The 57,671-nt window shown below is 61.0% G+C and carries 49 protein-coding genes (2 of these 49 only partly in view); 16 read left to right on the top strand and 33 right to left on the bottom strand.

The genetic code is table 11. The features are described 5' to 3' along the window. The 3 genes from P8L30_06965 to P8L30_06955 all read left to right on the top strand — a co-directional run. Window positions 1-1,001, top strand: partial view of a membrane dipeptidase gene (locus P8L30_06965; GenBank protein MDG2239926.1) — the 3' portion only. Its footprint begins 328 nt before the window's first position; 1,001 of the gene's 1,329 nt are visible here — the last part of the coding sequence; the start codon falls outside the window, past its left edge; the stop codon is at window positions 999-1,001. A gap of 452 nt (window positions 1,002-1,453) precedes the next feature. Further along, window positions 1,454-2,587, top strand: a complete 1,134-nt coding sequence (locus P8L30_06960; protein ID MDG2239925.1) for an amidohydrolase family protein — start codon at window positions 1,454-1,456, stop codon at window positions 2,585-2,587. Window positions 2,588-2,722: 135 nt separating this feature from the next. Beyond that, a complete protein-coding gene (locus P8L30_06955; GenBank protein MDG2239924.1) occupies window positions 2,723-4,390 on the top strand; it encodes an amidohydrolase family protein in 1,668 nt (555 codons plus the stop codon). Here the strand turns inward: P8L30_06955 and P8L30_06950 are convergent. Continuing rightward, the gene (locus tag P8L30_06950) at window positions 4,387-5,133 is read right to left on the bottom strand and encodes a carboxypeptidase-like regulatory domain-containing protein (protein MDG2239923.1); all 747 of its coding nucleotides are present in this window, start codon (window positions 5,131-5,133) and stop codon (window positions 4,387-4,389) included. The genes P8L30_06955 and P8L30_06950 overlap by 4 nt on opposite strands. A gap of 130 nt (window positions 5,134-5,263) precedes the next feature. Here P8L30_06950 and P8L30_06945 point away from each other — a divergent pair, with 130 nt between their 5' ends. The 3 genes from P8L30_06945 (at window position 5,264) to P8L30_06935 (ending at window position 11,455) form a co-directional block, all read left to right on the top strand. Continuing rightward, window positions 5,264-6,535, top strand: coding sequence for a M20/M25/M40 family metallo-hydrolase (locus P8L30_06945; GenBank protein ID MDG2239922.1), 1,272 nt, complete (start codon window positions 5,264-5,266; stop codon window positions 6,533-6,535). Between the two features lie 376 nt (window positions 6,536-6,911). Beyond that, window positions 6,912-7,832: an ABC transporter ATP-binding protein gene (locus P8L30_06940; protein MDG2239921.1), complete on the top strand. Its 921-nt coding sequence runs from the start codon at window positions 6,912-6,914 to the stop codon at window positions 7,830-7,832. After that, window positions 7,829-11,455, top strand: a complete 3,627-nt coding sequence (locus tag P8L30_06935) for a M1 family aminopeptidase (protein MDG2239920.1) — start codon at window positions 7,829-7,831, stop codon at window positions 11,453-11,455. Before P8L30_06940 ends, P8L30_06935 begins: the two co-directional genes overlap by 4 nt. Before the next feature lie 7 nt (window positions 11,456-11,462). Here P8L30_06935 and ggt read toward each other — a convergent pair whose 3' ends face one another. The 7 genes from ggt to P8L30_06900 form a co-directional block, all read right to left on the bottom strand. Beyond that, window positions 11,463-13,181 carry a gamma-glutamyltransferase gene (ggt, locus tag P8L30_06930; GenBank protein ID MDG2239919.1) on the bottom strand — a complete coding sequence of 573 codons (1,719 nt, stop codon included), beginning with the start codon at window positions 13,179-13,181 and terminating at the stop codon, window positions 11,463-11,465. 5 nt (window positions 13,182-13,186) lie between these two features. After that, window positions 13,187-14,770, bottom strand: a complete 1,584-nt coding sequence (locus tag P8L30_06925) for an amidase family protein (protein MDG2239918.1) — start codon at window positions 14,768-14,770, stop codon at window positions 13,187-13,189. 185 nt (window positions 14,771-14,955) lie between these two features. Further along, the gene (locus tag P8L30_06920; GenBank protein ID MDG2239917.1) at window positions 14,956-15,891 is read right to left on the bottom strand and encodes a TAXI family TRAP transporter solute-binding subunit; all 936 of its coding nucleotides are present in this window, start codon (window positions 15,889-15,891) and stop codon (window positions 14,956-14,958) included. 58 nt (window positions 15,892-15,949) lie between these two features. Further along, window positions 15,950-17,833: a TRAP transporter permease gene (locus P8L30_06915; GenBank protein ID MDG2239916.1), complete on the bottom strand. Its 1,884-nt coding sequence runs from the start codon at window positions 17,831-17,833 to the stop codon at window positions 15,950-15,952. A gap of 8 nt (window positions 17,834-17,841) precedes the next feature. Continuing rightward, on the bottom strand, window positions 17,842-18,198 hold the full coding sequence (locus P8L30_06910) for a tRNA-binding protein (protein MDG2239915.1): 357 nt from the start codon (window positions 18,196-18,198) through the stop codon (window positions 17,842-17,844). 2 nt (window positions 18,199-18,200) lie between these two features. After that, window positions 18,201-18,938: a hypothetical protein gene (locus P8L30_06905; GenBank protein ID MDG2239914.1), complete on the bottom strand. Its 738-nt coding sequence runs from the start codon at window positions 18,936-18,938 to the stop codon at window positions 18,201-18,203. A gap of 64 nt (window positions 18,939-19,002) precedes the next feature. After that, complete coding sequence (locus P8L30_06900) at window positions 19,003-19,833, bottom strand: hypothetical protein (GenBank protein ID MDG2239913.1); 831 nt, start codon at window positions 19,831-19,833, stop codon at window positions 19,003-19,005. A 212-nt stretch (window positions 19,834-20,045) separates the two neighbouring features. On the opposite strand from P8L30_06900, the gene P8L30_06895 reads away from it, so the two are divergent. From P8L30_06895 to P8L30_06880, 4 genes are all read left to right on the top strand, one after another. Further along, window positions 20,046-20,657: a hypothetical protein gene (locus P8L30_06895; protein ID MDG2239912.1), complete on the top strand. Its 612-nt coding sequence runs from the start codon at window positions 20,046-20,048 to the stop codon at window positions 20,655-20,657. A 57-nt stretch (window positions 20,658-20,714) separates the two neighbouring features. After that, window positions 20,715-20,888, top strand: a complete 174-nt coding sequence (locus P8L30_06890; protein MDG2239911.1) for a hypothetical protein — start codon at window positions 20,715-20,717, stop codon at window positions 20,886-20,888. 7 nt (window positions 20,889-20,895) lie between these two features. Next, window positions 20,896-21,819, top strand: coding sequence for an alkaline phosphatase family protein (locus P8L30_06885; GenBank protein ID MDG2239910.1), 924 nt, complete (start codon window positions 20,896-20,898; stop codon window positions 21,817-21,819). A 90-nt stretch (window positions 21,820-21,909) separates the two neighbouring features. After that, a complete protein-coding gene (locus tag P8L30_06880; GenBank protein MDG2239909.1) occupies window positions 21,910-23,634 on the top strand; it encodes an ATPase, T2SS/T4P/T4SS family in 1,725 nt (574 codons plus the stop codon). Between the two features lie 3 nt (window positions 23,635-23,637). Here P8L30_06880 and menC read toward each other — a convergent pair whose 3' ends face one another. The 9 genes from menC to P8L30_06835 form a co-directional block, all read right to left on the bottom strand. Further along, on the bottom strand, window positions 23,638-24,741 hold the full coding sequence (menC, locus tag P8L30_06875) for an o-succinylbenzoate synthase (GenBank protein MDG2239908.1): 1,104 nt from the start codon (window positions 24,739-24,741) through the stop codon (window positions 23,638-23,640). A 22-nt stretch (window positions 24,742-24,763) separates the two neighbouring features. After that, the gene (locus P8L30_06870; protein MDG2239907.1) at window positions 24,764-25,603 is read right to left on the bottom strand and encodes a hypothetical protein; all 840 of its coding nucleotides are present in this window, start codon (window positions 25,601-25,603) and stop codon (window positions 24,764-24,766) included. Further along, window positions 25,603-26,772: a M20 family metallopeptidase gene (locus P8L30_06865; GenBank protein ID MDG2239906.1), complete on the bottom strand. Its 1,170-nt coding sequence runs from the start codon at window positions 26,770-26,772 to the stop codon at window positions 25,603-25,605. The genes P8L30_06870 and P8L30_06865 overlap by 1 nt, the downstream gene beginning before the upstream one ends. Before the next feature lie 10 nt (window positions 26,773-26,782). Beyond that, the gene (locus tag P8L30_06860) at window positions 26,783-28,093 is read right to left on the bottom strand and encodes a heterodisulfide reductase-related iron-sulfur binding cluster (protein MDG2239905.1); all 1,311 of its coding nucleotides are present in this window, start codon (window positions 28,091-28,093) and stop codon (window positions 26,783-26,785) included. 11 nt (window positions 28,094-28,104) lie between these two features. Then, window positions 28,105-29,232, bottom strand: a complete 1,128-nt coding sequence (locus P8L30_06855) for an FAD-binding oxidoreductase (GenBank protein ID MDG2239904.1) — start codon at window positions 29,230-29,232, stop codon at window positions 28,105-28,107. 8 nt (window positions 29,233-29,240) lie between these two features. Further along, window positions 29,241-30,650 carry an FAD-linked oxidase C-terminal domain-containing protein gene (locus P8L30_06850; GenBank protein ID MDG2239903.1) on the bottom strand — a complete coding sequence of 470 codons (1,410 nt, stop codon included), beginning with the start codon at window positions 30,648-30,650 and terminating at the stop codon, window positions 29,241-29,243. A gap of 45 nt (window positions 30,651-30,695) precedes the next feature. Continuing rightward, window positions 30,696-31,496: an MBL fold metallo-hydrolase gene (locus P8L30_06845; GenBank protein ID MDG2239902.1), complete on the bottom strand. Its 801-nt coding sequence runs from the start codon at window positions 31,494-31,496 to the stop codon at window positions 30,696-30,698. A gap of 4 nt (window positions 31,497-31,500) precedes the next feature. Further along, the gene (locus P8L30_06840) at window positions 31,501-31,980 is read right to left on the bottom strand and encodes a GAF domain-containing protein (GenBank protein ID MDG2239901.1); all 480 of its coding nucleotides are present in this window, start codon (window positions 31,978-31,980) and stop codon (window positions 31,501-31,503) included. Between the two features lie 214 nt (window positions 31,981-32,194). Next, window positions 32,195-33,262: a M42 family metallopeptidase gene (locus tag P8L30_06835; protein ID MDG2239900.1), complete on the bottom strand. Its 1,068-nt coding sequence runs from the start codon at window positions 33,260-33,262 to the stop codon at window positions 32,195-32,197. Between the two features lie 145 nt (window positions 33,263-33,407). Between P8L30_06835 and P8L30_06830 the strand changes: the two genes are divergently transcribed. Then, window positions 33,408-35,060: an amidase gene (locus tag P8L30_06830; protein ID MDG2239899.1), complete on the top strand. Its 1,653-nt coding sequence runs from the start codon at window positions 33,408-33,410 to the stop codon at window positions 35,058-35,060. A gap of 24 nt (window positions 35,061-35,084) precedes the next feature. On the opposite strand, the gene P8L30_06825 is transcribed toward P8L30_06830, so the two are convergent. Beyond that, window positions 35,085-35,606 carry an FxsA family protein gene (locus P8L30_06825; protein MDG2239898.1) on the bottom strand — a complete coding sequence of 174 codons (522 nt, stop codon included), beginning with the start codon at window positions 35,604-35,606 and terminating at the stop codon, window positions 35,085-35,087. 165 nt (window positions 35,607-35,771) lie between these two features. Here P8L30_06825 and P8L30_06820 point away from each other — a divergent pair, with 165 nt between their 5' ends. Further along, entirely contained in the window at window positions 35,772-37,010 is a 1,239-nt protein-coding gene (locus P8L30_06820) for a 4-hydroxy-3-methylbut-2-enyl diphosphate reductase (protein MDG2239897.1), read from the top strand. Between the two features lie 135 nt (window positions 37,011-37,145). On the opposite strand, the gene P8L30_06815 is transcribed toward P8L30_06820, so the two are convergent. Both P8L30_06815 and lpdA read right to left on the bottom strand, forming a co-directional pair. Then, window positions 37,146-37,445, bottom strand: a complete 300-nt coding sequence (locus P8L30_06815; GenBank protein ID MDG2239896.1) for a MarR family transcriptional regulator — start codon at window positions 37,443-37,445, stop codon at window positions 37,146-37,148. A 117-nt stretch (window positions 37,446-37,562) separates the two neighbouring features. After that, entirely contained in the window at window positions 37,563-38,975 is a 1,413-nt protein-coding gene (lpdA, locus tag P8L30_06810) for a dihydrolipoyl dehydrogenase (GenBank protein MDG2239895.1), read from the bottom strand. Between the two features lie 158 nt (window positions 38,976-39,133). On the opposite strand from lpdA, the gene P8L30_06805 reads away from it, so the two are divergent. Then, on the top strand, window positions 39,134-39,763 hold the full coding sequence (locus P8L30_06805) for a LemA family protein (protein MDG2239894.1): 630 nt from the start codon (window positions 39,134-39,136) through the stop codon (window positions 39,761-39,763). 2 nt (window positions 39,764-39,765) lie between these two features. Continuing rightward, window positions 39,766-41,559: a DUF2207 domain-containing protein gene (locus P8L30_06800; GenBank protein MDG2239893.1), complete on the top strand. Its 1,794-nt coding sequence runs from the start codon at window positions 39,766-39,768 to the stop codon at window positions 41,557-41,559. A 210-nt stretch (window positions 41,560-41,769) separates the two neighbouring features. On the opposite strand, the gene P8L30_06795 is transcribed toward P8L30_06800, so the two are convergent. The 9 genes from P8L30_06795 to P8L30_06755 form a co-directional block, all read right to left on the bottom strand. After that, a complete protein-coding gene (locus P8L30_06795) occupies window positions 41,770-43,041 on the bottom strand; it encodes a pyruvate dehydrogenase complex dihydrolipoamide acetyltransferase (GenBank protein MDG2239892.1) in 1,272 nt (423 codons plus the stop codon). A gap of 14 nt (window positions 43,042-43,055) precedes the next feature. Then, window positions 43,056-44,036, bottom strand: coding sequence for a pyruvate dehydrogenase complex E1 component subunit beta (locus tag P8L30_06790; protein ID MDG2239891.1), 981 nt, complete (start codon window positions 44,034-44,036; stop codon window positions 43,056-43,058). A gap of 2 nt (window positions 44,037-44,038) precedes the next feature. Further along, window positions 44,039-45,115, bottom strand: a complete 1,077-nt coding sequence (pdhA, locus tag P8L30_06785) for a pyruvate dehydrogenase (acetyl-transferring) E1 component subunit alpha (GenBank protein MDG2239890.1) — start codon at window positions 45,113-45,115, stop codon at window positions 44,039-44,041. Window position 45,116: 1 nt separating this feature from the next. Next, entirely contained in the window at window positions 45,117-46,220 is a 1,104-nt protein-coding gene (lipA, locus tag P8L30_06780) for a lipoyl synthase (protein MDG2239889.1), read from the bottom strand. Between the two features lie 194 nt (window positions 46,221-46,414). Continuing rightward, the gene (locus P8L30_06775) at window positions 46,415-47,611 is read right to left on the bottom strand and encodes a DUF819 family protein (protein ID MDG2239888.1); all 1,197 of its coding nucleotides are present in this window, start codon (window positions 47,609-47,611) and stop codon (window positions 46,415-46,417) included. Further along, a complete protein-coding gene (locus P8L30_06770) occupies window positions 47,608-48,384 on the bottom strand; it encodes a TIGR00730 family Rossman fold protein (protein MDG2239887.1) in 777 nt (258 codons plus the stop codon). Before P8L30_06770 ends, P8L30_06775 begins: the two co-directional genes overlap by 4 nt. Window positions 48,385-48,396: 12 nt before the next feature. Then, on the bottom strand, window positions 48,397-49,383 hold the full coding sequence (locus P8L30_06765) for an NAD-dependent epimerase/dehydratase family protein (GenBank protein ID MDG2239886.1): 987 nt from the start codon (window positions 49,381-49,383) through the stop codon (window positions 48,397-48,399). Window positions 49,384-49,407: 24 nt separating this feature from the next. Continuing rightward, the gene (locus tag P8L30_06760) at window positions 49,408-49,998 is read right to left on the bottom strand and encodes a hypothetical protein (protein MDG2239885.1); all 591 of its coding nucleotides are present in this window, start codon (window positions 49,996-49,998) and stop codon (window positions 49,408-49,410) included. Between the two features lie 221 nt (window positions 49,999-50,219). Next, complete coding sequence (locus P8L30_06755) at window positions 50,220-52,511, bottom strand: M14 family zinc carboxypeptidase (GenBank protein MDG2239884.1); 2,292 nt, start codon at window positions 52,509-52,511, stop codon at window positions 50,220-50,222. A 59-nt stretch (window positions 52,512-52,570) separates the two neighbouring features. Between P8L30_06755 and P8L30_06750 the strand changes: the two genes are divergently transcribed. Together P8L30_06750 and P8L30_06745 are read left to right on the top strand one after the other, a co-directional pair. Next, on the top strand, window positions 52,571-53,236 hold the full coding sequence (locus P8L30_06750; protein ID MDG2239883.1) for a hypothetical protein: 666 nt from the start codon (window positions 52,571-52,573) through the stop codon (window positions 53,234-53,236). A 183-nt stretch (window positions 53,237-53,419) separates the two neighbouring features. After that, window positions 53,420-55,054, top strand: a complete 1,635-nt coding sequence (locus tag P8L30_06745) for a M28 family peptidase (GenBank protein ID MDG2239882.1) — start codon at window positions 53,420-53,422, stop codon at window positions 55,052-55,054. Here P8L30_06745 and P8L30_06740 read toward each other — a convergent pair whose 3' ends face one another. From P8L30_06740 to P8L30_06725, 4 genes are all read right to left on the bottom strand, one after another. Continuing rightward, entirely contained in the window at window positions 55,055-55,813 is a 759-nt protein-coding gene (locus P8L30_06740; GenBank protein ID MDG2239881.1) for a Nif3-like dinuclear metal center hexameric protein, read from the bottom strand. It lies immediately after the preceding gene. Between the two features lie 205 nt (window positions 55,814-56,018). Then, window positions 56,019-56,423, bottom strand: a complete 405-nt coding sequence (locus tag P8L30_06735; GenBank protein ID MDG2239880.1) for a polymer-forming cytoskeletal protein — start codon at window positions 56,421-56,423, stop codon at window positions 56,019-56,021. A 56-nt stretch (window positions 56,424-56,479) separates the two neighbouring features. Next, the gene (locus P8L30_06730) at window positions 56,480-57,262 is read right to left on the bottom strand and encodes a M23 family metallopeptidase (GenBank protein ID MDG2239879.1); all 783 of its coding nucleotides are present in this window, start codon (window positions 57,260-57,262) and stop codon (window positions 56,480-56,482) included. Further along, on the bottom strand, window positions 57,259-57,671 hold the end of the coding sequence (locus P8L30_06725) for a ParB/RepB/Spo0J family partition protein (GenBank protein MDG2239878.1). 469 nt of this gene lie beyond the right edge of the window; only the last 413 of its 882 coding nucleotides appear in the window; its start codon lies beyond the right edge, outside the window — the gene reads right to left on this strand; the stop codon is at window positions 57,259-57,261. Before P8L30_06725 ends, P8L30_06730 begins: the two co-directional genes overlap by 4 nt.

Genomic DNA, 57,671 nt, shown 5'->3' with positions numbered 1-57,671 from the left:
ATGCCAACGCGATCGAGAAGTTCGACGCGATCCACCGTCTGACCGAAGAGATCGCTCCGGACCGGATCGGCCTCGCGCTCACGTCGGACGACGTGCGCCGGCTGAACGCCGAGGGCAAAAAGATCGCCATGATCGGGATCGAGAACGGCTACCCCGTCGGCATGGACATCAGTCGGGTGCAGGAATTCGCTGAGCGTGGTGGACGCTACATGTCGCTTGCGCACAACGGCCACTCGCAGCTCTCCGATTCCAACACCGGCGAGCGTGACGACGTCTGGCTCCACGGTGGCCTGAGCGACCTGGGTCGTGAAGTCATCGCGGAGATGAACAAGTGGGGCATCATGATCGATCTCTCACATCCGTCGAAGGAAGCGAACCTCGAGATGATGGAGCTGTCGCGTGCCCCGGTGATCGGGTCGCACTCGGCTGCACGCTCGCTCGGCGACGTGAGCCGGAGCATGGACGACGAGTTGCTGATGGCACTCAAAGAGAACGGCGGCGTGATCCAGACGGTAGCGTTCTCGAGCTACCTGCTCCCTGAGAAGAACGCTTCGCACCGCGAGGCGCTGGGCGCGCTGGAGGCCTCCGTCGCCGCCGAAATGGGCTTTGAGGTCGTCGGGCGACGCGAGCAGTTCGGGATGAGTGAGGAAGAGAGGGCTGCTTACCAGGAGGCGTTTGCCCCCGTCGCTGCTGCCGTGGAGTCCCGCATGGAAGCCGAGGTCAACGCGGTTGCTCCTCCGGTCGACGTCGCGGACCTCGTGGACAACATCGACTACATGGTGAACCTCATCGGCCTCGAGCACGTCGGTATCAGCTCCGACTTCGATGGAGGTGGTGGCGTCAGCGGCTGGAACGATGCGGCGGAGACGTTCAACGTCACGCTCGAGCTGGTTCGCCGCGGCTACTCCGAGGATGAGATCGGGATGCTGTGGAGCGGCAACCTGCTTCGGGTGCTCGACGAGGTGCAGGCGCTAGCGGCGGAGATTCAGGCCGGCGGCTGATCGCTATCGGTCGGTAGCAACCGCGCTTCTGCGCGACGACCCCGAGGCTCACCGACAGGTGGGTCTCGGGGTCGTCTTATGGGCCAAGCCCGATCGGCATTAACGGGCGTTCGCGAACGCCCCTGCTGTTCGGGAGGCCGCGGCTCTGAGTCGCGAAGCTTCGCTCCCCTCCAAGTTGAGGTTCGTCATCGCGGCTACTGCGACCCCTCGCTCCGGAATGAGCAAACAAACACGCCGACTACAACCGCCAGAGTGATGCTGCTCAGGCCGAGCACTGTGATGGCTCAGCGAAGCCATGTCTCTATGATGAAAGAGCCATATTGAGCCAGTCCAGCGAAACTCGCGCCCACTCTCGCTGTACAAACTGCGAGATCCCAACCACTTGTCAGCGACCTTCGAGCCTTCCGTGTCTTAATGCGGTACAGCCGGATCAATCACGACGGAGTTCATAGATGCGCCTCTCCCGCTTCCTGACCGCTACAGCGTTCGCCGCCCTTCTGCTCCCCGCAGCAGCCGAGGCACAGCGCCGGATCCCCGACCCTCAGATTCCGCCGCCCAGCATCACGGAATACACCCCGCGGAACACCTTGGTTGTGCCCGAGCACCCGGTGCCGAGCGCTAAATTCCCGGTCGTCGATATGCACGGGCACCCGCCTACGCTCGACAACCCCGAGAACATCGCGACCGTATTGGCTGCAATGGACGAGTTGAACCTCGGCGTCATGATCCAGACCCGCGGAAGCTCGGGTGAACGTCTTACCAACCAGATCAACGCGGTGAAAGCAGCGGGGCTCGAACACCGATTCGCGTTCTTCACTACCCTCGACCTCCGCGATGTGGCGCCGGGTTCGGGAGCGAAGATCGCCGCACAGCTCGAGGCGGACGTGGCAGCAGGAGCGGTCGGCATCGGTGAGCTGAACAAAGGCTTCGGGCTCTTCACCATGAAAGCCGACGGTACTCGTCTGACCCTAGACGAACCGGAGTTGGACATCGTGTGGCAGACGGCGGGACGCCTCGGCATTCCGGTTTTTGTCCACACAGGTGACCCAGCAGAGTTCTTCGAGCCCCACGATATGGAGAACGAACGTTGGCTCGAGCAGTCGATTTATCCTCAGCGTCAGCTCAACGACCAGGCGCGCTTCCCCACGTTCGACGAGTTGATGGCCGAACGCGATCGGATGATCGAGCGGAATCCCGGCACGACGTGGATCATTGCCCACATGAGCTGGTACGGGAACGACCTCGGACGCCTTGGCGAGCTATTCGACAAATACCCGAATACGGTCGGCGAGCTCGGCGCGGTCCTTTACGACTTCGGCCGCCAGCCCCGGTTCGCACGCGAGTTCTTCGAGAAGTACTCGGACCGGATCCTCTTCGGGAAGGACTCATTCCAGCCCGCCGAGTACCCTTACTACTGGCGCGTCTTCGAGACCAACGACGAGTACTTCGACTACTACCGTGACTACCACGCCTTCTGGAAGCTCTACGGCATGGGACTCTCCGACGACCTGCTGCGGAAGGTCTACTACCAGAACGCAGTGAATGTCATTCCGGGGCTGCCAACGGAGGCGTTGCCTGGGAACTAGCCCGCCAGTTCAGCCGATGCCCAGGCGCCGCCGCGACCACATGGGTCGCGGCGGCGTTTTCTTTGCACCATGCGAAGTGAAGAGGGACACCATAGAGTGACGGTCAGTCACACCACTCATCGTCGGATCCTGCACATGCGTTCGATATCCTTAGCAGGCCTTTGCCTGCTCCTCGTGGCCTGCGACCCCATCCCCCCCGCGCCCGGTAGCCTCACACTGCTGGTAGCTGGAGGGACGATCATCGACGGAACGGGCTCCGAGGGGATCGTCGGCGACGTAGGTATGATCGGCGACAGGATCGCATGGGTCGGTGAGTCTGGCCAAGCCGTCGCCCCTGACACGATCGACGCAAATGGTCTGGTCGTTGCTCCGGGCTTCATCGACGTGCATAGCCACACGTCCCCGCAGATCGCCCGGGAAGAATTCAAGCTGAACGAAGGGGTTGCCAGGCAGGGTGTCACCACCGTGATCGGTGGACCGGACGGGTACTTCACCCCGGATGTACTACGCCGCCTCATCGCTGCACACGACTCGCTCGGCATCGGGACGAATGTCGGGTACTACGTGGGCCACAATGGCATCCGCGGCGAGGTCATGGGTGACGACCAGCAGCGCGCCCCGACCGACGACGAACTCGCCGTCATGCGCTCCGAGGTGCGCCGAGGCATGGAGCTCGGCGCTCTCGGCCTCAGCACCGGACTCATGTACGACCCCGGCATGTTCAGTCAAACCGATGAAATCATCGCGATGGCCAAAGAGGTCGAGCCCTTCGGTGGCATCTATGACTCTCATGTCCGTAACCCGGTACACGCCTTCCGTGACTCTGATCAAGAAGTCATCACGATCGCCGAGTCGGCGGGAATCGGCGGAAAGATCGGGCACATCAAGGGTGTCGGGCTCCAGAATGAAGGAGTGATCAACGACATCATCGCGCTCGTGGAGCAGGCGCGGGACCGCGGCTCGAATATCGTGTCCGACCAATACCCGTACGACGGCGCCGCCACGGCGGACATCGGCGGCATTGTGGTCGTTCCACCTGGCATGACAGGCGTCGAGACGATGCAGATGCTGATGACAGGGCGAGCGGAGCCGACACCAGAAATGATCGCGACCGCGCAGGCCGAGCTAGCGGCCGCGGCAGCGGACCCCGCCAAGTGGACTGCCCTTAAGGCAGCCAGTGAAAACGGTGTAGACGGTGGCTTCGCGTGGCTCAAGGCCACTGGCTACACGAGCATGCGCATCGTGAGCGCACCGGACCAACCGGAGATCGTCGGTCGTTACCTGTCTGAGATCGCGGAGACCGAAGGTAAGGATCCCTTCCGAGTAGTCACCGACCTTCTCGCCACAGGCTCGCCCATCAACCTCACACTGGGTGCCATCAAGGAACCGGACGTGCGGGCGATCATGGTGCAGCCGTGGAACATGATCGCGAGCGACGGTGCTTGGGCGGACGGATCGGACTCTCCCGAGGGACACCCCCGAAGCGCCGGCACCTTCGCGAGACTGCTCGGTCACTATGTCCGCGAAGAAGGTGTTCTCTCACTCGAAGAAGCCGTACGAAAGATCACGTCGCTCCCGGCGGACTTCCTCGGCCTGGAAGGCCGCGGCCGGATCCGCGCTGGTAACACCGCAGACCTCGCCATCTTCGATCCTGAGACCATCATCGACAGATCGGACTGGGACTATCCGAACCGCTTTGCCGTGGGCGTCGAGCACGTGCTCGTCAACGGAGCCCGGGTACTATCTGATGGCGAAATGACGGGTGCTGCGCCTGGACGGGTGATCCGTCGCGGAGGGAGCTAAGGCGATCCTCCGCCCGCGCCGCGCAGATACACGACCACGACCCCGGCAGTGGCGCCGGTCCCGTACAAGGTTGTCGCATTGATCGGGTCCATGATCACGAAACTCTGAATCTCTTCGGGCGCGTAATGCGCCAGCGTCTCTGGTGCCACGAACACATTGTTGATGAGCACCTGGGCGCATCCGGCGCTCAGCCGGATGATGATGCAGCGGTAGCCATCCGAGTCTTCGGTGATGTGAGACACTTTGCCGGACCAACGCAGCACATCAGCAATGTGGGCGGCACTGGAAACGTGCTTCTGGAAGTCCGCACGATCCCAATGAAAGCTGTTCGAGATATCTGCCAACCGCATCGCCTCATCGCGGACACGAGCGTCGACGCGGATGTCGATGCCGTCCAACTCAAATGGCCTCGCGGACAACAGAAATTCGAGGTCGATATCCGGCAGGTCCGGTGAGCCGATAGGGATCGTGAGCGAGTCGTAGCTGAAGTGTCGGATGACCAACGTGTCGGGACCACGCACATCCAGTTCGCCGAACGAAAAGCGCCCGTCAACGTCAGTGATCCGGCGCTCGCCGGCCACCGTGAGAAAGACCTCAGCGCCCGGAATGGCCTTTTCTGATGACGAATCGAGGACCGTGCCCTCCAAATAGCCTTCGGGGAGGTCGTTAGGCACTCCCGCTACAAGCGCGCTGGCCATCACGAAGACGGACGGACGCAGGAACGTTCGGATTGATGGACTCATAACTGCGTGTACGCCGCAGGGGTGTGGGTGCTTTCAGCTTGTCCCTTAATACTAGGGATCCTACCCTGCCATCACACCACTCTCGTCCCAAGTGGGTGCACCACAGCACCCCACCACGCAGAGCCTAACCATGACGATTCGCTCGATCCGGCCCGCCTCTGCCGCCATGGCAACGATCCTCACTGCGTCAGCCCTTGTTCTTTGTGCCGATGGCGCGAGCGCGCAGGCGGTGAGCGTCGAGGGAGCTCTCGGTCAGCCGTCCGTGCGCACCGGGCTTGAGTACATCGATGAACGCAGGCAGGAGACCGCCGACTTCCTGCGCATCATAGGGGGCATCGTCTCTCCGTCGGGACAGGAGCACGACCGAGCAGCAGCGGTCGCCGATCGAATGCGAGAGATCGGCCTCAGCGACGTCCACGTCACTGAGAGCCCAAACGCCGTCGGCATCATTCCGGGGAGATCAGAACGCACCATCATCTTCGTCTCGACACTCGACGACCTCGCCACCGTGGCCGACCAACAACGAGCGGCCGCCTCCCTTCCCCGAATCGAAGGCGGTCGAGTCGTAGGGCCGGGAACGAATACCTCGGTCACAAGCGCTGCTATCGTCGCTGCGGCTCAGGCCTATCTCGAGACAGGCCGACAGCCCGAGCTGACACTCGTCTTCGCCGCGGTCGCGCAGGAGGAGACCGGTATGCTCGGGATGCAGGCCCTCTACGAGGAGTACCGAGGCCGTGCCGAAGCCTTCGTCGACGTCCTAGGTGACGGTCACAGCATCTCCTATGGTGCGCTGGGCATCCACTGGTGGCGGGTCATCGCGAGCGGCCCTGGGGGACACACACTTTCCGGTGGCCTCCCCAACGTGAACCAGGCGATTGGGCGTTCGGTGGATCGCATCCTGTCGCTTCCGGACGCCGCACGCACCGACGACTCGCGCACCCGCATCAACATCTCGGTCCTCCAAAGTGGTTCCGTGTTCAATCACAAACCCGAGGAGGGTTGGTTCTCGTTGGATATCCGGTCGATGGATGCCGGCACCATCGAATCGATCGAGCGACAGGTAGGGGGAATTCTCGCAGCAGTGACTACGGAGACGACGATCGATCTGACCATGGAACCGTTCCAGCTGACACCAGGCGGCCAGATTCCTGGAGCGGCTCAGTCAGACCTCGTGATCAACGCAGCCGACATATCACGTCATCTCGGATACGAACCGACCCTGTCGACCTCCGGCTCCTCGAACATGAACGTCTCGGTCGCGGGGGGAACGCTCTCGATAGGGCTGGGAGGCTCCCGTGGGGGTGAACGAGGCCAGCCGGAGGAGTGGGCGGACATCGATGGGATGATGAGGACCGCACAGCACGTCTATCTGCTGGCAGTGAGCCTCGGCGGAGGTAGCTGAGTTCGCTAGGACGCGGCGACCTCGGCAAACACCTCGCGCAGCCTGTCGCTCCCAACGCTCCGACCACACCTGCAGCCGTTCCGGCTCCCAGAAACTGCCGCCGGGTAAGACCTGACGCTGAACCGACCGCAGCCGAATCGGCCGAAAGGGGGCGTCCGCCATCAGGGCTTGGAGACGTCGGGTTCGTGGCGAGCGGAGCAGTCCAGTGCATGGGTCCATCTCCTCATAGTGGGCGACGCTGCCAGCATACCGGCAGCACACCGGTCTCGCCACGGTACCTCACCGGGTACGGCCAACACCCCCGCGCCCCTTGACTTTCGACCGAGCAGGTCACGATCTACCAAGGCGACCCTTCCCTTAGAAGAGCACGGCACCCATGGAACTCTGCATCGAAGGCCTCTCCAAGACGTACCCCAATGGCGTAAGGGCCCTCGACAATGTCACGCTGGAAGTCCCACAGGGAATGTTCGGCCTCTTGGGCCCGAACGGCGCCGGAAAGTCGACGCTCATGCGGACACTAGCGACGCTCCAGGAGCCCGACACCGGGTCGGCACATCTCGGAGACATCGACATCCTCACCGAGAAGGACCGACTCCGTGAGACGCTCGGATACCTGCCGCAGGAGTTCGGATTGTATCCGAAAGTCCGCGCCGTCGATCTACTCGACCATTTCGCGATTCTGAAGGGCATCACGAACAAGAAAGAGCGGAAACAGGTTGTCGACGCGCTGCTCGAGCAGACCAACCTCACCGACGCCAGGAAGCGGAAGCTGGGCGGGTTCTCAGGCGGGATGCGTCAGCGCTTCGGGATCGCCGTAGCGCTGCTCGGTGACCCAAAGTTGATCATCGTGGACGAACCGACGGCCGGGCTCGACCCAGAGGAGCGCGTGCGCTTCCTCAACCTGCTCAGTGAACTCGGTGAAAATTCAGTCGTCATCCTCTCGACGCACATCGTCGACGATGTCAGTGAACTCTGCTCTCGAATGGCCGTAATCAGCCGGGGACAGATTCTCCGAAAAGGAGACCCCGCCGAGGCAATCAACGACCTGCGTGGGAAGATCTGGAAGAAGAGCATCGCCAAGGACGAGATCGACGCGTACAGCGATCGGCTCAACGTGATCTCAACGAGGCTCCAGGCTGGCAGTCGTGTGATCCACGTCCAGGCGGACAACCAGCCGGATGATTCGTTCGTTTCGGTCGAGCCCGACCTCGAGGACGTCTACTTCACAACCATGCTCGGGGCCGGCCGGAGTGTGGACGGAGAAGAGGCCGTCCAGATTGCGGACTCCGCTTCATGAGCCAGTTCCTGTCCGTCTTCAAGTTCGAGGTTCTCTACTACGCGAGGCGGATCTCGACGTACGTGTACTTCGGTATCTTCTTCGGACTGTCCGTCCTTCTGATGTCAGCCATCGGCGGCGCTTTCGACAGCGTATCGGTCGGATTCGGCGGCGGCGGCGGAAACGTCGCGGTGAACTCTCCTTGGGCGCTCTTCGGCCTAGTCGCGTCGCTTTCGCTATTCGGCATCATCGTGACCGCGGCGCTCCTGGGTCACTCCGCGCAACGTGACTTCGAGACTGGTTCGTTCCCACTCTTCTTCACCCAGCCCATCAACAAAGCCGCATTCCTCGGTGGTCGCTTCTTCGGCGGACTCGTCACGAACGCGTTCGTCTTCCTCGCCATCCCGCTCGGGGTCTGGTTCGGCGCGCTCTTGCCCTTCCTCGACGCGGAACGCCTCGGCCCCCACCTGCCGTCGCACTATCTAGACCCGTTCATCAATCTGGTCCTGCCCAACATGTTCTTCACCGGCGCGCTCTTCTTTGGGCTCGCACTCATCTCTCGGCGCATGCTCCCCAACTACGTCGGCGGAGCCGTCCTTCTCATTGGGTACCTGATCTCGGGACAGCTCGTCTCGGACATGGAAAACGAGTTCGTGGCGAGCCTCATCGACCCCTTCGGAGGACAGGCGTTTACGACGCTCACCAAGTACTGGACCGTCGCCGAAAAGAACACACTCATGATCCCGGTGACGGGCGAGTACCTGTACAACCGTCTCCTGTGGATCGCGATCGGCTTTGGCGTTTTCGCGCTGTGTTACAAGATCTTCTCGTTCTCACACATCGGCCCATCGTTGCCGTTCGGGAAGAAGAAGCAGACTCCCGTTCCGGATGCTCCGGTCCGTAGACGAGTGACCCGCGTGGAGATTCCTCACGCCACGCGTTCGTTCTCGGGTGCTGCCGCCGTCGCGCAGCTCTCGTCGATGACTCAGCAGGCGTTCGGATCCGTCGTGCGAAATGTCTACTTCGTGGCCATCGTGGGCGCTGGGCTTCTCTTCTTGGGCCTCAGCGCTCCGCTGGTCGGCGAGCTCTATGGGACGTCCACCTTCCCGGTGACCTACGAGACACTTGAGGTCCTTGAAGGGAGCTTCTCCCTCTTCGTACTCGTGCTCATTGCCTTCTATTCGGGCGAACTCGTTTGGGAGGAGCGTGATCTCAAAGCGGATCAGCTCTACGACTCCACGCCCATGAAGACGTGGATCCCCTTCGTGTCCAAGCTGATCGCACTTTCATTGACCGTCGGGATCCTGCTAATCGTCATCATGTTCGCCGGCCTCGTCAGCCAGGCAGTTCGTGGGTACTTCGAGTTCGAGATCGGGCTCTACATCCAGACGCTCTTCGGGCTGCGTTGGATCGACTACATCCTGCTCTGCGTCATCGCCCTGCTCATCCACACGCTTGTGAACCACAAGTACATGGGCCACATGCTCATCATTGGCCTGTTCGTCTTTACGCTGTTCATGGGCCAGCTCGGCATGGAGCACAATCTCTACCGATACGGATCGGACATCGGTGAGACTTACTCGGACATGAATAGCTTCGGGCCGTTCCTCGGGCCTTTTTTCTGGTTCAAGGTCTACTGGGGCTCCGTCGCGGTGCTGTTCGCCTTCGTCTCGAACCTCTTCTGGGTCCGCGGTCTGGAGGGTGGTGGCCGGTTCCGCTTCCGCATCGCGAAGCGGCGCATGTCCCCGAAGCTGCTGGGCACAAGCGCGCTTGCCATCGGGCTCGTGATGGCTACGGGCGGCTTCATCTTCTACAACACGAACGTCCTCAACGAGTACCGCACCAGCCTCCAAGGTGAGGAACTCCAAGCGCGGTACGAGAGGGACTACAAGCAGTTCGAGGGCATGCCCATGCCCCGCATCGTTGCAGTCGATGTGGAAGTGGACATCTATCCCGAAGAGCGGGACGCAGACTTACGCGGCGTCCTGACCATGACGAACAAGACCGATGGCGCCATCGACTCGGTTCATGTGAACCTGTCTTCGACACTCGACGTTCAGGCGCTCGACTTCGGTCGGTCTGCACAGCTCGTCCTGAACGACGAAGAACTGGCCTATCGCATTTATGAATTCGATGAACCCTTCCTGCCCGGCGACACCACGACACTGACCTTCGATCTGACGCGTCAGGTCGATGGCTTCGGGAATTCGGCGACGCTCGGCGTCGTCTCAAACGGCACGTTTATCAACTCGGGACTCATGCCGAGCCTGGGTTACAACGCGAACGGCGAGCTCGGGAACGACAATGTGCGCCGGAAACACGGCTTCGAGCCGCGGGACCGAGTGGCAGCAGTCGACGATTCCGTCGGACTCTCGAACAACTACATCTCGAGTGACGCCGATTGGATCGATTTTAAGGCCCTCGTCAGTACCGTCGAAGACCAGATCGCGATCGCACCTGGATACATCCAAGAGGAATGGGTCGAAGACGGACGTCGTTATTTCCGCTACGAAATGGACGACCCGATTCTCAACTTCTACTCGTTCCTGTCCGCAGACTGGGAAGTCGCGACCGACACGTGGAATGACGTCGACATCGCCGTCTACTACCACGAAGGGCACGAGTACAACGTCCAGCGCATGATCGATGGCGTGAAGAAGTCACTCGCCTACTTCAGCGCGAATTGGGGTGAGTACCAGCACCAACAAGTGCGTATCCTGGAATTCCCACGGTACGCGTCGTTCGCCCAATCCTTCCCGAACACGATTCCGTATTCGGAGGCCATCGGGTTCATCGCGGACGTCGATCCGAATGACCCGGATGACATCGACTACCCCTTCTACGTCACCGCACACGAAGTCGCGCACCAGTGGTGGGCGCATCAGGTAATTGGCGGACGCGTGCAGGGTTCAACCGTGCTCTCAGAGACCATGAGCCAGTACTCGGCACTCATGGTCATGGAGCAGGAGTACGGCGAGGACAAAATGAAGAGCTTCCTCGAATACGAGATGGACAGCTACCTCCAGGGGCGGGCCTTCGAGTCCAAAAAGGAGCTGCCGCTCATCCTCAATGAGAACCAGGGCTACATCCATTACCGGAAGGGCTCGGTCATCATGTACGCCCTCAAGGATTACATCGGGGAGGCGGCCGTGAACCAAGCTCTTTCCGACTTCCTGGACGAGACCCGCTACATGGGCCCGCCGTACCCGAACTCGCTCATGCTACTCGAGCACCTCAGAGCTGCCACGCCTGACTCATTGGCTTACATCATCGAGGACATGTTCGAGACGATCTCGCTCTACGAGAACCGGGCGGTCGACGCGACGGCCGAGGAACAAGCAGAAGGTTCGTATCTCGTCGAACTGGACCTGAACCTCGCGAAGTTCCGTGCAGACTCACTCGGAAACGAGAGTGAGATTGCCATCAACGACCTCGTGGATATCGCGGTGTTCGGTGAGGACGAGGACGGTGAGGAGACGACGCTCTACCTGGCCAAACACTGGGTCACGTCGGGCGAGCAGACCATTGAGCTCCGGGTGGACGGGGTGCCTGTCCGAGCGGGGATCGATCCGAGATACAAGCTCGTGGATCGGAACAAGGACGATAACGTGGTGGAGGTGACGGTGGGGGGTGAGGGGGGTTAGCTGCCTCCTAGTATCCCACAGCCTTCCCCGACGGGTTCCTCCTCGGCTCCGCAATTCCCGTGAACCACCCGGTCTCCGGGTCGATCATCAACGCGTGGATGTTCCCATGTCGCCGAGCAATGAGTGTGTGCCCCATCGCTTCCAACTGGACCAACGCCGCCGGTGGAACGCCGCCGCCCGACTCCTCCTCATACTCAATGTGGTCGGGTAACCACTGATGATGGATTCGGGGGGCGATGACAGCGTCTTCGATGCCCATGCCGTGGTCGATGACGTTTACAATGGTCTGGAGCACCGCGGTAATGATCCGGCCCGAGCCGTCGCCGCCCACCACCATGAAGTTCTTGCCGTCCTTGGCGACGATCGTGGGCGTTTGTGAACTGATCATGCGTTTGCCCGGCTCGATGCTGTTGGCATCACTGTACACATGGCCGGAGTGGTTCGGCACGCCCGCCCGGGCGCTGAAGTCCCCCATCTGGTTGTTGAGGAGGAATCCGGCTCCGTCCACCACCAAGAGGCTTCCGTAGGCCGAGTTGATTGTCGTGGTCACGGAAACCGCCATGCCGTCCCCATCGACCACGGAGAAGTGGGTGGTCTCATTGCTCTCCGAGACTGCCACGTCCACGTCGCCATGTGTGATCTGATCGCTGGGGGTGGCACGCTCAGGATCGATGTCACTCGCCCGGTGGTCGCCGTATTCCTTGCTGACCAAAACGTCACGAGGCACGTCCACGAAATCGGGATCAGCGATGTACCAATTCCGGTCCGCGAAACTCCGGCGCATGGCTTCGGCCATGAGATGCAGCGTTGCTCCCTGGCCCTGCTCCATCCCAGCAAGGTCGTAGCGTTCCAGGATGTTGAGTGCACCGATCAGGGTGATGCCTCCGGAACTCACGGGCGGCATGGAGACGATGTCGTACCCGCGATAACTGCCCTGCAAGGGAACGCGTTCTTTGACCTCGTACCCCCTGAGGTCCTCATGGGAGATAAGTCCGCCGTGAGCCTCCATGGTCTCGACGATGCGGTCGGCGACCCAACCACCGTAGAAGCCGCTCCGGCCTTCTTCGGCGATGGCTCCTAAGGTCTCGGCGAGGTCCGGCTGGGCCCACACCTCTCCCGTGAGGTAGCGCGTGCCGTCGAGCTTGTTGAACACTGCCTGCGACGACGGGAATTGGGCGAAGCGCTCGCCGCCCATGTCCTGGTTGAGCACCCAGCCATCCCGGGCCAGTCCAATGGCCGGGCGGATCACTTCCTCACGATTCATCGTCCCGTGCAGTTCGAGAGCATGAAGCGTTCCGGCTACGGAGCCGGGCACCCCGGCGGCGAGGGCTCCCACCCGGGTGAGGTCCTGCGCAAAGTCACCGTTTTCATCCAGGAACATGTCCCTATACGCCCGGCCTGGGGCCTGTTCACGAAAGTCGATCGCGAAGCTCTCACCATCGGGTGTGCGAATCACCATGAAGCCCCCGCCTCCGATGTTACCAGCAGAGGGCAGCACCACTGCGAGGGCATAGAACGTCGCCACGGCGGCGTCAACGGCGTTGCCACCGTTTCTCATGACGTCTATGCCGACCTGGGAGGCGAGTTCGTGGGCGCTGACCACGAGGCCATTTCTGTATGTGCCTGGGTCCGGTATGACCTCATGGGCTGCATCGTCTGTGGCGCAAGCCACAGAGAGCATGACGAGCGCGACGGAAGTGATGCGGAGGAAGTCTCGGTATCCCATCTTCGCTACCTGATACTTGGCGTACTGGCCGGCGCCCGCCTATGCCCCGTGGCCTGCTCGAACGCATACCCGAGGCTCAAGAGCATCCCTTCCGTGAATGGCCGTCCTAAGAACTCGATACCCACCGGCAGGTCGTCCGTTGTGAAGCCAGCCGGCACGGTAAGCGCAGGAAAGCCAGTCGCAGGACTCAACTGACGGTTGTCCCCCCATCCATACCCGTCTTTCGGAGTCGCATTCGTCTCGACGTCCAGAGCGATGAGTGTGGGCTGATGGTCGAATGTCGCATGCACCAGGGCGTCGAGATTGTGGTCCGCCATCGCTTTGAGCACCGCGGTGCGAACCGCATCCCGCTTGAGCATCACCTCTAGGTACCCAGGGTCGTCCGTTGTCTTGCCGGCCACGCCCCACATGGCAAGGGAGCGCCACGGATTCACGATCCCCGACAGTAGGATGTCCCTGAACGTCGTGTACGGTGGATCGCTGAGTTGGGCGAGATACTCGTTGGTAGCCTGCTCCGTCTCATAGCTGTTGTTGATCGTCCCAAGAACTTCGAGTCCTGGGATCTCAAGCGGATCAATGACTTCAGCACCCAAGGCACTCAGCTGTGCGATCGCGCGATCCATCACGGCACGAACCTTCGTGTAGTCTTCAGACGAAGGATCCGTTCTAGTGTCCATCGGGTCCCGGATGATCCCGACACGGGCGCCTTCTAGGGCCCGAGTGTCTAGCAACTCCGTGTACGAGTCGGGCACTTCTCCGAACGACTTGGCCGTTAAGGGGTCATTCGGATCGTACCCCGCGATGGCATCGAGGAGGAGCGCAGCATCCGTCACGGTCCGCGTCATTGGCCCCATGGTGTCGTGCGTGGGGTTCGCGGGCATCATGCCATACGTGCTGACCAGCTCGAGCGTCGGCCGCAGCCCGACGAGGTTCGTAACCGAGGCCGGTCCCCGAATCGACCCGCCTGTATCCTCGCCAATCGAGACCATGCCTAAGCTCGCCGCCGTGCCCACGGCACTCCCACCCGACGATCCCGAGGGATTCCGGTCAGTGGCATAAGGGTTCCGAATGATGCCGTACGCAGACCCTACGTAACGTGAAGCGAACTCGCCCATATTGGTCTTCGCGAGAATGATCGCCCCTGCCTCCTTCATACGGACGACGATCGTCGCGTCCCGATCCGATTGGAAATTCTTAAATAGGGCGGACCCATAAGTGGTCGGCATATCACCAGTCTCGACCTGGTCCTTCAGGAGGACCGGCACACAATGGAGTGGGCCGGTGAGGCCGTCCCGCTCCAGAGCAGCATCCTTGGCGTCTGCCTCCTCAAGCACCCGAGGGTTGAGCGTCTGGACCGTGTTGAGCATCGGTCCTGCCTGGTCGTACGCCTCGATCCGCTCGATATAGGCCTGGACCAACGCACGGCATGTGAGATCCCCGGACCGCATGGCGGCATGGGCCTCCGCAATCGTGGCTTCGACCACGTCGAAGGACTGAGCCGCTGCGGCGGTGCTGGTAATCGCTGCGAACACCACGACGACTGATACGAGTCGGAGAACGCGCAGGACTGTGGGAGTCGTGATCGACATGGAAGCCCCTGGAGGGAGTGACACGAGGTAGGATTGAAGCCAACGACATCGTACGCCCCTTCCCGCTCAACCGCATCCGCACTTTGCGCGGCACCGCAATCAACATCAAGCTGGACAGAAGTAGTACCGGCAGATGGCCGTCATCGGAGGGCATGGGGCCGAACTTTGGATCGACGCCGTGAGTCCTAGCGGTTCTCCATCCAGCGCACCGCAGCGGGGTGCAGCGGGATCGGCGAATCCACGAGGCGATCAAGATCGATCTGCTTCGCCATGGCGTGGACCTGCTCGAGGGATGCCCGGTCATCAGCCAGCATGCTCAGTAGTGTCGTCACGACGTCGTCGTCAAGTGACTCCAACGCGACGATCCAATTGATGACCGCCACGGTAGGCACGGCTTCCTCGACCCCTGGATAGGTACCAGCGGGTATTTCACCTGTGGTGTAATAGGGATGCACGGAACGGAGAGCTTCGACGCCCTCGGCCGTCACTGGCAGGAGCTTCACATTCCCGGTCGTCGTGGCTTCTAGGACCGCCGCTGCGGGATACCCCACAGAAATAATCGCCGCATCGATTGCCCCATCCCGAAGCGCCGTCGAGGACTCGGCAAAGGACAGGTATTGAGGATTGATGTCGTCGTAGGTCAGTCCATGTGCTTCGAGCAGGTGCCTCGACATCTGCTCCGTACCGGAGCCCGCCGCACCAACGGACACCCGCATCCCCCCGAAGTCCGCGATGGTCTCAGCGGCACTTTTACCCGAGACCAAGACGTGCGTCAGGTTGGGGTACAGAGGGGCCAAGATCCGGAGATCCGAGACGGCTTGCGTGAAGTCACCTTCGCCCTGCTGTCCCTGGAACGCTGTCACCGCGAGGACGAACGCCAGATCCATCTGACGCGCAGCCAAGCGATTGATGTTCTCTACGGATCCGCCGCTCACTTCCGCGGTGAACTGACGAGCGGAGTCGGCAATCGAGAGTCGGCTCGCGATCGCGCCACCCAGCGGATAGTAGATGCCGCCGGTTCCCGCCGTGCCCAGTGAAAGGAACTCAGGGCCGCCTTCAGTACTGCACGCGGTCAGGACACTAGCAGCCAGCAGGACTGCGAGGAGAGAAGTTTTTTTCACCGGGGACATCTCCGAGGACTGTGTTCAAATCGATCGACCGCTGCGAAGGCGGCGTTCGTCATTCAGCCCTAGAAAAGACCACAACAACGCCGACTAGCCCAGCCCCATCCGTGGCCAGGCCCGGGAGCACCAGTGCGAGCGCCGCGACGAAGAGAATCACGCGCTCCCACCACACGATCGGTCGCCGGGCGAAACCCATCCCCGCTGCAGCCAGCGCCGTCACGCCAACAATGGCACTCACAAAGGCCAGCGTGATCTCAGGAATCGTCCCCACGAGCAGAAGCGGGGGGCCGTACACGAACATGAAGGGCACCACGAACCCGGCTCCAGCCAACACCGCAGCAGTCATCGCAGTTTTTAGTGGTGGAGCGCCGGAGATCCCGGCCGCAGCAAATGCCGCGAGCGACACCGGGGGCGTCACGTTCGAGATGCATCCGAAGTAGAAAATGAACAGGTGGGCCGCGAGCAGAGGCACACCCAATTGAACGAGCGCAGGGGCCCCGAGGGCGGCCAGCACCACATACGCGGCCGTAGTCGGGAGACCCATGCCCAAGACGATCGAACCCAGTGCGGTGAGCATGAGCGCACTCAGGAGATTGCCCCCTGACACTTGGATAATGAGCTCCGACATGCGGAGTCCGATGCCCGTGAGCGACGCCACACCGACAACGATGCCGGCGGCGGCGCACGCCGCGGCGACCTGAACCGCCCCACGTCCTGCCCGCTCCATCACCGTGCGGATTTCAGGCAACGAAGGCCGAGTCGCTGGACGCAAATACGCCATGACGAACGCAGAGGTCACACCCCAGAATGCCGCGCGCATGGGCGAGCGGCCCATACCCAACAGGATCACGATCGCGGCGAGTGGCAGCAGCAGATGCAGCCGATCTGAGACTTTTTCTACATCACCAGTCCCGGCAGGCTTAATGCCCATGCGGCCGGCGCGAAAATGGATGGCGGCAATCAGGGCAGCATAATACAGAATCGCGGGGATTACCGCTGCAGCGGCTACCTCCAAATAGGGGATGTTGGTCCACGTCGCGAGAATGAACGCGCCCGCGCCCATGACCGGCGGCATGAGCTGCCCACCCGTGCTCGCCGCAGCCTCGATGGCACCCGCAAAGAAGGGCCTAAATCCCGCACGTTTCATGAGCGGGATCGTGAACGACCCCGTAGTGACGACATTCGCGACCGCGCTGCCAGACAACGAGCCCATCAAGGCGCTCGCGACGGCGGCCGTCTTTGCCGGGCCGCCGCGCGTGCGCCCCGCGACTCGGTTCGCCAAGGCGATCAACAGCGCACCACCACCGGCGACATCAAGCACTGCCCCAAAGAGCACGAACAAGTAAACGAAGTCCGCCGACACCCCGAGCGGCACTCCCCAGATGCCTTCGGTGGACAAGAAGAGCTGCTCAACCAGGCGCACGACCCCGTATCCGCGATGAGCCAAGAAGCCGGGCAGATATGGACCCGCGAACGCATAACCCAGCGCGAGCAGACACACGATGACCAATCCCCAGCCCGTCGCCCGGCGAGCCAGCTCGAGGACGAGAAGAATCAGAACTCCGCCGGCAATCAGATCGAGTTGCGTGGGATTAGCGGATCGGCTGACCAGCTGCTGGTTTTGAGACGCCAGGTAGCCACATACCAGAACCGTGATTCCCGCCAGCACCCAGTTGAGCCAACTCAGCTCGTCGGATGAAACCGATTCCTCTTCGTCCACCGGGTTCGTCGCGTCCCCGTCCGCCTCTACGACCTCGGCGGCCGCAGAGGCTCGCCGTTTACGCTGTACCCCAACGCCCAGAAAACCCAACGCTGCCATCAGGGCCAGGTGAACAGGCCGCTGAATCAGTGCGGTGAATGGCGAGAATCCCGCCGCATAGAGGTGGAACAGCGCCGCCGCCGCAGAAACGGCCGCAATCACCCACGCGCGCACCCGCATGCTTTTGCTCAACCGAGCTCCCAACCTGGGGTGCCCGCATAGTCGGGGCGAACGAGAACGATGTCACCCGGGTCATTTGGGTTGATCACCCCAAGCACGAGGCACTCGCTTTTGAATCCGGCTACGAGCCGTGGCGGGAAGTTCACAACAGCCAGTATCTGGGTGCCCAGGAGGTCCTCCACATGATATCGATGGGTGAGTTGAGCGGACGAGCGTAGCACGCCAACCGGCTCCCCGAAATCCAGCGTCAGCTTAAAGGCTGGTTTCCGGGCCTCGGGAAACGGCTCAACGGCAACAACTCGTCCGCTGCGAATTTCCAGTTGATCGAAGATCTCGATAGCGGTTTCCGGCTTGCTGTGACCCACCGTTACGGCATGAAGCGCGCGGCGATCAACGCAACAACCAAGAGCAGCCCGATGATGAACGCGGCGGCGCTCCCGAAGCTCCGCCGGCTATCGATGGCGGTCGCGCCTTGGGCGATCACGAGCGATGCCCATATCTGCGTCAGGTCAAACGCCTTGAACACGTTCAACAAGTACCCGTCCTCCAGGAAGAACATGAAGCTCCCCAGATTCATCGTGAGCTGGGGGTTACCCGTCGAGATCCTGAGTGGGGTGATCAGCAGTCCGAAGAACAACGGGATGAGCCATGCATGGGCGGTCACCGAGAGGTACTGCCGATATCTCCCTTCGTCCCCGAGGATGAACGCGAAGATCAACGTATAAACACCCGCGAAGATGAACGTGAATAGCGCCGTGGAGATCGCCGCGAAGATCGGCGTCGCAATCTTCGTGACCTGCACGATCGTGTCCGATATCTCCGGCAACTCATTACCGCTCTCCAGAATCGCCTCGCGCTGTATCTCCATGAACACTTCCACAGGGATCAGCGCCATCTGGACGGCGATCAGAACAACCCCGGCTAGGACAGCGGCTCCGAACACCGGCTTCGCCGCCAATGCCTCGACCAGCGCGCCCGGATTGAAGAACACATCGACCATGCGCTTGTAGAACGGCGGCACCGTCGGGCCCTCTTCGGCAGCCTCCTGCGTTTCAGCAGGCTCATTCATTTCGTGCTGAGGCATCTCGGATTCGGACGGATCCATGTGCATCTCCTTAAGTACGGAACGGGCGATCAGCCCCAAAGACCGACCGCCCTCCAAATCGGTCCTAGTTTATCCGTCGCGTGGTGCTCGTGCCGTTCATCTGCATCGACATGGCCATCGGGGCCGCGGACACTTCGGTCGTGCCATCACCCTCGAAGGTCAGAACCCGCTCGTGCATGACACCCGCCTGCATGTCCCACAGCAGGTGCCCTTCCATCATCGCGCTCATGCTCTGGAATACATCCATGCCCTCGACCGCGGCTTCTGTCTCGCTCACAGAACTTCCAGTGATGTCGATCCGCAACATCGAACGACCGTCGACGATAACGTCACCCACAACGGAGTACTGACTGATCGTGGTCGCCGAGATCGTACCCGGCCCCTCGTCGCCGGAGTATGAAACCGTGTCAGTCCACATATCACCGACCCCGACGCCCGTGCCAGGCAAACCCGGTAGGAACGCCTGCATGGTCGAAAGTGGCGCGAACAGGGTGGAGGCATTGCCGGTCACATCCGGCACTGACCCGACGGTCACGTTGCCCGTCCGGTCCACCGAATAAACGAGCGGACCCTTGATGCCGCTTTCGTCGGCTGTCATCGGTGCGCCCATCGGTTGGGTCAACCGCGCTCCGAAGTCCTCATACGTCAAAGTGACCTGAACCGCCCCGGCCACATCAGCGAACACCGCGTTCACCGTCGCAGATTGGGCGGTGCTCATCTGCATCATCTGGCCCATCGCGTCGATCTCGATGTAGCTGGTGTCTGCGGTCATATACGTGACCGCAGCAGGGTTCGGAACCGAATACCCGAGGCCCGCCGGTGCCGGAGGTCCGCCGCCGCCGCAAGCTGCGAGACCCAAGAACATAAGAGCAATAATGGAAAGCCTCACACGCATGGCTGTCTCCTCAAGTGGTGAGTCCATGCGCGCGGGACAACGCCAACGGGCACAAACGATTGCAATGTCAAGTGTAGCCTAGGGCGGTCGCGGGCGAAATCTTCGCAAACCGTGCCCTTGGCCGGCCGTGAGAGACCCTGTATTCTGTTGAACTCTTCTTTTCCGGGATCCCTGGAAAGCCGAACGTCAGACCGCATCTCCGAGCACGTCAGATGAGCCTCCGGACCAATCCAGACCGAATTCTCGACAACATCGACCGCGCACGAAACCGTGACGCGGAAGCTGCGCGTTTCAACGTCGATCGTCAGGCTCTCGGCCGAGAGTTGGAGACGGAGATGCCGGACCTCGATGCGACCAACCCGGAGCGGGCAAAAAGGATCTACGCGATCCTCGAGCGCGCATACACGAAGGTCGCCCAACGAGCTGAATTAGGGCGACTCGCGTCACGCTTCCAGGCCGTTGGTGACATTCATCACCATCACGCCCGTGGCGACATCAGCGTCTCGATCCAGTACATGGACCACGAACGCTTTGACGACGTTGGTGTGTCGCCGTTCGAGATTCGGGCCTTCCATATTGCTGACGCGAAGAAAGAGACCAAGACGAGCCGTGCAGATGTCAACGCGCTCAAAGTGCTACGCAAAGAGCTCCGTGGCGGAGTCAAAGCTGCGTATACGAAGCTCGAGCCACGTATTCGTGACGCGATCCGAGACAGAGCAGATATGGGTCACGTTCAGGTCCAGGTGACCGTCGATCTCCGAGCCGCTGGCGAAATCACGTCTCCTCCGGGAGTGGACATTACGGACCCGCCTGCTGTACTCTAAGTAGTAAGGAGACAACAGTCTCCAGGTAGTAATTGCCCCCCACGCAGGTCGTCTGCCATGTCCTCCAAGCTCGATGGGAAAGGTGTCGCTTTCGCGTTGTTCTTCTTGGTCGTGTTATTGACCCTGTACGATGTGTTGAGCCAGGAGTCTGTCATCGCCGACTTTTTCAACGGCCCGGAGATCCAGCAGGGCCGAGTGGAACGGGCCCTGCAGAGAGCCACGAACCGCTGACGAAGCAGTGACGCAGCCCACCCGGGTCCTCCTTCTGTTTCTAGACGGGGTCGGCATCGGGGAAGACGATCCCGAGACCAACCCGTTTGTTCTTGCCCACGCGCGCGGGCTCATCCCGTCCTGGGCAGCGTTACAGGGCGGCTCCATCGCAACACTCAAGGCGCCCCGGCGCGGAGGGTCCGCTGCTCGGTCCTTTCCGCTCGATGCGCGCCTGGACACAAAAGGGACGCCCCAGAGCGGGACAGGCCAGGTCGCCCTCCTTACGGGTGAAGACGCTGCCGAACTCCACGGGAGCCACTTTGGTCCCTGGACTCCCGTTGCTCTCCGTCCACTCGTTGAAGAGGAGAGCGTGCTGAAGAAGGCCGCGGCCGCGGGACACAATGTCGCGTTCGCCAACGCCTACCCGCGCGGTTGGCCGGGAGATCGGGGGAGCCGACGGGTGGCCGGGCCCCCGCTTGCAGCCCGAGGAGCAGGCGTGCTCACGCGGCACGAGGAGGCGCTTGGCTCAGGCGATGCCTTGTCGAGCGACATCGTAAACGACGATTGGAAGCGCCACCTCGGTCATGATTGGCTACCGACGATCACGCCAATGGACGCCGGCGCGAACCTGGCTCGCATTGCCTCTCAGGCGAACCTGACGCTATACGCGCACTACGCCACCGATTCAGCCGGGCACGAAATGTCCCTGGACGCAGCGATCTCTTCCCTCGTCCGGGTCGAGGAGCTCCTGGCCAGCTTACTCGCCAACCTCGGTGACGACGTGACTCTGCTCGTGGCGAGCGATCACGGAAACTTGGAAGACGTGCGTGTGGGACACACTCGAAACCCCGTTCTCGGCCTCGCCGCGGGTCCGCATGCGGATGCTGCGGCCGAGATGACCGACCTACGAGATGTGACGCCCTTCATCCTGGACGTTCTCGGCGTTTCTTGAGCGAAAGGGGGCCCATCGAGCCATCCCCAGGCTCAGCATCCCGCGTCACACTTAGCCGTGGCCAAAAAACCAAGAATTATTGGGCAGCTGTTGATCGACAGCGGCAAGCTCGACAAAACCACCCTCGACGCTGCACTTGAAGAACAGGCACAGACGGGCGTGCGTCTGGGCGAGACACTGCTACGCCGGCATGCCCTCCGGGCTGTCGACGTGGCCCGCGCCCTCGCGACCCAGTTGGGCCTCCCCTATATCGAGGCACCCCTCGCGCCTACACCCGAATCACTACGTCTCGTGCGCCCCACACTCGCTCGAGTCCACGCCGTACTACCCCTGGCCGTCACCCCCCGAGAGTTACGTCTCGCCATGGCAGACCCGCTCGACTTACGCGCGGTAGATGACCTTCGCTTCCAGACGGGTCGGCGCATCGACCCGGTGGTGGCGACTCCGGAAGCGGTCGGTGAGGCACTGGACACTTACTACGGAAGTGAACTTCCAGAACTCGTGGAGGCCCTCCCGAGCGAGATCCTAGTTTCCCGAACAAGAGATGCGGACGAACTCGAGCGAGCGACCCGGGCTGCGCCCGTCGTGCGCCTGGTCGATCGCATGATCAAGACAGCCATCGACGAAGGCGCGAGCGACATCCACGTCGAGGAGACCGGCTCAGATGTCCGCGTCCGGTACAGGATCGACGGCAAATTGAAGAAGGCAATGGAACTGCCGTCCGAGGTTCGGCGCGCGGTTCTCTCCCGCCTCAAGGTCATGGCGGGTATGGACATCTCCGTCCGACGCCGTGCTCAGGACGGGAGCATTGACCTGCCTCACGACGGACGGACGCTCAATCTGAGAGTGAGCACACTCCCCGTGAATGGCGGGGAGAAGGCCGTGGTTCGCATTTTGGACCCTAGCGCAGCGCCGCCCAATCTCGCAGGCCTCGGCTTCGACATGCGGGACCTGAAAGCGATCCGAAAACTTCTCCTCAAGGGCGAAGGAGTCGTGTTGGTCGCCGGACCGACCGGGAGCGGAAAGAGCACAACGATCTTCTCTGCCCTTTCCGAACTCGACCGAGATACGCGCAACATCGTGACTCTGGAGGATCCGGTGGAATACCGTCTCCCCGGCGCGAATCAGATCCAGGTCGATAGGCGCGCCGGCCTGGGCTTCGCCGACGCTCTTCGCGCGGTACTCCGACAAGATCCGGACGTCGTGATGGTAGGGGAAATCCGCGACGCTGAGACGGCAGAAATCGCGATGACCGCCGCAGTCACCGGACACCTCGTCCTGTCCACAATTCACACGACGGACGCCCCCGGCGCGATCACCCGACTTCTGAACATGGGCGTGCCTCCCTTTCTCGTTGCGGGAGGCTTGTCGGGAATCGTCGCCCAGCGACTCATCCGTCGGAGTTGCCCGACCTGTCGAGGCAGGGGATGTGGCCTATGTGGGGATGGGCACCAGGGCCGTACCGGCGTATTTCAGGTGCTTACTCTGACCGATCCCCTTCGAGACGCGATATCACGTGGTGAGCCGACCGCCCGGATCAGAGCACTGGCATCAGAGGCTGGGATGGGCTCGCTCGCGGCAGATGCTCTCCGCGCCGTAGCTGCCGGGCACACGACACCTCACGAGATCACACGTCTTCTGCATGCCGCGGCAATCACCGCCAGGCCTTGTCGAGCCTGTGACGGCGCCGTGCCACTCGGAGCGACGGCTTGTCCCAACTGCGGCCACCAAGACAGACGCAGCTGCTCGTGCGGAAGAACCCTCGAGAAAGGCTGGCGATACTGTCCGTGGTGCGTGAGACCCGCCGTGGCCTGATTCTTAGCCGAATTCTGCCTCGCGGACGGTGAGACCGTGAATCCGGTCGAGGTCCAGCTCCACGCCCAGTCCGGGGCCTGTTGGGACCTTCATGACCCCGTCCTCGACCTCGAATTCCGGCGTGACGATGTCCTGCGACCAGTAGCGTTGGCTCGCCGAGATATCCCCGGGCAAGGTGAAACCAGGCAACGATGCGAGGGCCAGGTTGTGAGCCCGCCCCACACCAGATTCCAGCATTCCTCCGCACCAAACTGGCAGTCCAGCCGCACGCATGGTGTCGTGAATCCTAGAACTGACACCGAATCCGCCCACCCGGCCCGGCTTGATGTTCACGATCCGGCAGCTTCCCAGCTCGAGTGCTAGCGCTAGGTCGCCCTCCCCCTTGATGGATTCGTCCAGGCACACTGGCGTCTCGATCCGTTCCTGCAGACGTGCGTGCTCCAAGAAGTCATCGTAGCGGAGCGGCTGCTCGATCATGGTGAGATTGAGCGCATCCATTTCACGCAGCCGGTCGGAGTCTTCGAGCCTGTATGCAGAATTGGCGTCCGCCATGAAGAGCGTGTCCGGAAAACGCTCACGAAGACCCGCGAGCATCTCGACATCCCGTCCCGGCTTGATCTTGAGCTTCACTCTCGCGTAGCCGTCTTCCAGATAGCCTGCCACTGCCTCGTGAAGCTCTTCGTCGGTCGGCTTCAGTCCGATGCTCACACCCACTGGGACAACATCACGCTCCCCGCCGAGCTTCTTCGAGAGCGAGACCCCGTCCATACGAGCGGCGAGGTCCCATCCCGCCATTTCGACCGCGGCTTTCGACATGCCGTGTCCGCGAATCCAAGACACAGGGCTCAGGATATCCTCTGGCCCGGAAGCTTCACGTCCCACGATGTTCGGCAGGATGAAGTCGGTCAGGATGTGCCAGGCGCCATCGGTCGTTTCGTAGGCGTACGAAGGGTCTTCGGAGGCCACACACTCACTCCAGCCCTCTTCCCCATCTGAATAGAGGGTCAAAAGCAGGATTCGACGATCCTGCTTCCCTCCGCTGCTGATCTCGAAGAACTCTTTGAGGCGGAGCGGAAGCTCACGGAGTACCGCGCGTTCGATCTTCATAGATTCGTTGGGTTGGTGGTCACTACTCAGCCTGGATCTTGGCGAGCAGGTAGTCAGAGGTATGGTCGCGACGTAGCAACTCTCGAGCCTCGTAACCGGCGGCAAGATAGTGCGTGAACACAGTTCGGGTAGCCAAACGCCACTCGAGTGCGAGTTCAACGCTTCGGTCCAACATGCCCGCCACATCCGACGGGATCGACACCAGCAGGCGATCCGAGTCGATATCGAGAACCGGCTCGAGTGGGCCAGGGTCCTCACTACTCCCACTCCCCCGGAGCGCATAAGGGATCGAGTCTGCGTCTGAGATGGTGAACACCTCGGTGCCCTCGAGCCGCCTCGCGACGCGTTCGGACTCCAGGAGCCAGAGCGGAATCATACGATCCGTCCCTATGCCGCGATGGAGAGGCGAGTCGGTCTGCCCGTACATGTCGCGGGCGTACTCGCGTACCACGATACCCAGCTTGGCAAAATTGAGATACGCATTCCGAGACTGCAGAGGATCGAAAGTCCAATGCATACGCTTGACTCCAAGCTCCATCACACGGTCACGCTGATACGCCTTGAGCTTGGTCCCCAGTCCAGAATCCCTCGCTTTCTCCCGGACCGCGAGCATGTCAGACCAGTGCACGAGCTCGCCACCGCGTAGGCCCGTCATCCCGAATACGAACCCCACTAAGTCACCATCCGCAGTATATGCGCCTGCAGATACTCCGCCGAGAATCTGAGACACCTTCAGGATCGCCGGAGGCACGCGCTCGGAGAAACCTTGGCCCCAGGTCTCCTCTTGAAGCTCCACACACTCACGGAACTCTTCGATCGTCTCGAAGGAGCGGATCGTGTACCCACGCCACGTCTCAACCATTAGCCTGCGCCGCACGGAGTCATGAGGAGTTCCGCTAGAAGCGCCGCCCTCTCAGGCATACGATCGATGACTACATGTTCATGGGTCGCGTGAGCACCGTCACCCACCGAGCCAAGGCCGTCGATGGTAGCGGTGTATTGGCTGGTCGTGTTCCCGTCGGACCCTCCGCCCGAGATCTGCTCATCAATCGACAGGCCCAGGCGATCCGCGGAGGCTTGAGCTGCGAACCAGAGCTCGCGGTTGCGAGGCGTACGCTCCAAGGGTGGCACCTCGATTCCACCGGCCACGTCAATGGAGGTCCCCTGGGTCTGGGCCTGCAGGCCATGGATCTTGCCGTCGATCCACTCGCCGTCAGCCATCGTCATGATTCGTACATCAACAACCGCCGTCGCGCGTGCCGCGATCACGTTGGGACGTGTGCCGCCCTCAACGACCCCGACGTTCACGGTCAGTCCCCGTTCATGATCGGTGAGCGCGTGTAGCGCCTGCACGACATGAGATAGCTCCTGTATCGCTGACGCTCCACCTTTGGGGTCGAGGCCCGAATGAGCGGCTTTTCCGTGAATCGTGAGGTGATAACGCGCCACACCTTTCCTTGCTGTCTTCAGTGACCCCTGTGGACCCAAGGACGGCTCGAGCACAAATGTGCGGTCGACGTGCTTTGCGACGAGCCGTACGTAACGCTGTGACTCAGGGCTACCCGTCTCTTCATCCGAGTTGATGAACCACACAGGCGTGAGAGGGAGCTCGTGCCCTAGATCACGGAGTGCACGGAGCGCGAAAATTCCCTGAGTGATGCCAGCTTTCATATCGAAGGTGCCGGGACCATAGAGAACCCCGTCTTCGATTCGGACCGGCATAGACTCGGTCGTACCGATGGGCCACACCGTGTCGCAGTGCCCCATTAAGAGCTGGGCGCGTCGCCCTTTCACCCGACCGGACGGTTTGGCGAAGAGGTATCCACCGGTCTCCACGCCACGGCGGTGCCGAACCGAGAAACCGAGGTCTTCAAAGGACTCGGTGAGTTGGCGTTGAACGGCCGCTTGGGACGACGGCACGTCCGTCGGTGACTCTACGTTGGCCAATGCGACAAGCATCCGGGCCATCTCGTCCTGACGCTCACGCAAATACGCCAGTACCTCCTGCGCTCGTTCCGATGCGTCGCTCAAGCTCTTCCTCTCAATCGTAAAAACCCGCCCTCAGATAACTCGTGTCCAGCAACTCGACGGGATGAAGCACACCCTCTGGGGCGCCCTCCAAGAACAGACCCGCCCCGATCTGCATCATACACCCCGGGTTCGGCGTCGCGAGTGCGTCGGCTCCACATGCCCTCACGGCAGCGACCTTGTCGCGGCCAATCTGGCCGCCGAGTTCGGGATGGGTAATGCCGTAGATGCCCGCACCTCCACAGCACTCATCTGCTCGGTCTACAACGCGGACCTCAGCCCCGGGGACAGCCCCCAGCACCTGGAGCGGTGCGGTCTCGACCCGTTGCGCATGAAGCAGATGACAGGGGTGGTCGTACGCGATGGAGCACACCACCTCGGCCCCCTGCCTCGGGCCCGCGTCAGCGAGCAGTTCCGTGGCATCCTTGACCCTGGCCGCGAAGGTGCCTGCCCGTTCAGACCACTCCGCATCTGCCTCGAACAGCGTTCCGTAATCCTGCATCGCAGCACCGCACCCCGCGGCGTTGACCACGATCCAGTCCACGTCCACCAACTCGAACGCCTTGATGTTGGCGGCAGCCAACGTACGTGCGCCATCCAGGTCGCCGCTGTGGACGTGCAGGGCGCCGCAACAGCCCTGCCTTTTCACTGGGACAACCAAGTACCCGTTCGCCTCCAGCACACGAACCGTCGCATCGTTCACATGAGAGAAGAGTCCTTGTTGAACACATCCCTCTAGGACTCCGACACGACCACGGGGAGTCGGTACCGCGTTGGGCGCTACCCCTCTTTGCTCAGCGCTCACCTTGGGTGGCACCCACCTTCTCGTTGACGCGAGCATGGCCATTCCCAACTTCGCGCCACGCAACGGCCCTACCGCCGGAACAACACGGCCCATGAGCGACGCCAACCCCAGCGAGCGTATCACGCGCCCAGGAAACAGGACCGCGGCACGGAGGGTCCGACTCGCGAAGACGGTCAGAAGCATCCGCGTGAGGCGACTCGGCGGGTGGTGCTCCGCGACGGTCTCACGGGCCAGTTCTAGGAGCGTGCCGTACTCGACCCCCGAAGGGCATACCGGCTCACAAGCGCGGCATCCAAGGCATCGATCGATATGGGTACGAAACGCATCCGAGGCCGGATTCATGCGTCCTTCCACCACGTGCCGCATGAGGTGCAAACGGCCCCGAGGTGAATCGTTTTCATCACCTAGCCGTGTGTAGGTCGGGCAAACCGGTAGGCAGAAACCGCAGTGCACACAGGGCAGCAGCCGCTCCTGTTGGGCGGCGAGGGCATCCGAGAGGGTCGTTGTCGGTGAGGTCATCTACGACGTCTTCATGGTTGTGGACTCCACATCACGCCGCCGGGGTCGAACACTCCCTTGGCCCCTGCGTTCAACACCACAACCTCGGGATCCAGTGGCCGACCCGTGTTCAAGCACCCATCAATCGGAGCAGTGGTGCCAACCGTCACCGCACATCGGTACGCGTCGGCGGAAATCGTGGCGTCTGGGATCTCCTGCGCCTGGCGAATCAACTCGGCCAATTCCGTCCCTTTACCGAACATTGTGACAGTGTGGGGCAGACCGACGCCGGCGTCCCGTGTCGCTCGAGCGATCTCGAGTGCCTTCTCACCCTCGAGGGATCGGAACTGAGAACCTACGGCCGCCTCAAACGTCTTTTGATCGGCATCAACGGTCGGCGATGCACCATGAAGCCTCACGAGCAACTTAGGCGCGCCATCGTGATTCGTTATGACGATCGAGACGGGCAGGACGGACGCGGTCGCCACGCGTCGTGCGGCCGGAACGAGATCCTCCAGACGTTCACCTTCCAGCACCAAGACCCGATCCACAACCGGCACGGGAAACAGCCGTAACGTGACGGAGGTAATCACAGCTAGACTGCCGCGGCTGCCGACAACGGGGCGCAGCAGGTCGAATCCAGCAACATTCTTTACGACTCGGCCACCCAACCGCAAACAACGGCCATCCCCGCACACGACCGTGGCTCCGAGCACGTGGTTCTTTATGTCGCCATAACCGGCCCAAAGCGGCCCGGTCAGCCCGGCAGCCACCAACCCGCCCACCGTACGTGACGAAAACGTGGGCGGATCGAACGGGAGCCACTGTTGGTTGGGCCGCGTCGCTTCGTGCAACCCAGAGATCGTCAGTCCTGCACCCAAGGTGATCGTCAGGTCGGCAGGCTCATAGATATCGATGGACGAAAGTCGATGGGTCGACAGTAGTACGTAGGGACCGGCAGCATGCTCCCCCCCCACACGCTGTCCGGTACCGATCGGAACGATGCGCCTACCCGACGCTCCTGCCCATCGCACGACCTCGACCACCTGCTCGACACTACCCGGCAGAACAACGGCCTCCGCAGCCGCAGCCAACGGGCCCCTGCCTCCGGTATCATCCAACGCCTCCGCCGGAACGATGTCCTCGATAGCTGTCTTCACGTCCTCGCTCAACTGGTTTCCTCAACATCCGGAAGCACTTTCCCAGGGTTAAAGAGCGAGTCGGGATCAAACACCGCCTTGGCCGCGGCCATGGCGGCAAGCTCTATGGGCTCATGTACGAGCGGCATGTACTCACGCTTGTCCACCCCCACACCATGCTCACCTGTGATCGTGCCGCCGACCTCAACGCACAGGACCATGATCTCCTTTGAAGCACGCTCGACACGCTCGAGTTCGTCCGCATCATGGCGGTCGAAGAGGATGTTCGGGTGGAGATTGCCGTCCCCTGCGTGGAACACATTAGCGATGTTCAGTTTGTATCGGGTCCCGATGTCCGCGATCCGCGACAGCACCTCAGGCAACTTGGTTCGCGGAACCGTCGCGTCTTGAACCAAAAGATCCGGCGCGATCCGGCCCATCGCGCCGAATGCCTTCTTCCGGCCCTTCCACAGAGCCATGCGGTGTTCTTCGTCGGTCGCCCGTTGCACTTCTCGAGCACCTTCGGCGAGACAGCATGCTTCCGCCCGGTCGGCATCGGCATCGAGTCCAGCCTCGGTCCCATCGAATTCGATCACCAAAGCTGCTCCGGCATCCACGGGATAGCCCGCAGCAAATACACTGGCCTCGACCGCCTTGATCGTTTCACTGTCCACGATCTCCACCGCAGCAGGGAGAAGGCCGGAGCCCATGATCGACGTCACCGCACGTCCGGCGTCCTCCATGGTGTTGAATATTCCGAGAAGTGTCCTCACCCCTTCAGCGATCGGGAGGAGGCGCACCTCGATCTCTGTCGCAATGCCAAAGCAGCCTTCGGAACCGACGAACAATCCGACGAGATCCAGCGAGCCGTAGGGGTCATACCCTGCACCACCTAGCTCTACGACCTTGCCTCCCGCGAGCACCACGGTCAGACCCGTCACGTACCGTGCAGTCACACCATACTTGAGGCAGTGCGGGCCACCGGAGTTCTCGGCAACGTTCCCGCCCAAGGTGCATGTGCTCTGCGAGGAAGGGTCTGGAGCGTAGTAGAGACCATGCGGCTTCGTCGCCTCGGTGAGTCGAGCATTGATGACTCCCGGCTGGACCCGAGCGAGTCGATTCTCAGAGTCGATATTCAGAATCGTGTTCATACGTGCCGTGCCTAAAACGACACCGTCAGAAGTCGCGAGCGCTCCCCCAGATAGCCCAGTGCCGGACCCGCGTGGGATCACGTCGATCCCCTCGCCGTGAAGCACCGCGACCACCTCGGCGACCTCGCGAGTCGTTTTGGGCAGCACGACGGCCCTGGGTGGCACCCTGTACGCCGACAAGCCGTCAGATTCGTAGACCACCAGGCGGTCGGGGTCCGTGATCACGTTCTCGGAGCCAACAGTGTGACCGAGTTTGTTCACGATCGCGGAGGGAAGGGGCGTACTCATACCCAAGGATACCCCGCGAAGAAGCCCCGGTGCAACACAACTCCCTCAGTGTTCAACGACACTTCGGACATACTCCAGCAACGCACCTAAGCTCTGGAGGGCCGGGGCCCGCATTCCCTTCGGAAGCGTGTCTCCGTAGACGACCTCGAGAAGTCGCGCCGCATCCGCTCCTGGATGATCAGCCAAAGCCGCCGCTACCTGAGCGATTCGCTCCCGCCGGTGGGATTCGAAACGGTCCAAGGCGTTCGTTGGGTCTTCCAGCGGAGCACCATGGGCTGGATAGATCAACTTGAGCCCCAGGCTGCGCAAACGGGCCAGAGAATCGAGATAGTCAGCCACGCATCCCTCGTATTCAGCGACCCAGGTGGTATCACCCTCACCAAGCAGTAAGTCGCCGACAAACAGGGCGTCCTGCCTTTCCCAATGGAAGCAGAGATGCTCCCGGGTGTGGCCCGGCGTGTGGAGCGCGATGAGACTACCGACGTCGGTGACGACCAGATCTCCATCGGCCAGGACATGGTCCACGCCCGCCACGCCCTTAGGACCCCAAACAGACATCGAGAAGCGGTCCGACGAACCGGCGCTCGCTCGCTCGGCCGCGTGTCGAGTGACCGCCTGGGCCACAGAGCCAACCGCGGCAGCGTGATCGGGATGCCCGTGAGTGAGCAAAATCTTCAGTTCCGTTACCGATTCTACCGCCATAGCCAAGGCCCGGACATGGTCTCCCACATCCGGGCCCGGATCAATCATGGCGACGCTCTTGGTACCTACCAGGTAGGTCCGCGTCCCATCTAACGTGAAAGGACCGACGTTTCCCGCATTGAAGAAGCGCAGGTGGTCCCTCACATCGCTACGCGCGACGCTCCGCCGCGAGCTGCTCGGCGAGCTTGTCAGCGATGGCGATCAACGCCATCTCGTCCTCGTCGGTGAACGCAGCTTTATCATCAGAATCAATGTCGATCTGACCGAAGATGTCGTCTCCGGCGCGGATCAAGATCACCAGTTCTGACTGCGTGTCCGGTGAGCAAGCGAGGTAACCCTCGTCGGCGCTCACGTCGGCAACATTCAGGTTGGTGCGCTCAGCCACCGCTCGACCGCAGATACCGGTGCCTACCGGAATCTTCGAGTGCTCGGTGCCAGACCCGACGTAGTTATGGAGCCAGAGCTCCTGATCGGCCTCATTGAGCAGGTAGACGCCGACCCAGTGGAACCGGTCGTCGTCCGCTACGGCAATCGTCCGAACTGCTTTGCGGAGGAGGGCATCCGAAAGGTGCCCGTCGTCCCGCATCTCCTGCAGTTCCAGTATTACTTCTCCAGAATCCAAAGCCATTCTTGCACTTCCATCAGAACGTCACACTCGCGCCGGCGCGGTCCCGTGCAAGCTCACAGCAATCGGGCGGAAGCTAGCAATCAGCAAAAGCCCAGTGGTTCCAGTCGGCGGCGCCTCTCACAGCGAGAGGAATCCGCGGTCCCGACGACGGGCACGAAGGGTAGAGAAGGCCGGGAGAAGGGTCAACGCCATGTGCGAGGCGGACTTCCCGGAGCTAGCGGGGCGTGAAGTCCGTTTCCGGAGTCAGCTTGCGAATGAACGCCGCAATGAGCTTGGCCGAGTGAAAAAGATCCTCGATGCTCACGACCTCGTTCGGGGAGTGCATATAACGATTGGGGACCGAAACGAGCCCTGTCGGCACGCCGGATCGGGTGAGGAAGATCCCGTCCGCATCCGTGCGGGTCGCCTTGGGAGAAGCCTGAACGGTATAGGGAATCCCCTCCTCTTCTGCCACAGCGGCAAGCATCTCGAAAACCTCGTTATGCGCAGCCGACCCACGGCTCAGGACCGGGCCTCCGCCCAACTTATGGTCACCCAGTTCCTTCTTCTCCACACCTGGGGCATCGGTGCTAAACGTCACATCCACAGCGATCGCAACATCTGGTTCGAGCGCATAGGCGCTCGAGCGGGCACCGCCTCCTGTATAACCGATCTCTTCCTGGACGGTCGCTACAGCTGTCGCACACGCCGCCGGAGGATCGTCCGACAACATCCGGATCGCTTCAAGCACGACGAACGCGCCGATTCTGTCGTCGATCGCTCGGCTCGCGATGCGGCCACCGGCGAGGCGTACCATACTCTGTAGGACCACCATCGGGTCGCCGACTCGGATACCCAGAGCCGCAACCTCGTCGTTGGATTCCGCACCCACATCGACCCAGAGCTTCTTGGTCTCTGATGCTTTGATCCGGTCATCGGCGGTCATCAAGTGGATCGCCTTCTTCCCGATCACACCGGTGACGTCGCCCCCCCTGCCCATGATCGACACTCGCTGTCCAACCAGCACTTGGGGATCCCAACCACCGATCTCATCAATATAGATGAAGCCGTGGTCGTCGATGTGCGTGATTTGGAGTCCGATCTCATCGATGTGACCGGCGAGCATGACACGCGGCGAACCGCCGGGATTCACGACGGCGAACGAATTGCCTGTGACGTCCACCTGCACGTCGTCCGCAAACGTCTCGGCCTCGGCGCGCCAAGCTCGAGCAGCGCGTACCTCGAAACCTGAAGGACCGGCTGCGTCGAGGAGTTTCTCTAGGAAAGAGATGTCGTGGCTCATGCTGGTACCCGGTCGTTGTGAACTGGTGAGTTAAGCTAGACATCCACGGAAGGGCCAGCCAAGGCCGTGCTCGCTTGCTCCGCTCCACATGCACACGGCAGCTTGTCGCATAGTGATCACGCAACGGCACTTACCGGAGAACGACATGGGTGGCAAGATGGATCGACGCGACTTCATCAAGGTCAGCGGGCTCGGCGCGGCAGCGGCAGCGACCGTGGGAGCGAGCGGGTGCGTACCGGATGCCACCCCAGCCCCCGGCTCGACGGACGCCTGGTGGACCACTCAGGCGTTCGAGCTCGAGGAGGCCACTATTGCGGGCCTCACCGATGACATGGCCACGGGCCGACGATCATCCGTCGACATCACTCAGCTGTACCTCGATCGGATCGCTGCTCTCGATCGCGACGGGCCACAACTCCGCTCGATCATCGAGACGAACCCAGAAGCGCTCACGCTCGCGGCTGAGCTCGATGAAGAACGCGCGGCCGGAAATGTCCGAGGTCCCCTTCACGGCATTCCGATCGTCGTAAAAGACAACGTCGACACTGCGGACGGGATGATGACGACGGCCGGCTCATACGCGCTGGAAGGTCACATCGCGTCGCAGGACAGCCATGTGGCTGTGCAGCTCAAAGCGGCAGGAGCGATCATCTTGGCCAAGGCCAATCTCTCGGAATGGGCCAACTTCCGGTCCACGCGCTCGAGCTCAGGATGGAGCGGACGAGGCGGGCAGTGCGGGAACGCCTACGCTGTCGACCGGAACCCGTGTGGTTCCTCCGCAGGGTCTGGGGCCGCTACATCGGCCAACTTCTGTGCCGGTTCGATCGGGACTGAAACGAATGGCTCGATCGTTTGTCCATCTTCAGTGAATGGCGTCGTCGGTCTCAAACCCACGGTGGGCCTCGTCAGTCGCTCGGGCATCATCCCCATCGCGCACACACAAGACACAGCCGGACCAATGACGCGGACGGTGGCGGATGCCGCGGCAATGCTCACGGCATTGGCTGGAGCGGACCCGCGCGACCCCATGAGCGCACCCGCCGCTCAATACACTGACACCGACTACCGGGACTTCCTGGACGCCTCAGCGCTTCGGGGCGCCCGCATCGGCGTGGAGCGCAGCTATTTCGGTGCGGACCCGCATCGGGACGACCTGATGGAGCAAGCGATCGTCGACATGGCAAACGCCGGCGCAACGATCATCGACAACGCCGACCTGGTGAACCGATCCAGAATCGGGGCGCCATCGTACCAGGTGCTGCTATATGAATTCAAAACGGACCTAGAACTCTACTTTCAAAGTGTGGCGCCAGAACTGAACATGCGGACGCTGGACGATCTCATCGCATTTAATGAGGCGAACGCGGACCGTGAGATGCCTTGGTTCGGACAAGAAATCGTGATCGAGGCCGCCGCGAAGGGAGACCTGAGTACCCCTGAGTACTTGGAGTCCAAAGAGACCGCACGGCGCTACTCCCAAGACGAGGGCATCGACTGGCTCATGGAGGAGCACCAACTCGACGCAATCGTTGCGCCGACCACACGCTCAGCATGGAAGACAGACTTGATCAACGGTGGAATCTCGAGCCTCGGGTCGTCCAGCAACGCCGCAGTGGCCGGGTATCCGAGCATCACCGTCCCAATGGGGTTCGTTCACGGACTTCCCATCGGGATGCTCTTCTTCAGCCGCGCATGGGACGAGGGTGGCTTGATTCGCTTGGCCTACAGTTATGAACAAGCGACTCAGCACCGACGTCCTGCGAAGATGCTGCCGACGCTGGACCTGCGGAACCAGTAGGCTGCGCCGATGCGGGTCGAGTAGCTAAACGTCCTCGCACTCGATCTCGATCCCCTTGGCAGGGTCGAGGTCGGGCTCGCGGGACACCTCAGTCTGCGGAGTGTCGAAGCCGGCCGCCCCGCCACTGAAGCCGCCAAGGCCCCCCGCACCCATCGAAACGACACGCACGGTTCCGTCTTTGATCTGGCCTTCGAGTCGTGCTTTCACCCTGCGCTGAATCCAGCGCCGCGTGAGCGGGAAGAGCAGGGCAAAGCCCACGAAATCAGTCAGCACACCGGGGGTGAGCAGAAAGGCGCCCCCAATTAGCACTGAAGCGCCATCCAGCATCGCTTGGCCGGGCAGTTTGCCTTGAGCCAGCTCTGTCTGGAATTGGAAAACCACCCGAAGACCCTCGGCGCGCGCGAGGGCCGCGCCTCCGATTCCGGTGGCTACCACGAGCGCCAGCGTGGGCACGATCCCCACCCACTGCCCCATCTCGATCAGGAGCATGAGTTCCAAGATGGGGACCACGACAAACAGGAGAGCCAGCCGGCCTAAGACGTTCATGCCCAATCCTACCCTATTCCTCACGAGATGGGTTCATTTCGGCACGAACTTCGCAGTTGAACCGTAGGACGCCCGGAACGAGGTTCCTTACGTTGCGGGACCACCCCTCACGGGTAGGGGTATCCCGACATTCAGACTCTCTCGCTCCAGAAGCGAACGCCTCACATGACCATAGAGCAGACCTATTTCCGGAAAGGCTTCGGACTCAAGAAAGAGCTGAAGCCGATCATCGACAATGAGTACCAATCGGCGTTGGTGGAACGGATTCGATCGCGAGGCTACACCGACACCTTCGGCGACGTCACGGTACGGCTCGCTCAGGAGTTTGGCTTCTGCTACGGTGTGGATCGGGCTGTCGACTATGCCTACGAGACGGTCCACAAGTTCCCTGACAAGATCATCTATCTGGTCGGCGAGATCATCCACAATCCGCATGTGAATCACCGGATGACCGAAATGGGCATCCGCTTCATCTATCCGGATCCGGTCGGCGAATTCGACTTCGGACACATCACCGAAGACGATGTAGTCATCATGCCGGCCTTCGGGGTGACCTTGTCAGACTTCAACACACTCCGCGACATCGGGTGCGTTCTGGTTGACACCACCTGCGGCTCTGTGCTTCACGTTTGGAAGCGAGTGGAGAAGTACGCCAGGGACGGCTTTACAGCCATCATCCACGGGAAATACACGCACGAAGAGTCCAGAGCGACCGCTTCCCAGGTCAACAAACACGAGCAGGGCAAATACATCATTGTGCGGGATATGGAAGAGTCAGAGCTCATTCGTGACTACATCTCCGACAGCCCTGACAAACTCTCTCGCGAAGCCTTCATGGCCCACTTCGACAAGAAGTCATCCGTGGGCTTCGATCCCGACGTGGACCTCGCCTTCGTAGGCGTGGCGAACCAAACCACCATGCTTGCCAAAGAGTCCTTGGCCATCGGCTGGAAGGTCCATGAGTCGATGGTGGAGCACTTCGGGGAAGAACACGCCTCCACACACTTCCGGTCCTTTGGAACGATCTGTTCTGCGACCCAAGAACGGCAAGACGCGGTAGCTGACATGATGGAGGAGCCACCAGACATCATGCTTGTGATTGGCGGTTACAACTCGTCAAACACCAATCACCTCGCGCATCTTTGTCAGAAACACACCCGGACATTTCATGTAGAGGACGGGGCGTGCATCGATGTGGATCGCGGAACGATCCGTCACAAGGTCGAGCTCGACCCGGACGCGCCTGAGGTGCTGGATACGGACTGGCTGCCTGAGGGGCCATTCCAACTCGGGATCACTGCCGGCGCTTCCACCCCGAACAATAAGATCGGTGAAGCTTTGGTGCGGGTCTTGAACATTCTGGGAATCGATGTGCAAGCCGAAGTGGAGACTCAAGCGGTCTAATCCGAGGACTAGCCGGCGCGGCCGCAGCCGCGCCTAGAGCAGTCAGGCCAGGTCGTTTTCTTGGAGGCCCACGCCCAACGTCTTGAGATGACTGCGCAGTGAGTCTTGTGCATCCACGTCCAAGTGACGGGCCAATTACTCGATGTGCTCCACGTGTCCTTGGAGCACATCAGCAATCTTCGCATGCGCGGCCTCAGTCAACTTCGCCCGAGTCACACGGCGGTCTTCGGGTGACCCTTCCCGATAGACGAGGCCCTGATTCTCAAGACGATCCATCACATATGTGACGTTACCGCCGGTGACCAGCAGTTTGTCTGCGAGGTCACCAAGCGATAGAGGACCGAGGTGGTACAGAGCTTCGAGGACCCCAAACTGCGGGGCGGTCAGACCATACTCGGCGACCTTTGAGTATGACGGCCTTTTAGAACGATGCACACCATCGAGCCAACGCAATCCACCTGCGTAACACCCGCTCCTGATCTTCGGTCCAATCTCGACTCGCAGGCTCTGCGAGGATTACGGTGGGCGCAGGCTCCGGTTTGGTTCATTGGACTAGATGTGTATGGGTCGTCCCAGGGCCGCGAGTGCACCTTCCGCAACGCCTTCCGAGAGCGTGGGATGTGGGTGCATGGCCTTTTCCATTTCTTCGACGGTCGCCTCGAGGTGGCGACCCACGACGAACTCGGCAATGAGTTCGGTCGCATGTGGCCCAACAATGTGGGCACCTAGGATCTCCGAGTACTTCGTGTCTCGGATCACCTTGATGAAGCCTTCGGCATGTCCCGCCGCAACGGCCCGCCCGATCCCGGTCCACGGGAACTTACCCACCTCAATGTCATGGCCCTGCTCCTTGGCCTGCGCTTCGGTGAGGCCCACGGACGCGACCTCAGGATGGCAGTAGGTGCAGTTCGGGACGTTCGTGTAGTCGACAGTGCCGTGACCCTTTCCTGCAATGTGTTCCACACAAGCGATGCCTTCGTGGCTCGCCTTATGCGCCAGCAGTTGTTTGCCCGCTACATCTCCGAGGGCATAAACCCCGGGAACGTTCGTCGCGAGCGTATCGGTGACCTGAATGAATCCCCGGTCGTCTACCTTCACGCCGGCAGACTTGAGGCCCACATCTTCAGAGTTCGGCACACGGCCGACAGCGGAAAGTACGTACTCGACCTCAACGGTTTGATCTTCACCCTTGCTGTCCTTGTAGGTGACGGCGACACCGTTGGCACCGACCTCGGCCTTCTGGAAGAACGCGCCCGTATGGATGTCGATGCCACGCTTCTTGTAGGTGCGCGCCATGAACTTCGAGACTTCAGCGTCCTCCAATGGAAGAATACGATCCAGCCCCTCGACCACCGTCACCTTGGTGCCAAAGGCGTCGTACACATCGGCGAACTCCATGCCGATCGCGCCAGCACCAACAATGAAGAGCGACTCAGGTGCTTTCGTCTGCATGAGGGCACCTGTGGACGACCAAATCCGGTCTTCATCAATCTTGAGAACCGGCAGATCACGGGGACGACTTCCCGTCGCGATGATCACGCTGGTGGCGTCGTAGACTGACTTGGTACCGTCTGCCGCTTCGACCTCAACCTTGCCTTTGCCCTTGAGGCGACCATAACCCTGGATGTGGGTGACCTTGTTCTTTTTGAACAGGTACCCGATCCCCTTGGCCATCTGGTCGGCAACGCGTCGGCTCCGCTCCTGAGCGGGCTTGAGGTCGAAGGTGACATCAGTCGCCATGATGCCATGTTCGGCCGCGTTCTTCATCTCGCTGGCCAGGAAAGCGCTGGAGAGCATCGCCTTGGTTGGGATACACCCGATATTCAGGCATACACCCCCCAGCGCATCGGTTTCGACACACGCCACGTTCATTCCGAGTTGGGCGGCTCGAATCGCAGCTACGTATCCACCGGGACCACTCCCGATGATAACCAGGTCAAAGCGTCCGCCGTTGGTGCCAGCCACGCGGTTCCTCTCTCTTGTAGGTGGAGGTCATCCAACAACCCCGCACGCGTCAACATTTGAAGTCCCGAAAGTAGATCCCTCAGGATGGGCGGTAAATATAACTCGGAACTGACTGAAGAACTGCTACACGGGACGCGTAACCTGAGTCGAGGGCGAGGATGCTTGAACCCTTTGCCACGAAGTGCCCCAAACACCTACAATCCCTTGCGGGTCGGGAAGAACACTTGGCGGGAGATAAGGTCATGTGGGAGCTATTGATCGTCGGCGTAATCGTCGTTGGCGCGATCGTGATGTACAACTCACTGGTACGACTTCGGGAAACTGCGGACGGCGCGTGGGCGGACATCGACGTGCAACTGAAGCGGCGCTACGACCTCGTCCCGAACCTCGTCGCGACCGTGAAGGGGTATGCGGGACATGAAAAGGACACGCTCGAGGGTGTGATCGCAGCGCGAACGAATGCGATGTCCGCTCAAGGCCCCGCCGCAAAGGGCGCAGCTGAGAACATGTTGTCCGGGACGCTAAAGTCGCTCTTTGCTCTCTCCGAGGCGTACCCACAACTCCAGGCGGCGGACGGATTCCGCGACCTGCAGAACACCCTGAGTGAGATCGAAGACACGCTGGCGCAGGCTCGCCGCTACTACAACGCGGTCGTTCGGGACTTCAATACTAAGACTCAGACGTTCCCAAGCGTCGTCATCGCCAAGTCGTTTGGGTTCATCCAACGCGAGTTCTTCGAAATCGAGGAAGCGGCAAAGGCTGTCCCCACCGTCGATTTCAATAGTTGATGATGGGTGACCGGCGCACGGGTCTGACAATCACGGCCCTGGGCGGTCCCCTGAGGCCATTCCTCTGTGGTCTCGTCCTTGCGGTCCTTCTTTCCTTGGCGGGAAGCAACGCATCGGCACAGAAACGCAGCATGGTGGTGGAGCGCTTCGACGCCACAATCCAAGTCGAAGAGAACGGATGGATCGACGTGCGCGAAGAGATCCAAGTGCGTTTCACTGGGTCGTGGAACGGGATCTTCCGGAATATTCCGGTCGAATACCGAACACCGCAGGGTTTTTCGTACAAGCTCTGGCTCGACGATGTGTCCGTGACGGGAATGGACGCAGTGCCGCTGGAGTACTGGAACAAGCGCGAGCGGCACTACCGCCAGCTGAAGATCCGAGTCCCAGGTGCCAATGATGCCGTAAGGACGGTGGTCATCCGGTATCGAGTACCCAATGGCCTCAAGTATTGGGACGAGTACGAGGAACTCTATTGGAATGTCACCGGGGACGAATGGGACGTCCCAATCCAGGCGGCGACGGCCACTATTCTGCTTCCGGAAGGGCTGGATGGCCTTCGCACGGCGTCGTGGACCGGTGGATACGGCTCGACGGAGAACGAAGCGAGTGTCTCAGAAATAGAAGGTGGATTCTATTTGGAGTCGAGCCGGGAGCTTAATTTTCGAGAAGGAATGACTGTAGCGATCGCGTGGAACCCGGGCGTATTGAGTCGGCCCACGGCTTTCAGGGTCGTTGGGTCGTTCCTACGTGCGAACTGGCTACTGTTTCTGCCCCTTCTTAGCCTAGGCTTGATGTGGCGTGTGTGGTACACCCGCGGCAGAGACCCGCGCCGGCTGCCCATCGCGCCTCAATATTCACCCCCGGATGATCTCACGCCTGCCCAGGCCGGGACCTTGGTCGACAATCGCCCTGACATGCGAGACATCACCGCGTCCTTGGTCGATCTTGCCGTGAGGGGGTATCTCCGGATTGAAGAGGTGGAGAACTCCGGACTCAAGAAGTGGTTCAAGAGCACGGACTACCTGATCGTTTCGCTGAAGGACACCGAAGCGCGTAGCGGGCTTCATCGACATGAGCAGGAGATTCTTCGTGGGGTTTTTGCAGGCGGAGAGGAACCTGTCCTGCTCTCATCACTCGAGGCGGAGTTTTACACACACCTGCCTTCCATCAAATCAGCACTTTTCGAAGAGCTCTTGGAGCGGGCCTACTATAACAAGCGCCCAGACAAGGTCTTCCAAGGATATTTGGCTCTCGGGGCCGTGGTCCTGGTTGTAGGCATAGCCGGCGGCATTCCGCTTTCGGGCTTTCTCCAAATGTCCGTTCTCTCCGCGATCGTGGGGGCGGTGGGAAGTGCACTGCCGATTATGATTTTCGGGATTTGGATGCCCGCCCGAACGGGCAAAGGAGCCAGGGCATTCGAACACGTCCTCGGATTCGAGGAGTTTTTGGATCGAGTGGAGTCAGATCGATACGAGAGGATCGAGAAGACGCCCGAGATGTTCGAACGATACCTCCCGTATGCCATGGCTTTCGGTGTGGAAAAGCACTGGGCCAAGGCATTCGAGGGGATGTTCACCGAGCCACCCGACTGGTATCACGGAAGGTGGGATTCCGGATTCCGGACCATTTATCTGACGGACAGCCTCGGGAGCATGAGTTCTGCAGCCGGTACCGCAATGGCGACAGGGCCGCGGTCCACTGACGGATCGGGCTTCAGCAGCGGAGGGGGTTTCTCCGGAGGTGGCGGCTTCTCTGGTGGGGGTTTTGGAGGAGGTGGTGGCGGGGGTTGGTAGGAGGTACGGCTCACAGGGAGCGGACGGCGAGGATTCACACCGAATCCGTCGTGCCGCCGTGGAGCATGGGTAACTAAGACCAAGCTGGTCTATGCTGGCGTTCGGTGACCGCGTCAGCCCTGAAAGACAGGAGGCCCCGTCCGGTGAATCCGGGCGGGGCCTCTTGCCAGCATGTGCCGCCCAGATCGGCCGGCGACTGCACCTCACGGGCTACAGCAAAATCGCGGTCGGCTCCTCGAGCATGCCCTTGAGCGTCTGCAGAAAACGAGAACCCTGCGCGCCATCAATGACCCGGTGATCACAGCTCATTGTGATTCGCATGCGCGGGCGCACCATGACCTGCCCGTCCACGACGACTGGAGTATCCTCGATTCCGCCAACGGCCAGGATCCCAGCCTCAGGCGGATTGATGATTGCCGTGAACTCGTGGATCCCAAACATCCCGAGGTTCGATATCGAGAACGTCGAGCCGGTGTATTCCTCGGCCTGCAGCTTCTTCTCACGAGCCCTGCCCGCGAGTTCACGCACCTCTGTGCTGATCTGAACAAGTCCCTTGGCATGGGCATTCCTGACCACCGGAGTGATCAAACCGTCTTCGATCGCAACAGCTACAGCGAGGTGCACGCTGTTGTAGCGACGGATGAATCCGTCATGCCACTGGGCGTTGCAATTCGGATGCTGTCGTAGAGCAGCCGCTGTGGCTTTGAGAACGATGTCGTTGATCGAGATTTTCATCCCGTCCTTCTCGAGCATGCCGTTGATGCTCTTCCGCGCTTCCATCACCCGGCCCATGTCGATGTCCATGGTGAGGTAGAAGGTCGGAACTGGACCAATCGAGGTGACGAGGCGCTTGGCGATCGTCTTCCGCATTTGTGAAACGGGGATGTCCTCGAACTCAACGCCGTCAGAAGCCCACGTGGCCGGAGCGGCCACGGGAGCAGCGACACCCGAAGACTTCGCAGCCTCCACGTCACGCTTCACGATACGTCCGCCCGGGCCTGAACCAGAAACACGTGCGATATCGACACCCATCTCTTCAGCAAGCCGCTTCGCGAGAGGCGAGGCCTTCACACGCCCACTCGTTGCCACGGGCGCAACAGCTTCCTGCGCCGGTGGAGCAGGGGTCGCTGCCGGAGCGACTGGGGCCGCGGCGGGTGCAGGCGCAGCAACGGCCGGTTCTGCGGAAGCCTCGGCGGCCGGGGAAGCACTACCACTCGCCCCCTGGATCCCAGAAGTGTCTTCGTCAGCAGGGGCGATCACTCCGATGACAGCTCCGACTTCAGCCACGCCTCCCGCGTCCAAGAAGATCTTCCGCAGGATCCCATCGCCACGGGCAATAAGCTCCATGGTCGCCTTGTCGGTTTCGATCTCAGCAATGACGTCGCCATTCCTGATCTCGTCGCCTTCCGCCTTGAGCCACTGCACGAGCTGTCCTTCCTCCATGGTCGGAGAAAGCGCTTCCATATAGACCTTAGTCGCCATCTATCTCTCTCCGCTCAGCGGTAGAGAACTTTGAGACAAGCCGCGACAACCCGGTCGGCATTCGGCTTGGCTAAGTTCTCGAGGTTCTTCGCGTACGGCATTGGAATGTCCGCCTGAGTAACCCGCAGGATCGGTGCGTCCAAGTGGTCAAAAGCCTCCTCCTGGATCATCGACACGATTTGTGCACCGGTTCCAGCATACGGCCATCCCTCTTCCAAATACACAACACGGTTCGTCTTGGCCACCGTCGCGAGAATCGCGTCCATGTCCAAGGGACGAATCGTGCGCAAGTCGAGGACGTCAGCATGAATCCCGTCCTTCTCCAAATTGCCGGCAGCCTGAAGCGCCACATGGACCATCTTGCCGTGCGTAATGATCGAGACGTCTCCGCCTTCGTGCTTCAAGTCGGCGACCCCGAGCGGGATGATGAAGTCATCATCCTCCGGCACCTCACCCTTTAAGTTGTAGAGCAACTCACCTTCCATGAACGCGACGGGATCTTCGTCTCGGATCGAGGCCTTCAGCAGCCCCTTCGCGTCCGCAGGCGTCGCGGGCGTAACCACCTTACAGCCCGGAGCATGCGAGTAGTACGTCTCACAGGCCTGGCTGTGCTGCGCGGACAACTGGAGCGCTGCTCCGGTAGGTCCGCGGAACACGAGAGGCATCGGAAACTGCCCCTCGGACATGTAGTGCATCTTCGCGGCACTGTTGATGACCTGGTCAATCGCCAGGAACGCGAAGTTGAACGTCATGAACTCGACTACCGGGCGAAGGCCGGCCATTGCGGCGCCCACACATAAGCCTGTGAAGCCCAACTCGCTGATCGGCGAGTCCACCATCCGCATGTCACCGAACTCCTCAAGCAGCCCCTTGGACACCTTGTAGGCGCCGTCGTACTGAGCCACTTCTTCGCCCATCATGAAGACGTCTGGGTCGCGCACCATCTCTTCCCGAAGCGCTTCGTTGAGCGCATCGCGGTAGGTAAGGATAGCCATGGTTACTCCTCCCCTCGGCCATCAAAGAAGAGACGGCCGTTCGCGTTGATTTCGGCCCAAACGTTGGCATACAGCTGGGACGGATCCGGTAGCGGAGACGCCTCAGCGAAGTCCGCCGCACCCTGGGAGATCTGTCGCGCTTCAGCGTCCATCGCCTCAAGACCTTCTTGATCCATGTGTCCCGCCGCAAAGAGGTGATCCCGGAGAATCGTGATGGGATCGTTCTCTTCCTTCTTCTTCTCGACTTCAGCTGTGGGCCGGTACGTCCCCGACACAGGGTCGGACATTGAGTGGCCACGGAATCGGTACGTCTTGAGGTCCACAAAACGGGGACCGCCGCCGCCGCGGACCTCCTCAGCGAGGTCACGGAAATGGGCGTACGTCGCGAGCACGTCCTGACCGTCGACCGAACTGGATGGAATCCCGTGAGGCACCGCCTTGCTTGCCATGTCGGTCTTCGACACGCGGCTGAACGCCGTACCCATTCCGTATCCGTTGTTCTCAACGACATAGATGGCCGGAAGCTCCCACACGGCCGCCATGTTGAGTGCCTCGTGAAATCCGCCCTGATTCACGGCAGCGTCACCCATGTAGACAATGACAACGCTGTCTTCTTTACGGTATTTGATCTTCCAGGCGATACCGGTCGCGAGAGGCACCTGTCCACCCACAATGCCGTGCCCGCCCATAAAGCGAGTCGCGGCATTGAAGATGTGCATGGAGCCACCCTTACCACCGGAGGCCCCGTCGGCACGACCGTAGAGCTCGGCCATGACCGCATTGGGCTCTACACCCTTGGCGATGGCCTGTGTGTGCTCGCGGTAAGCGCTCATCACATAGTCGTCGTCACGCAGCGGCTTGATGCTACCGACGCAGGCGCCTTCTTGCCCGATGTGTAGATGGCAGAAGCCACCGATTTTCCCGATCGCATAGGCCTCTTCGACCTTCTCTTCGAAGCGGCGGTAAAGGAGCATGTTGCGAATCATGTCGAGCGCGAGCTCCGGGCTCACGCCGTGCTCTTTAAACACGTCGACCTTCTTCGTGCTCTTCTTTTTAGATTTTGTCTTAGTCTCGGCCATCTCAGGCTCCACTTACGGGTCGGCCAGGACGGCCGAGCTCGAGTTGAACGAGGTCTAGTCTGACTTCTCCAGGCGCCGGAATATCAGCTTCTAGCACACTCTGAATTTTACCAGGGCCGCCTGCTTCCACTTCACGGGCCTGTTCCTTCGCGTGGTAGCTAGAACGGACGAGCGGGCCCGACTCGACGTGCTTAAATCCGAACTCCTCTTCCCCAATACGTTTGAGCTCAGCGAACTCGTCCGGAGTTACCCAACGCGCGACGGGAATATGCATCGCTGAAGGCCGCAGATACTGGCCCAGCGTCAGAATATCGACGGCCGCTTCTCGCAGATCAGCCATCGCCTGCTTAATCTCGTCGAGCGTCTCTCCCATGCCCAGGATGATTCCAGTCTTCGTGAGCATCGTCGGGTCCAACTTCTTCACCGCACCCAGGAACGAGATCGAGCGCCAATACCGACCACCCGGACGCACCTCCGGGTGAAGGCGGTCGACGGTTTCCAAGTTGTGCCCAAGGATCGCGGGCTTCGCATCAACTACGACCTTGAGTGCGTCTTCGTCGCCCTTGAAGTCGGGGATCAAGACCTCGACCGAGCAGCCAGGAACAGCTTCGTGGACCCGGTTGATCGTATCCGCATAGATAAAGGCACCGCCGTCAGGCAGCTCGTCACGATTCACGCTCGTGATCACAACGTGCTCGAGCTCCATGGCCACGACCGACTGCGCCACACGGCGCGGCTCGTCGGTGTCGAGCATAGTCGGCATGCCGTGGGCGACTCCGCAGTACTTGCAGGAGCGTGTGCAGACGTCTCCCAAGATCATGAACGTCGCCGTGCCGGCCTCCCAGCACTCCCCGATGTTCGGGCACGACGCTTCTTCACACACCGTATGCAGACTCTCGCTCCGCATCATCTTCTGCAGACGGAGGTAGTTCTCACCACCGGGCGAGCGGACTTTTAGCCACGACGGCTTCCGCGACCGAATATCGATCGTTTCCAGGCCCTTATGGGCCGGAATATCAGATTTACCCTTCGGCTTCACGATACCGGTGTTCTTCCCGGTAGGCGCGTAGCCGTATGGCGTGTCCGGCGCGGTCTTTAGTGACATCGATACTCCAGCCGTGTCGCTAGATACGGTGGCGGGCCGTATCGGGCAGACGACGCAGCGTCTTTAGACAGAAGAGCTCCCCGGAGACCTCTAGCGTGTCTGCTCGTAAACAAACGTCGCAGACCCTTGTGGGGGAGCCAGAAAAGGTAGCCGAAACGGGGCTTTTACTACAAGACAGGGCGGATATGCGGCCCCTAGAGACCCACCCCCATCCCTTGGAGCAAATAGGCGACGCTGAACCCCATATATGTACCCACCGCATACCCCAATAGCCCAACAATGACACCCGGAAGGATGAATCCAGGCCACCCACGGGAAACCGCAACAGCCAGCGCACTCGAAGGGCCACCCACCGCCGCCTGGGACGCCACCGCGAGCGTGCCGACATCGATGCGCGCCAGTCGGCCGACTCCGAACACGAAGAGTCCGTGCACGGCCACCACGACGACCGTGTAGTAGAAAACCTCCAACCCTACTGCCAAGATCTCCGACGCTCTGGACCAAGCACCGATCACAACGAAGAAGAAGTGAAGTGCCAGCGTGCCCAACTGGAGCGCACCCTCTGGCTTGGTGAACCACCGGGTGTGCCCGACGATCAAGGCAAACGTGGTCAGCCACAGCACGGAAGGGATGCCGCCCATCCAACCAGGAATCGAGCCACTCTCCGCCAACCAGCCGAGCAGTCCGGCAGCACCTTCAGCTGCTGCGAGCAAGATGATTCCAAGCGCCATCAGCTTGGCTAAATCCAACGTCGACAAGGACGCCTTCACGAAGAAGGGATGATGCTCTTCCTTGGGGGCGCCGGACTTCACACCATCGGCGTGCGCCATGGCCGCTTTCGGAACCGGTGGGTAGAACTTCCCGATCCAAAGCGGGAGCATCAGCGTCGCCGCGAGCCACACCGCGGTCATCGTCGCGTCCGCAGCCGTGGCACCCGCAAAAAGAGCTGCGGGAAGTTCGAGTCCCCGGCCAACCGCAACGAAATTGAGCGATCCACCCGAGTAGGTACCTGTAAGCGTACCCGCCAGCCTCCAAGTATCAGCCCCGATCGCATCGGCGAAGACCAAGGCGCCAACAAAGGCGCCCAACGCCGTACCCATCACAGCGATTCCGAACGCGGCGACCATCCGAGGCCCCGCGAGCTTCAAGTCGCTCAGGTTCACGGCCAGAAGCAGCCAAGCGATTGCGACCATCGTGACCGGCCCCGCGATCGTGTCGTACACGGGTGAAGTCGCCGGAATGAGGCCCGCGTTGGACAGAATCGCGCCCACGATCAGAGCGAGAAGGGACGCTCCTATTTTGGAGAACGCGGGCACCTTCCAGTCCAACCAGAAGGCTAGTGCCGTGGCGCCAGCGATCAGTGCCGTGAGCGGAAGCGCGCCCTCGATCAACGGACTGCTCCTTGGTCTTCGGGGAGCTCGTCGGACTGCATTGCCTTTCGGCGTTGGTCGCGGCCAAGAATGTGATCACGCACTACTTCGGGATCGTCCGTGACACACATGAGGTCGAGATCTTCGTACGCGATCTTACCCTCCGCGGCCATGGTCCCCTTGAGCCAATCCAAGAGTCCACCCCAATATTCCGTCCCAAAAAGCACGACTGGGAAGTGACGTACCTTGTTGGTCTGGATGAGTGTCAACGATTCAAACAATTCGTCCATGGTCCCAAAGCCACCCGGGAAAATGACAAACGCTTGGGCGTACTTCACGAACATCGTCTTCCGAATGAAGAAGTATCGGAAATCGATCGAGACATCGACGTAGGAGTTCCCACTCTGCTCAAACGGCAGTTCGATGTTGCACCCCACAGACGTCGCACCCGATTCTTTAGCGCCCTTGTTGGCAGCCTCCATCATGCCCGGACCGCCACCCGTGATAATCGCGAATCCGGCTTCGCCTAGGAGTCGGGCAGTTTCAACGCACTTCTCATACATCGGGTCGTCACGATTGGTGCGTGCAGATCCGAAGATCGACACAGACGGGCCGAGCTCCGTCATCTCTTCGAAGCCCTCCACGAACTCACCCATAATCCGGAAGACACGCCAGGCGTCTCGCCCAATGGTCTCGAGTTCCTCGACGCTTTCGAGCAAGCGTTCATCTTCCGTCGTTCGATCATGCGGGAAGGGCACCGCGTGGTCGTTACTACGTCCGGGCTGCTTACTCATACGTCGTCTGCCTCAGTTGTGATCGCGGCTCCAGCGGCCTGCCCGCCCGAGCGCCTCGCGATGTCCGAATGGAGGGTCCCAACCCAACACCTCACGAATGCGGTTCGATTGATAGGGGTTGTCGTTGAGGACCAACCGCGCAACACGGGACAGCGGAAGGTGCTTCGCCCCAGGTGCCGAAATGCCGAGCGTCTCCATGACCAACGCCCCCCCCATCACGAGGGCCGCTGGGACCCTCACAAAGCTCGCTCGCTTGCCGAGCCCCTCGCTCAGATACCCAAGCAGTTCTCGTTGTGTGAGGGGGTGGTCCATCCCGATGTCATAGGTCGCACCACCCTCACCTGCCTCGAGGACCAAACGAATCGCAACCGCCACATTGCCCGCGTAGACCGCGGGAATCGTGTTCACTCCCCCTCCGGGCAACGGCACGACCGGAACTCTCAGGATCTTCCGCAAACCCGGAATCATGAGTCGGTCTCGCTCACCGTATACCGCACAGGGCCTCACGATGGATACCGGAAGACCACGTGCTGCTTCGATGCCACGCGCCACGTCTTCGGCCTCGCGTTTCGACCTGGCATACAGATCGCTCGCAGCGATATCGGAATCGATCGGCGAGTCCTCGCTGACCGGTCCGTCAACGGACCCATAGACCGCAACCGACGACACATGGACAGCATGGCCGATGCCCGCCATCGAACTCGCGGACAGGACATTTCGTGTGCCATCGACGTTGACGGCGCGAATCTTCGGCCACGCTCCTCCGGCGTAGACCAACGCTGCACTGTGGACCACATGGGTGCAGCCATCCATCAGGGGGACAAGTGTCCCAGGGTCGTCGCGAACGTCACCCTCAACGAGTTCACACTCCTGCTCCTGCAAAAAGAGCGTGTCCGCCTCGCGACGATGGAGCGCTACGACCTCGTGGCCCGAACGGCGAAGCTCCTCGGCCAAATGAGTGCCGAGGAGCCCTGTACCGCCCGTCAAAAAGACGCGCACTTCGTCGTGTCACTCCAGACAGGCCTAGCGGCCTGCCAGGAACGCCTCAGCGGTAGCCTTCAGAGCGTTGGTAATGCCCGAATGGTCCAAATATTCGGGAAGTGCATCCGCCATCTGCGCGTCGTAGACGTCCACGATGTGCTGGTAATGCGTGTGGGCGAGGTCCGGATCGCCAGACTCATTCGCTGCCGCCGCCGCTGCTGATAGCCCCAACAGGTGATCCGGATTCAGTCCCAAAATCAGCCCAGCTGTGGCCAACGCTTCGTCTAGCCGGAAGGCCGTTCGTTGAAGTAGCGAAAGGTGGAATAGGCCGTCGGCATCGAGAGGTTGAGCGATCACATATGCATCGATCGCCATCGGCAGAAACGCATTCGCTTCAGTGGAATCCCCCGCAGAGATGGACGTCATGACCCGATTAAAGAGCCGCTCTGCCGCCTGCAGCGGCGTCATCGAGCTCAGATCCACCGCCGACGCACCCGTTGCGACGCCAGTCGCGGGTACGCCTTGCACTTGCTCCGGTTGGGCATCCGGTCGGATCGCCTGAACACCGACCACGACGATCAGTCCGAACAGCGCAAGGCCGGCAATCCACCAAGGAAGGTTTTGCCCCCCCACGGTAGCGACAACTGCGGCCTTATGTTCTGAGCCGCTCCCACCCGGAGCCTTGTTGCCACACTGATTACAAAACTTGGTACTCGCTGAGAGTTTGGACCCACACTGGTTGCAAAAGCGGCCGCCCAGCTTGGTGCCACAACTTTGGCAAAAATTGCCTGTCGCAGCCTTTCCGCAGCTAGGACAGAACGGCTTGCCCCCCGCGGCCATACCGTCGGACTTGGTCATTTACGAATCGCGTTGAAGAGGAGCGGCCATGTCACAACAGTCTGCGCACGGTAGTTCGGCTGGAACCCGAACAAGACAACCGACCCCTCGCCAATGTCGGCTTCCAAAATCGCGGGCTCACCCTGGATGTAGTCCCCGCCCAGGACCCAACCGGAGAGAAGCGGGTCCCCCGACCCGTACCGCGCTGCGACTCGTACTCGCGGATCGTCTACGTCAAAGGCCATGCTACTGCGCCAGTACCAGGACGAGACCTCACTGCTCATGCCTTCGTTGATCTCAGAGGCCCCATCGAGTTCGAGGCGCAGAATCGAGCCCGGGATATAGAAGTCCGTGTTGGACAGACCTGCCGTAGCGTTGGAGACCTCTAGGTCAAAGAGGTCCGAGACGAATCCCGTCGCTGCCTCGATGGCGATGACGCGTCCTCCGTTCTCCACGAACGCCTGGACTTCAGCAACGCCTTGTTCACCTAAGCCGCCTGTGTACTCAAGAGGAAGCTGGCCTTCACGATACCCCGACGTGATCGAGTTCGGGCTCTGGGCCTGGAAGATCAGAACGTCGTAGTCCTGGAGGTCGCCACCCCTGATGTTCGCATCGTGCAGCGTGTCGTACTGCATTTCGTATTGATCGAAGACCCAACGCTGCCATCCAGCCGGCATCGGCTCCTGCCAAGACTTGTACATCGCCACACGAGGGGCGTCCGAACCCGACAAATGGTCTGGGAGTTGGAAGTCGAAATCTGGCGCGTCAATCGGGTCGGACAGGCCCACCCCGATGTCTCCATCGATTGCGACGGTTTCGAAATCGAACAGATAGCCGAAGGTGTGTGCGGTCACGTCATAGGGCCGCAGCGGCGGGCCACCCGGATATTCGCGGAGGTCCGGGTAATGCTGGATCTCGAACATCGAATTCGCAAAGCCTGCCCAAGGCTGGTTCATCGGGACCACATAACTGCCTGCTGGAAAAGTCATGCCGTCGATAGTGAACGCACCCTCGGACGCATGGACCTCGACGTCAGCGAGAACCAAAGAACGGAGTGCGTACTGCACGCCGGTCTGGTTCTCCTGCCCGCCCGGGATGATCCAAGCGTCAGGCCATTCGTCCCACTTCTCCACCGCACGGTCGGTCACGCCATGGAAGTTCTCCAACCAGTAGCGGCGGTTCTTCGCAGCGTTGGTCAGGAGCGCCATCGCGCCCGAGAACTGATACTCGGTGATGTCAGGGAGACCCCAGTCGCCACCTTTCCACGGATTCGGAAAATTCCACGACCTCTTGCTCGCATCAAATCCGCGCCCCGGGCCGAGCTGGTCCGGAGAAATCGTGATCGGCGTGGCAAGGCGAGCCGACGCTGTCTCCGAGAGGATCCTCGCTGAACCGTGGTAATGCATGTAGGCACGAGCCGGCGTGAAGGCATCGTACTGAGCGTTGATCACGACACCGGCCTTTCCCTGCGAAGTCACCTCTGCAGCCATGTACGCGCCTAGCTGGTTCACTGCCGTCGTTAGAGCCGGGTCGATGTTCGGCTCCCAAGGCTCGATGTAAGGCGGGAAAAAGATGCGAGCACCTGTCGCGCCCATTTGGTGGATGTCGTGAACGATCTGAGGGTGCCAACTGTTCTGTGCTGCCACGGTCATGATGGTCTCGTTCTGCGTGAACGCATACCAGTCACGGTTGTTGTCGTGCCCCACGTAGAACTGGTACAGCCACGGCATGGGCGCGGCTTCGAATTCCGTGCCCACGTGCTCGTTGTACCAATTCGCAACCCACTGCAGTCCGTCCGGATTCAACGAGGGGATTTGCAGGAAGATCACGTTGTCCAAGATCTCCTGGACCTTCTCGTCGTTTGACGACGCCATATGGTAGGCCAAACGCGCTGCGGACTGGCTGCCGCCAACCTCTGTGGCGTGAATCCCGTGGGTAATCATCACCACAGCCTTGCCCATATCGAGCAGCCGTTCGAGCTCTGCCTCTCCCGAGATCGTCCGGGGATCCGCAAGCTTCATTTGGATCTCGCGGAGCTCGTCGAGCCGGGCATGGTTCTCCGGGCTTGTGATTGTCAGCATCACAAACGGATTCCCCGACACCGTCTCGCCTAGAGACTCGTAGGACACCCTAGAGCTGGATGACGCCAAGTCCTGGTAGTAATTGGTGAGCTGATCCCAGTTCGCGAGGCTCCGGTCCTCCCCGATGTCGAACCCGAAATGGTCGCGCGGAGTAGGAACGCTCTGAGCGGCTAGCGCTGGGACAACGAGGGCCAAGACTGCGAAGGCCGAAATGAGGCGGCGAATCATCGAAACTCCTTAATGAGCCACGCTGCAGAATTCTCAGCAGCAGCGAGACGGAATGTGCGGTGTCCGGATACGGTACCGCTGCTCTGATGGAGCGGCAACGGATCCAGAAGACTACCCGGCCACTCGGCCGCGCGGGTGCTCTGTTCACGTTTCTCGACGCGTTGTCGACGACGGCAGCCGCCAGCCAAGACACAACGCCTCCAGATACCGACACGGATGCGGGGGTTGAGGCATTGGTGACTCGGTCATGTTCGGCGAGACATCGCACCGCGGAGGGCATTGAGAGCTATGAAGGCACGCTTCACCAGCGGATGTTCGTCGGGCTGACCGCACTCAGCTTCCGACGCGAACGGGGCCTCTTGGAGCACGAGCGCATCGCCAACATTCGTTGGTCGGCTGACCGATCACGCGTGAGCCAGTGGATAGGGATGCGGTCGGCCATCCCCATCGCGGGCTTGGACACAGGGAAGTCGGGCGAATATCCAGCCGTACGGATCGGATACTCCGACAGCGCTGGATGTATCAGCGCTGGCACCGGGCCAGACGAGGAGCTCGCCGAGGCCATGGCTACGGACCTCTTGATAGAGGCCGGGCCTATTGGGGCGCCCGCGGCGAGTTGGCTCCGGGATTGGCTGCCGCGCGCCTGGGCATCTTCTCCGATCTGGGGTGGGTTGGCGAACGTGAAGCGTGTTTCTTCGATGACTCCCTCGCCTCCGTCGGGATAGGGCCTTCGCTCTTGGATGGACTGGTCCGAGCTGACCTGGCGCGCGCCGTGCGTGGCGGGACCGATGGGAAGGTGCACCTATACCTCGACAGTTTGTTCTAGCCAAATGACTCGCCGCTGTTGTCTTAACGGGGCTTCGACGTATACCGTTTCGGTCCTAAGAATTCGTTCGGAGGTGGAGATCGTGCGTCGCCCTGTTTTACTGCTGGTTCTCGCAATTGTCGCGGGATGTGAATCGACCTCGTCCGATTTCCCCCTGCTCGACGGCGGCGAGATCGAACAGCACATGAGGATACTCTCATCCGACGAATTCCTTGGCCGTGGCCCGGGCCACCCAGGTGGCGACATGGCGGCCGAGTACATCGGTGCTCAGTTCGCCTCTTGGGGACTCGACGCACCGGATGGGTCTCACTTCCAAGCGGTGCCGATGGTCGGAACCACAACCGATCCCGCGAGTGTGTCGCTCAGCTTCCGGGGCCCGGACGGCGAAGTGACGCCTGCCTACATGGACGACTTCGTTTTGAATGCGGGGGACCCTGTAGCAGAGGGTGCGGGGGGCAGCGCCGAATTGATTTTCGTGGGATACGGCATCAACGCTCCGGAGAACGACTGGAACGACTTCGCGGGCGTCGATGTCGCGGGGAAGTACATCATGATCCTCGTGAACGACCCGCCGGCCCCTGCCGCCGAAGCCGATCTCTTCGGTGGTCCTGCCATGACGTACTACGGCCGGTGGACCTATAAGTATGAAGAAGCCGCCCGTCAGGGCGCACTTGGGGCGATCATCGTGCATGACACGGAGCCGGCAGGATACCCGTGGAGCGTCGTTCGTGGGGGTTGGTCCGGCGAACAGTTCGCCCTCCCGCCGGATCCGTCGGGTCCCACCCCAGCGGGCATGGTTGGGTGGGTATCGCTGGACGTCGCCACCGAGGCCCTTGCGGCCGCGGATTTGGACTTTGAGGACCTCATGGCCCAGGCCGCTGATCGCGACTTTGCTGCCGTCGAAACCGGAGTCATCGTGACGGCGACTGTGGAAAGCGATGTCCGAGAGGTTGAGACCATGAACGTCGTCGGAGTCGTTGCCGGGGCTGCTCGCCCAGACGAGTACATCACCGTCTCAGCGCACTACGACCACTTTGGAGTCGGGGAAGCGATCGACGGTGATTCGATCTATAACGGCGCTTATGACAATGCGTCAGGGACCGCGATGCTGCTGTCGCTGGCTCATACGATTTCCAACATGCCGACTGCTCCCGATCGGTCGATCGTTTTCATCGCGACAGCCGCCGAAGAACAAGGCCTCTTGGGAGCGCAGTGGTATGCCCAGACCCCTCTCTTCCCCTTGAGCCAGACGGTCGCGGAACTCAACGTCGACGGCGCCAATCTATGGGGCGAAACCGACGACATCATCGTACAGGGTGAGGAACGAAGTGAGTTGGGATTGTTCGTTCGTCCGCGGGCAGGAGAACTTCAGCTGACGCTCATGCCTGATGCTGAGCCAGAGAAAGGATTCTTCTTCCGCAGCGACCACTTCCCGTTCGCGAAGGCCGGTGTACCGTCTCTGTACTTCGAGCACGGACGGTCCTACCGCGGGCGGCCCGAGGGTTGGGGAAATGACGTTCAGGCTGCCTATACAGCGAACCACTACCACGCCCCCTCGGATGAGTACAGCGAGGATTTCGTGTTCGATGGCGCGGTGCAGCAGGGCGCCCTCGTCACCTCAGTGCTCTTGGATATCGCTGGCAGCGACTTATGGCCGAATTGGCATCCGGGCCAGGAATTCAAGGCTGCCCGCGATGCCATGATGGGGGGCCGGTAACTAAAGCCCGGTCGGCTGGTCCACGAAATGCCAGGGAAGGTCGAATCGCTCTTCTAGGTGCGTAGCCAAAGCTCGGACGCCGAAGGTCTCGGTCGCATAGTGGCCTCCAAAGAATACGTTGAGCCCGAGTTCCACCGCATCGAAGTGGCTGTGGTGTGAGCCCTCACCGGTAATAAGAGCGTCGAGCCCAGCCGTAACCGCATCAGGGATGAATGAGGCCCCGCCCCCTGTCACCACACCCACTCGCTCGATGGCCTCAGGCCCGCCAGAAATGACGTGCACGGGCCCGGCTAGGACTCCCTCGAGCGTTGTCGCCAACGCGTCCCGAGTAGCCGGGGCATCCAAGGTGCCCCACCAACCCACTTCTTGCCCTTGGTACACGCCGAATTGTCCTTGTAGACCGAGCCCGAGGGCCCGTCCTAGAAGTGCGCTATTTCCCACCTCTGCGTGCGTATCCAAGGGCAGGTGGCAGCTGAACAACGCAATCCCGGCGTCCATCAGCGCCCTTACCTTGCGGAAATGACGTCCGGTAAGGGGTTCGAGTCCGCCCCAGAATAGGCCGTGATGCACAATCATGAGGTCGGCGCCGAGTTCCACAGCCGCGGAGATAGAAGCCTCTGAAGTGTCGACCGCCGCAACAATTCGGGTGACCTCCTCCGGTCCGGCGACCTGAAGGCCGTTCAGCGCGTTCCCGTAGTCGGGATGATCGGCGATCCCAAGGTAGGCATCCAAATACTGGAGGATGGATTCTAATTTCACCGTCGACCCCCAAACAAGCCGGATTCAGCTCGTGGACAAGATGTGGAAAACTCGTTCTCAGTCAGTATGTCGCTACATGGATTACCGAACGACCTACCACAGAAGCGTTGCAGCACCAACGATTTTTGCCCCGACCCTAGCAAGGGCGACCGACTTCCAACGCCCGAAGATACTCTGGGGAAAAATATGTTTATCGGTTGACGCGTCACTCGTTGGATAGCCCTTCAACTGGAGTCGGAGCCCCTGAGCGCCCAGTGGAATCGCCCATATGGACCATCCCGTTGAAAATCGCGCCTTCCTCGAGCTGCAGTCGGCGCGCTCTCACGTCCCCTTCAATTCGGCTGGTTGCCTGGAGTTCAAGCCGCGAATCGGCGACTAACGTCCCGTTCACTGTCCCCGATATAACGGCGTCCTGTGTGGCAATATCTCCAGAGACTACACCGTCCTTACCTACTACAACGGCTTTTCCAGCCCGAACACTCCCCTCGACCATGCCCTCGATCCGGATGGTGCCGTCGGTTTCACAGTCCCCGACGACCCTCATGCCTGGGCCGATGAGCGAAATCACTGATTCGGGTGGTGCTCCGTTTCCGCCTCGGTCGCGTGCCATCTAGTACCTCAAAGATCTGATTGGAATGAGAAGTTAGCTGTGCCTGACAATCCACACTACGCAGGTTGCTGCACCATCGTCAGAGGATCGACCGCGTCGCCGTCGAGCAGGATTTCGAAGTGTAGGTGGGGTGCCGTTGACCTGCCCGTGGACCCGGTTAAGGCAATGACCTCACGGGCTCGGACCTTTTGGCCCCGGACGACTAGATGCGCGGACGCGTGTGCATAGAGAGAGGTGAAGCCCTCTCCGTGGTCAATGACTACAAATCGCCCGTATACGTCGTCCTCCCCAACGTCAACGACAGTTCCTCCGCCGGCGGCTCTTATATACGAGTCACTCGGGACTGCAATATCCAGGCCCGGGTGCTCACCATCCGCGCCCTCCATGAGCGCTTGGGTAATGAACCCTCGTTCTGCGAGAGGCCACATGTCCGGACGCGAGGCTCCAGTACCGGGAAGGGTTTCCGCGCCTTGCCCGCGGCGGGAGCCGGTAGCGGGGGGCAGCCAGACGTCGAATGAAGTTCCATCCACAGAGCGCCCGAACAAAGCCCGAATTTCGCCATATTTGGCTTCGATTTCTTCCAGCTGCCGGCCCAGCATTTGAACGCGTACGCGGTCACCGCGGGTCGCTTCGAGCTCCAGTTCGAGATCCGCGACGCGTGAGGCGCGCGCAGCGAGGTACCACCAACTTCCGGCCATGACCATAAGCGCGAGAGCGACTACCGAGCCTCCGGCTGCCACGACCCGAAGCCACCTGTACGGAATGTGGAGGGTGCGGCTGTCGCGGCCCCCGTCGGGGACCACCATGATGGTGAGCTTCCGCGGGCCCTTTGCACTCATTCGACGATTTCTGAGACCGACTTCCCCATCATCATCTCGAAGATCCGCTCGAAATCGTCAGGTCCGTGGTATTTGACTTCGATGCTACCCTTTCCGCCGCGGCCTTGTTTGATTGCTACCCGAGTTGAGAAGCGATCACGGATCGAATCCTGTAGCGCCTGAAGGGTCGGGTCGACTGCCTTCGTTTTCGAGGGTCTCACCGGTGCTCCGAGACTCTTGGCCCTCCGCTCGACTTCACGCACTGACCATCCTTCTTTCGCTGCAGTGCGGGCGAGTTCGGCCGCGCGCATGGGCTCAGCAACGGACAAGAGCGCCCGAGCGTGCCCCATGCTCAACGAACCACTCTCCACGAGCTTCCGTATCGAAGGCGGGAGTTTCAGAAGCCGGACTAAGTTGGCGACAGTGGAAC

Source organism: Longimicrobiales bacterium, from assembly GCA_029245345.1.
In the GTDB taxonomy this organism is placed as follows: Bacteria; Gemmatimonadota; Gemmatimonadetes; order Longimicrobiales; family Gaopeijiaceae; genus CALFPJ01.
The sequence above is the reverse complement of the archived record's forward strand: the minus strand, read 5'-3'. Positions and strand labels throughout refer to the sequence as shown.

Bases quoted from the DNA above. Each gene is read 5' to 3' on its own strand.
- P8L30_06960 (MDG2239925.1), top strand. From the start codon at position 1,454: ATGCGCCTCTCCCGCTTCCTGACCGCTACAGCGTTCGCCGCCCTTCTG.
- P8L30_06955 (MDG2239924.1), top strand. From the start codon at position 2,723: ATGCGTTCGATATCCTTAGCAGGCCTTTGCCTGCTCCTCGTGGCCTGC.
- P8L30_06950 (MDG2239923.1), bottom strand. From the start codon at position 5,133: ATGAGTCCATCAATCCGAACGTTCCTGCGTCCGTCCGTCTTCGTGATG.
- P8L30_06945 (MDG2239922.1), top strand. From the start codon at position 5,264: ATGACGATTCGCTCGATCCGGCCCGCCTCTGCCGCCATGGCAACGATC.
- P8L30_06940 (MDG2239921.1), top strand. From the start codon at position 6,912: ATGGAACTCTGCATCGAAGGCCTCTCCAAGACGTACCCCAATGGCGTA.
- P8L30_06935 (MDG2239920.1), top strand. From the start codon at position 7,829: ATGAGCCAGTTCCTGTCCGTCTTCAAGTTCGAGGTTCTCTACTACGCG.
- ggt (MDG2239919.1), bottom strand. From the start codon at position 13,181: ATGGGATACCGAGACTTCCTCCGCATCACTTCCGTCGCGCTCGTCATG.
- P8L30_06925 (MDG2239918.1), bottom strand. From the start codon at position 14,770: ATGTCGATCACGACTCCCACAGTCCTGCGCGTTCTCCGACTCGTATCA.
- P8L30_06915 (MDG2239916.1), bottom strand. From the start codon at position 17,833: ATGCGGGTGCGCGCGTGGGTGATTGCGGCCGTTTCTGCGGCGGCGGCG.
- P8L30_06905 (MDG2239914.1), bottom strand. From the start codon at position 18,938: ATGGATCCGTCCGAATCCGAGATGCCTCAGCACGAAATGAATGAGCCT.
- P8L30_06900 (MDG2239913.1), bottom strand. From the start codon at position 19,833: ATGCGTGTGAGGCTTTCCATTATTGCTCTTATGTTCTTGGGTCTCGCA.
- P8L30_06895 (MDG2239912.1), top strand. From the start codon at position 20,046: ATGAGCCTCCGGACCAATCCAGACCGAATTCTCGACAACATCGACCGC.
- P8L30_06890 (MDG2239911.1), top strand. From the start codon at position 20,715: ATGTCCTCCAAGCTCGATGGGAAAGGTGTCGCTTTCGCGTTGTTCTTC.
- menC (MDG2239908.1), bottom strand. From the start codon at position 24,741: ATGAAGATCGAACGCGCGGTACTCCGTGAGCTTCCGCTCCGCCTCAAA.
- P8L30_06870 (MDG2239907.1), bottom strand. From the start codon at position 25,603: ATGGTTGAGACGTGGCGTGGGTACACGATCCGCTCCTTCGAGACGATC.
- P8L30_06860 (MDG2239905.1), bottom strand. From the start codon at position 28,093: ATGACCTCACCGACAACGACCCTCTCGGATGCCCTCGCCGCCCAACAG.
- P8L30_06850 (MDG2239903.1), bottom strand. From the start codon at position 30,650: ATGAGTACGCCCCTTCCCTCCGCGATCGTGAACAAACTCGGTCACACT.
- P8L30_06840 (MDG2239901.1), bottom strand. From the start codon at position 31,980: ATGGCTTTGGATTCTGGAGAAGTAATACTGGAACTGCAGGAGATGCGG.
- P8L30_06835 (MDG2239900.1), bottom strand. From the start codon at position 33,262: ATGAGCCACGACATCTCTTTCCTAGAGAAACTCCTCGACGCAGCCGGT.
- P8L30_06830 (MDG2239899.1), top strand. From the start codon at position 33,408: ATGGGTGGCAAGATGGATCGACGCGACTTCATCAAGGTCAGCGGGCTC.
- P8L30_06825 (MDG2239898.1), bottom strand. From the start codon at position 35,606: ATGAACGTCTTAGGCCGGCTGGCTCTCCTGTTTGTCGTGGTCCCCATC.
- P8L30_06820 (MDG2239897.1), top strand. From the start codon at position 35,772: ATGACCATAGAGCAGACCTATTTCCGGAAAGGCTTCGGACTCAAGAAA.
- P8L30_06805 (MDG2239894.1), top strand. From the start codon at position 39,134: ATGCTTGAACCCTTTGCCACGAAGTGCCCCAAACACCTACAATCCCTT.
- P8L30_06800 (MDG2239893.1), top strand. From the start codon at position 39,766: ATGGGTGACCGGCGCACGGGTCTGACAATCACGGCCCTGGGCGGTCCC.
- P8L30_06795 (MDG2239892.1), bottom strand. From the start codon at position 43,041: ATGGCGACTAAGGTCTATATGGAAGCGCTTTCTCCGACCATGGAGGAA.
- P8L30_06790 (MDG2239891.1), bottom strand. From the start codon at position 44,036: ATGGCTATCCTTACCTACCGCGATGCGCTCAACGAAGCGCTTCGGGAA.
- pdhA (MDG2239890.1), bottom strand. From the start codon at position 45,115: ATGGCCGAGACTAAGACAAAATCTAAAAAGAAGAGCACGAAGAAGGTC.
- lipA (MDG2239889.1), bottom strand. From the start codon at position 46,220: ATGTCACTAAAGACCGCGCCGGACACGCCATACGGCTACGCGCCTACC.
- P8L30_06770 (MDG2239887.1), bottom strand. From the start codon at position 48,384: ATGAGTAAGCAGCCCGGACGTAGTAACGACCACGCGGTGCCCTTCCCG.
- P8L30_06755 (MDG2239884.1), bottom strand. From the start codon at position 52,511: ATGATTCGCCGCCTCATTTCGGCCTTCGCAGTCTTGGCCCTCGTTGTC.
- P8L30_06735 (MDG2239880.1), bottom strand. From the start codon at position 56,423: ATGGCACGCGACCGAGGCGGAAACGGAGCACCACCCGAATCAGTGATT.
- P8L30_06730 (MDG2239879.1), bottom strand. From the start codon at position 57,262: ATGAGTGCAAAGGGCCCGCGGAAGCTCACCATCATGGTGGTCCCCGAC.